General features: G+C 57.2%; 51 protein-coding genes (1 of these 51 running past the window's edge). 24 read left to right on the forward strand and 27 right to left on the reverse strand.

The features are described from left to right. The 3 genes from VMJ32_04470 to VMJ32_04480 form a co-directional block, all read left to right on the forward strand. Positions 1-1,147, forward strand: a 1,147-nt coding sequence (locus VMJ32_04470) for a hypothetical protein (protein ID HTQ38255.1), incomplete at its 5' end; no start/stop codon positions are given. A gap of 43 nt (positions 1,148-1,190) precedes the next feature. Next, positions 1,191-2,564 (forward strand): pectinesterase family protein, encoded by a 1,374-nt coding sequence (locus tag VMJ32_04475; GenBank protein ID HTQ38256.1) that lies wholly within the window; start codon positions 1,191-1,193, stop codon positions 2,562-2,564. 23 nt (positions 2,565-2,587) lie between these two features. Then, positions 2,588-3,013, forward strand: coding sequence for a nucleoside deaminase (locus VMJ32_04480; protein HTQ38257.1), 426 nt, complete (start codon positions 2,588-2,590; stop codon positions 3,011-3,013). Between the two features lie 71 nt (positions 3,014-3,084). Here the strand turns inward: VMJ32_04480 and VMJ32_04485 are convergent, their stop codons facing one another. The 3 genes from VMJ32_04485 to VMJ32_04495 are packed head-to-tail and all read right to left on the reverse strand — an operon-like array spanning position 3,085 to position 5,748. Beyond that, the gene (locus VMJ32_04485) at positions 3,085-4,437 is read right to left on the reverse strand and encodes a hypothetical protein (protein ID HTQ38258.1); all 1,353 of its coding nucleotides are present in this window, start codon (positions 4,435-4,437) and stop codon (positions 3,085-3,087) included. After that, positions 4,434-5,363, reverse strand: a complete 930-nt coding sequence (locus VMJ32_04490) for an ABC transporter ATP-binding protein (protein HTQ38259.1) — start codon at positions 5,361-5,363, stop codon at positions 4,434-4,436. Before VMJ32_04490 ends, VMJ32_04485 begins: the two co-directional genes overlap by 4 nt. Next, a complete protein-coding gene (locus VMJ32_04495; protein ID HTQ38260.1) occupies positions 5,356-5,748 on the reverse strand; it encodes a GntR family transcriptional regulator in 393 nt (130 codons plus the stop codon). Before VMJ32_04495 ends, VMJ32_04490 begins: the two co-directional genes overlap by 8 nt. A 132-nt stretch (positions 5,749-5,880) precedes the next feature. Between VMJ32_04495 and VMJ32_04500 the strand changes: the two genes are divergently transcribed. The 3 genes from VMJ32_04500 to VMJ32_04510 all read left to right on the forward strand — a co-directional run bounded on the left by VMJ32_04500 (position 5,881) and on the right by VMJ32_04510 (position 8,468). After that, positions 5,881-6,186, forward strand: a complete 306-nt coding sequence (locus VMJ32_04500; protein HTQ38261.1) for a hypothetical protein — start codon at positions 5,881-5,883, stop codon at positions 6,184-6,186. A 60-nt stretch (positions 6,187-6,246) separates the two neighbouring features. Further along, positions 6,247-7,398, forward strand: coding sequence for a (E)-4-hydroxy-3-methylbut-2-enyl-diphosphate synthase (gene ispG, locus VMJ32_04505; protein ID HTQ38262.1), 1,152 nt, complete (start codon positions 6,247-6,249; stop codon positions 7,396-7,398). Between the two features lie 287 nt (positions 7,399-7,685). Beyond that, complete coding sequence (locus VMJ32_04510; protein HTQ38263.1) at positions 7,686-8,468, forward strand: DUF1570 domain-containing protein; 783 nt, start codon at positions 7,686-7,688, stop codon at positions 8,466-8,468. 56 nt (positions 8,469-8,524) lie between these two features. Here VMJ32_04510 and VMJ32_04515 read toward each other — a convergent pair whose 3' ends face one another. The 6 genes from VMJ32_04515 to VMJ32_04540 all read right to left on the reverse strand — a co-directional run bounded on the left by VMJ32_04515 (position 8,525) and on the right by VMJ32_04540 (position 14,791). Then, a complete protein-coding gene (locus VMJ32_04515) occupies positions 8,525-9,478 on the reverse strand; it encodes a GNAT family N-acetyltransferase (GenBank protein HTQ38264.1) in 954 nt (317 codons plus the stop codon). Positions 9,479-9,613: 135 nt separating this feature from the next. Next, complete coding sequence (locus VMJ32_04520; protein HTQ38265.1) at positions 9,614-9,922, reverse strand: Rieske 2Fe-2S domain-containing protein; 309 nt, start codon at positions 9,920-9,922, stop codon at positions 9,614-9,616. 25 nt (positions 9,923-9,947) lie between these two features. Continuing rightward, entirely contained in the window at positions 9,948-10,877 is a 930-nt protein-coding gene (thiL, locus tag VMJ32_04525; GenBank protein ID HTQ38266.1) for a thiamine-phosphate kinase, read from the reverse strand. A 64-nt stretch (positions 10,878-10,941) separates the two neighbouring features. After that, complete coding sequence (locus tag VMJ32_04530) at positions 10,942-12,312, reverse strand: trypsin-like peptidase domain-containing protein (protein ID HTQ38267.1); 1,371 nt, start codon at positions 12,310-12,312, stop codon at positions 10,942-10,944. A gap of 341 nt (positions 12,313-12,653) precedes the next feature. Further along, positions 12,654-13,910 carry a hypothetical protein gene (locus VMJ32_04535; protein ID HTQ38268.1) on the reverse strand — a complete coding sequence of 419 codons (1,257 nt, stop codon included), beginning with the start codon at positions 13,908-13,910 and terminating at the stop codon, positions 12,654-12,656. Positions 13,911-14,020: 110 nt separating this feature from the next. Then, the gene (locus VMJ32_04540) at positions 14,021-14,791 is read right to left on the reverse strand and encodes a 3-ketoacyl-ACP reductase (protein ID HTQ38269.1); all 771 of its coding nucleotides are present in this window, start codon (positions 14,789-14,791) and stop codon (positions 14,021-14,023) included. A gap of 387 nt (positions 14,792-15,178) precedes the next feature. Between VMJ32_04540 and VMJ32_04545 the strand changes: the two genes are divergently transcribed. Further along, complete coding sequence (locus VMJ32_04545; protein HTQ38270.1) at positions 15,179-15,406, forward strand: carbon storage regulator; 228 nt, start codon at positions 15,179-15,181, stop codon at positions 15,404-15,406. A gap of 12 nt (positions 15,407-15,418) precedes the next feature. Here the strand turns inward: VMJ32_04545 and VMJ32_04550 are convergent, their stop codons facing one another. The 9 genes from VMJ32_04550 to VMJ32_04590 all read right to left on the reverse strand — a co-directional run bounded on the left by VMJ32_04550 (position 15,419) and on the right by VMJ32_04590 (position 26,132). Continuing rightward, entirely contained in the window at positions 15,419-16,207 is a 789-nt protein-coding gene (locus VMJ32_04550; GenBank protein ID HTQ38271.1) for a hypothetical protein, read from the reverse strand. Between the two features lie 117 nt (positions 16,208-16,324). Then, a complete protein-coding gene (locus VMJ32_04555; protein ID HTQ38272.1) occupies positions 16,325-17,434 on the reverse strand; it encodes a D-alanine--D-alanine ligase in 1,110 nt (369 codons plus the stop codon). A gap of 46 nt (positions 17,435-17,480) precedes the next feature. Continuing rightward, positions 17,481-18,374, reverse strand: coding sequence for a UDP-N-acetylmuramate dehydrogenase (murB, locus tag VMJ32_04560; protein HTQ38273.1), 894 nt, complete (start codon positions 18,372-18,374; stop codon positions 17,481-17,483). Next, positions 18,316-19,884 (reverse strand): Mur ligase family protein, encoded by a 1,569-nt coding sequence (locus VMJ32_04565; GenBank protein HTQ38274.1) that lies wholly within the window; start codon positions 19,882-19,884, stop codon positions 18,316-18,318. The genes murB and VMJ32_04565 overlap by 59 nt, the downstream gene beginning before the upstream one ends. Before the next feature lie 169 nt (positions 19,885-20,053). Next, complete coding sequence (gene murG / locus VMJ32_04570) at positions 20,054-21,241, reverse strand: undecaprenyldiphospho-muramoylpentapeptide beta-N-acetylglucosaminyltransferase (GenBank protein ID HTQ38275.1); 1,188 nt, start codon at positions 21,239-21,241, stop codon at positions 20,054-20,056. Then, positions 21,210-22,412: a phospho-N-acetylmuramoyl-pentapeptide-transferase gene (gene mraY / locus VMJ32_04575; GenBank protein ID HTQ38276.1), complete on the reverse strand. Its 1,203-nt coding sequence runs from the start codon at positions 22,410-22,412 to the stop codon at positions 21,210-21,212. Before mraY ends, murG begins: the two co-directional genes overlap by 32 nt. Positions 22,413-22,808: 396 nt before the next feature. Continuing rightward, positions 22,809-24,209, reverse strand: a complete 1,401-nt coding sequence (gene murF / locus VMJ32_04580; GenBank protein ID HTQ38277.1) for a UDP-N-acetylmuramoyl-tripeptide--D-alanyl-D-alanine ligase — start codon at positions 24,207-24,209, stop codon at positions 22,809-22,811. A 68-nt stretch (positions 24,210-24,277) separates the two neighbouring features. Next, entirely contained in the window at positions 24,278-25,807 is a 1,530-nt protein-coding gene (locus tag VMJ32_04585) for a UDP-N-acetylmuramoyl-L-alanyl-D-glutamate--2,6-diaminopimelate ligase (protein HTQ38278.1), read from the reverse strand. Then, positions 25,773-26,132 carry a hypothetical protein gene (locus tag VMJ32_04590; protein HTQ38279.1) on the reverse strand — a complete coding sequence of 120 codons (360 nt, stop codon included), beginning with the start codon at positions 26,130-26,132 and terminating at the stop codon, positions 25,773-25,775. The genes VMJ32_04585 and VMJ32_04590 overlap by 35 nt, the downstream gene beginning before the upstream one ends. A gap of 85 nt (positions 26,133-26,217) precedes the next feature. On the opposite strand from VMJ32_04590, the gene VMJ32_04595 reads away from it, so the two are divergent. Beyond that, positions 26,218-26,928: a PTS sugar transporter subunit IIA gene (locus VMJ32_04595; protein ID HTQ38280.1), complete on the forward strand. Its 711-nt coding sequence runs from the start codon at positions 26,218-26,220 to the stop codon at positions 26,926-26,928. Positions 26,929-26,978: 50 nt separating this feature from the next. Further along, on the forward strand, positions 26,979-27,890 hold the full coding sequence (locus tag VMJ32_04600) for a response regulator (protein ID HTQ38281.1): 912 nt from the start codon (positions 26,979-26,981) through the stop codon (positions 27,888-27,890). A gap of 19 nt (positions 27,891-27,909) precedes the next feature. Here the strand turns inward: VMJ32_04600 and VMJ32_04605 are convergent, their stop codons facing one another. The 3 genes from VMJ32_04605 to VMJ32_04615 form a co-directional block, all read right to left on the reverse strand. Further along, complete coding sequence (locus VMJ32_04605; GenBank protein HTQ38282.1) at positions 27,910-28,644, reverse strand: ImmA/IrrE family metallo-endopeptidase; 735 nt, start codon at positions 28,642-28,644, stop codon at positions 27,910-27,912. Between the two features lie 70 nt (positions 28,645-28,714). Further along, complete coding sequence (locus tag VMJ32_04610) at positions 28,715-29,404, reverse strand: hypothetical protein (GenBank protein ID HTQ38283.1); 690 nt, start codon at positions 29,402-29,404, stop codon at positions 28,715-28,717. A 264-nt stretch (positions 29,405-29,668) separates the two neighbouring features. Beyond that, complete coding sequence (locus VMJ32_04615; GenBank protein ID HTQ38284.1) at positions 29,669-31,783, reverse strand: N-6 DNA methylase; 2,115 nt, start codon at positions 31,781-31,783, stop codon at positions 29,669-29,671. Between the two features lie 177 nt (positions 31,784-31,960). Between VMJ32_04615 and VMJ32_04620 the strand changes: the two genes are divergently transcribed. The 10 genes from VMJ32_04620 to VMJ32_04665 all read left to right on the forward strand — a co-directional run bounded on the left by VMJ32_04620 (position 31,961) and on the right by VMJ32_04665 (position 43,766). Next, positions 31,961-33,361, forward strand: coding sequence for a transposase (locus tag VMJ32_04620; protein HTQ38285.1), 1,401 nt, complete (start codon positions 31,961-31,963; stop codon positions 33,359-33,361). A 43-nt stretch (positions 33,362-33,404) separates the two neighbouring features. Continuing rightward, positions 33,405-34,796, forward strand: coding sequence for a 30S ribosomal protein S12 methylthiotransferase RimO (gene rimO, locus VMJ32_04625; protein ID HTQ38286.1), 1,392 nt, complete (start codon positions 33,405-33,407; stop codon positions 34,794-34,796). A gap of 74 nt (positions 34,797-34,870) precedes the next feature. Further along, a complete protein-coding gene (gene pgsA / locus VMJ32_04630) occupies positions 34,871-35,524 on the forward strand; it encodes a CDP-diacylglycerol--glycerol-3-phosphate 3-phosphatidyltransferase (protein ID HTQ38287.1) in 654 nt (217 codons plus the stop codon). A 22-nt stretch (positions 35,525-35,546) separates the two neighbouring features. After that, on the forward strand, positions 35,547-36,503 hold the full coding sequence (locus VMJ32_04635) for a CPBP family intramembrane glutamic endopeptidase (protein ID HTQ38288.1): 957 nt from the start codon (positions 35,547-35,549) through the stop codon (positions 36,501-36,503). Between the two features lie 279 nt (positions 36,504-36,782). Then, complete coding sequence (locus VMJ32_04640; GenBank protein ID HTQ38289.1) at positions 36,783-37,874, forward strand: Gfo/Idh/MocA family oxidoreductase; 1,092 nt, start codon at positions 36,783-36,785, stop codon at positions 37,872-37,874. Between the two features lie 171 nt (positions 37,875-38,045). Beyond that, positions 38,046-38,969: a lysophospholipid acyltransferase family protein gene (locus VMJ32_04645; protein ID HTQ38290.1), complete on the forward strand. Its 924-nt coding sequence runs from the start codon at positions 38,046-38,048 to the stop codon at positions 38,967-38,969. Between the two features lie 159 nt (positions 38,970-39,128). Beyond that, positions 39,129-40,304, forward strand: coding sequence for an alanine--glyoxylate aminotransferase family protein (locus VMJ32_04650; GenBank protein HTQ38291.1), 1,176 nt, complete (start codon positions 39,129-39,131; stop codon positions 40,302-40,304). Positions 40,305-40,390: 86 nt separating this feature from the next. Then, complete coding sequence (locus tag VMJ32_04655) at positions 40,391-41,812, forward strand: hypothetical protein (GenBank protein HTQ38292.1); 1,422 nt, start codon at positions 40,391-40,393, stop codon at positions 41,810-41,812. Between the two features lie 45 nt (positions 41,813-41,857). Further along, a complete protein-coding gene (locus VMJ32_04660; GenBank protein HTQ38293.1) occupies positions 41,858-42,457 on the forward strand; it encodes a DUF4202 domain-containing protein in 600 nt (199 codons plus the stop codon). A gap of 55 nt (positions 42,458-42,512) precedes the next feature. Then, a complete protein-coding gene (locus VMJ32_04665) occupies positions 42,513-43,766 on the forward strand; it encodes a CinA family nicotinamide mononucleotide deamidase-related protein (protein ID HTQ38294.1) in 1,254 nt (417 codons plus the stop codon). A 4-nt stretch (positions 43,767-43,770) separates the two neighbouring features. Here the strand turns inward: VMJ32_04665 and VMJ32_04670 are convergent, their stop codons facing one another. Together VMJ32_04670 and VMJ32_04675 are read right to left on the reverse strand one after the other, a co-directional pair. Further along, positions 43,771-44,391 (reverse strand): class I SAM-dependent methyltransferase, encoded by a 621-nt coding sequence (locus tag VMJ32_04670; GenBank protein ID HTQ38295.1) that lies wholly within the window; start codon positions 44,389-44,391, stop codon positions 43,771-43,773. Positions 44,392-44,443: 52 nt separating this feature from the next. Further along, positions 44,444-45,028: a hydrolase gene (locus tag VMJ32_04675; GenBank protein HTQ38296.1), complete on the reverse strand. Its 585-nt coding sequence runs from the start codon at positions 45,026-45,028 to the stop codon at positions 44,444-44,446. Between the two features lie 95 nt (positions 45,029-45,123). On the opposite strand from VMJ32_04675, the gene VMJ32_04680 reads away from it, so the two are divergent. After that, positions 45,124-45,948, forward strand: coding sequence for a hypothetical protein (locus tag VMJ32_04680; protein ID HTQ38297.1), 825 nt, complete (start codon positions 45,124-45,126; stop codon positions 45,946-45,948). A 15-nt stretch (positions 45,949-45,963) separates the two neighbouring features. Here VMJ32_04680 and VMJ32_04685 read toward each other — a convergent pair whose 3' ends face one another. Then, complete coding sequence (locus VMJ32_04685) at positions 45,964-48,132, reverse strand: cation-translocating P-type ATPase (GenBank protein ID HTQ38298.1); 2,169 nt, start codon at positions 48,130-48,132, stop codon at positions 45,964-45,966. Between the two features lie 182 nt (positions 48,133-48,314). Between VMJ32_04685 and hslV the strand changes: the two genes are divergently transcribed. The 3 genes from hslV (at position 48,315) to VMJ32_04700 (ending at position 50,521) form a co-directional block, all read left to right on the forward strand. Then, complete coding sequence (hslV, locus tag VMJ32_04690) at positions 48,315-48,857, forward strand: ATP-dependent protease subunit HslV (GenBank protein HTQ38299.1); 543 nt, start codon at positions 48,315-48,317, stop codon at positions 48,855-48,857. Positions 48,858-48,917: 60 nt separating this feature from the next. After that, complete coding sequence (gene hslU, locus VMJ32_04695) at positions 48,918-50,252, forward strand: ATP-dependent protease ATPase subunit HslU (protein HTQ38300.1); 1,335 nt, start codon at positions 48,918-48,920, stop codon at positions 50,250-50,252. A gap of 65 nt (positions 50,253-50,317) precedes the next feature. Beyond that, on the forward strand, positions 50,318-50,521 hold the full coding sequence (locus VMJ32_04700; protein HTQ38301.1) for a hypothetical protein: 204 nt from the start codon (positions 50,318-50,320) through the stop codon (positions 50,519-50,521). On the opposite strand, the gene tsaE is transcribed toward VMJ32_04700, so the two are convergent. Beyond that, a complete protein-coding gene (tsaE, locus tag VMJ32_04705) occupies positions 50,508-51,002 on the reverse strand; it encodes a tRNA (adenosine(37)-N6)-threonylcarbamoyltransferase complex ATPase subunit type 1 TsaE (GenBank protein ID HTQ38302.1) in 495 nt (164 codons plus the stop codon). The genes VMJ32_04700 and tsaE overlap by 14 nt on opposite strands. Continuing rightward, complete coding sequence (gene aat / locus VMJ32_04710) at positions 50,995-51,681, reverse strand: leucyl/phenylalanyl-tRNA--protein transferase (protein HTQ38303.1); 687 nt, start codon at positions 51,679-51,681, stop codon at positions 50,995-50,997. The genes tsaE and aat overlap by 8 nt, the downstream gene beginning before the upstream one ends. An 886-nt stretch (positions 51,682-52,567) precedes the next feature. Between aat and VMJ32_04715 the strand changes: the two genes are divergently transcribed. Then, the gene (locus VMJ32_04715) at positions 52,568-53,755 is read left to right on the forward strand and encodes a trypsin-like peptidase domain-containing protein (protein HTQ38304.1); all 1,188 of its coding nucleotides are present in this window, start codon (positions 52,568-52,570) and stop codon (positions 53,753-53,755) included. A gap of 134 nt (positions 53,756-53,889) precedes the next feature. Here the strand turns inward: VMJ32_04715 and VMJ32_04720 are convergent, their stop codons facing one another. Continuing rightward, on the reverse strand, positions 53,890-57,671 hold the 3' portion of the coding sequence (locus VMJ32_04720; protein HTQ38305.1) for an FtsK/SpoIIIE domain-containing protein. It continues 241 nt past the right edge of the window; the window shows 3,782 of its 4,023 coding nt (coding positions 242-4,023); the start codon falls outside the window, past its right edge; it ends in the stop codon at positions 53,890-53,892.

The following is a 57,671-nucleotide window of genomic DNA, read 5'->3' on the forward strand; positions in this document are numbered from 1 at the left end:
AGCCAACGGCATGAATCAAACCGAATCTAATTTCGTCTGGCTGACGTGTCCTAAATGCCGCTGGCGTCGGGAATTTCCACAGTCGGCGGTAAAAGGCGATGCCCGTTGCCGCCAGTGCGGAACTGCAGTGATCGTCAGCCCACCGCCGGCCGTCGAAGCAATCCTTCCCGAGGACACACTGATGATGGAGGAACCGGTCGAGCTTCCGCCGGCGTCCGGCGTGCAACATGTCACCACGCCAAGCGAGGTTGAATATCAATTGGCGCCGTCCCCCCTGCCACGGCCTCCCATGATGGTCCGTTCCGACGTCGCGCGCGGGTCGGTTTCGGAAGAGAAACCGCGCGAAGACGTGGTGACGCCGCCGCGCCGAGCAGGCCTGGCTTGGGCATTCACTAATAATGTGTTCGATTTCCCCTTCCAAAAGTATTCGCTGGCGCAATGGGTTTGTGCTTCGCTCGGGCTCATCGTGGGAGATGAGCTAGCGCTGTTGGCTCTGATGGGATTGTACAGTGGCACCGAAGCGGGGGCGCTGCAGGCCGGGTGCTTCGGTATCGCTGCGTTTTTCGCGCTGTTGTTCAGCCTTTCTTATCTGGCCGCCAGTTTCCTCGATATTACGGTCAATGCGGCCCACAACGTCGACAAAGCCCATGATTGGCCCGATTCCAATTGGCGCGATCGGATGTGGAGTTTGGTGCGTGTGGTTTGGTGGGAAGTAATTGCCGGCACGTTGGCGGCGGCCATCGCCGGATTAGCCAGCTTTATCGGAGATTTTTTCGGTTGGGCTTGTTTGGTTTTTACTTTCCTACTGACGCCGATTGTCGTGCTGTCGGCATTGGAGGCCGACGTCATTTTGTTTCCTATTTCGCGGCCCATTTTTCGCACCCTGCGAATGGCTTGGTCCGCCTGGGCTTTGTTCTACGTGCTGACGGCAATTTTATGGACGCCCAACGAGTTGGTCACACGGCTGCTCTACAACCGCTCTCCTTTTCTGATGCCCCTTGCCGCCGGCCCGGTGCTGGCGGCGACGGTTTTTATTTATGGGAGATTGCTCGGCCGCTTGGCATGGTTTATCTTGCGCAGCAGCGATTCGGAGCAGGACCGTAAAACCGAGCAGCGCATGGTCGAGCAGGAGCGATGGGAAATGTAAATGGCGTACATATCATTTCGATTCCGCATCCATTGAACACGCTATGACAACACTCGATTTCAATCCGATACGACGCAATCTTGCGGCATTGCTGTTTCTGCTACTGGTCGGGGTCGCGTTCAGCATTAGCGGGCATGGGCGGAGTGCCACAGCGGCCGAAAGCGCTCCGACCGCGACCGATTCGGCGCTTTCTTTGCCGCCCGATATTACCGTTGCTGCCGACGGCACTGGCGATTTTAAGACCGTGCAGGAAGCCGTGGCTTCGATTCCGCGCGGCAACCGTGAGCGGAAAATTGTTCTCATCAAGCCGGGCGTGTATAAAGAAAAAGTGCGCGTGGATGCCAGTAACGTTACCCTGCGGGGAGAAAATCGCGAAAACACCCGCCTGGAGTTTTCGCAATTGGCCGACGATTTTACGAGCCATCCCGACGACATCGGCCGCGCTGTGCTCAACGTGCGTGGCGACGACTTCGTGATGGATAATCTCACGGTGGTCAATACGGCGGGCGTCATCGGTAAGCATGCCTTTGCCATTTTCGGCAATGCCGACCGCACGGTCATTATCAATAGCGACGTGCTGAGCGAAGGAAACGACACCGTATCGTTGTGGAAGGGGGACAGCGGCCGCTATTATCATGCTAATTGTAATTTTCGCGGCTCGGTCGATTTTGTTTGTCCGCGCGGCTGGTGCTACGTGACCGATTGCACGTTCTACGAGGTGAAACCCACGGCGGCCGTTTGGCACGACGGCCACGTGAACGAAGACATGAAATACGTGCTGCGCAATTGCAAGTTCGACGGCGTCAAGGGCTGGTGCTTGGCCCGCCATCATGTCGATGCCCAGTTTTATTTTCTCGATTGCACGTTTTCCAACACCATGGCCGACCGACCGCCGCGACGAGTGATTTATCCGCTCAGTGGCGCGGCGGCCACCGATGCGGACAAAAAACGCAATGCCGATTTGGATAAGCAAAACATCTGGGGCGAGCGTGTTTATTTTTACAACTGCCATCGCGACGGCGGCGATTACGCTTGGTTTGCCGATAATCTTTCGACAGCCCCCGGTTCCCCCACCGATGCCCAAATTACGCCGGCCTGGACATTCAACCATACGTGGGACCCGGAACATCCTGGGCCGATTGCGATCAAGGAATTGAAACCGCAGGACGGGAAAATCTCGTTGACGTTTAACGCCTCGGTCACCGTCAAAGGGAAGCCCCGTTTGACGCTCCAGGGGAGCGAACCCGCCGAATACGTCAGTGGGAGTGGAACCGATACGCTCATTTTCAAATTGCCAAGCAAAGAGAGCACTGCCAAAGTTTCGGCCGTCGACTTGAACGGCGGCGTCATCGTCAACAGCGAAGCCAGCGCGACGCTTGTTCAGGCCGACCTTACACTTCCTGCAACCAAAAACTGACTCTCGATTGTATGGATCCATTCATGCAAGCGGCCATTGATGAAGCGGCGGCGGGTTATGCCGAAGGGGGCATTCCCATCGGCTCGGTGATTGTGCATGCCGGAAAAATCATCGGCCGCGGGCATAACCGTCGTGTTCAGAAAGGCAGCGCTATTCTACACGGCGAAATGGATGCCCTGGAAAACGCCGGCCGCCAGCCAGCCAGTGTTTATCGCCAGTGCGTACTGTATACGACGCTTTCCCCCTGCCCCATGTGCAGCGGCACCATTTTGCTGTATGGCATTCCTCGGGTCATCGTCGGCGAAAATCAAACTTTTATGGGCGAGGAAGAACTGCTCCGCAGCCGCGGGGTCAAAGTCGAAGTGCTGCAAAACCCGCATTGCATTGAACTCATGCGCCGCTTCATTCGCGAAAAGCCGGAGTTGTGGAATGAAGACATCGGCGTGTGAAACGATAGCCGCACACAGTTGTCATCTTCCGCAAACCCAGGGGTTGCAACTCCTGGGCTTGTGTAACACTTTCATCCAAACTCCGTCTGCATCCAGCGCCGATAGGCATCCCACATAATCAAAACTCCGGCGAGAATAATTCCCGGCGTAATCGGGAGCAGCGCGCCTAGCGAAGCGTTACGCCAATCAACAAACGGTGTTAGCATTAGCACTGCGACGAAAAATGCGCACAATGCAGTCGAAAATGTGAAGTAAGCATACCGCATCATCCAAACTGCCAGGCCGAACGATAACACTTGTAGCGCAGCTGTCGGCGCCAGCACAGTTAACAGCTTGCTCCAATTCGGCGCACCCGCCGAAAGCACAAATGCAAGCACACACCAGGCAATACTCAACGATAGGCATTCCTTGGCCGCTCGATAGGCATACGTTAGCCCCATCTCAACCAAAAATTGCGATCGCCCCACCGGTCGCAGCGACTCGATGATTGTCATTGGGCGTTGCTGCTGCCACACAAGCGCCACATTGAAAACGGGGGCAAATACCATGTAAAATGCACAAACTATCAGGATGCTTGATCGCAGGTTGGGCGGCTCCAAGAAGGAGACGCCCCAAAAGGTCGCAAAAAACAGGACACCGCTAAACCACCCATCCGTTCTAAGCACCACACTCCGCTGCCTGATGCGCTGCCAAAGCGAACCTCTGGCCCATTGCGGCCACATCGGAACTTGCCGCTCGGAAGGCGTTCCAAATCGCCAAAGAAACGATGCCATCCGCGTTGGCGAGACTTCAGGTCTTGGATCACACCGCGAATAAATCTTGGGGTCCGATAGATCAAAATTTCCTGATCCCTCATCGCTCAGTTGCAACAGCCACACCAGCGTTGCCGCAATGCCGCACATGCTCGCGGTCAGAAGCAGCACCCCTAACACTTCCTGCCGCCCCTGGCTAAGTTCTTGAAACCACTTTTGAACCGGAGAGAGGCAGGCCATCAAAATTATAAGTGGAATGAATAATACGACAAATGGCGTTGGAGTCGTGAAATAGGTAAACGTCACCGCTGATATGGCGAGGCAAAGACCCGAGAGCCCCCAACTCCAATTGCCAAAGGCCATATTTGCCGCGGGTAGCACCACCGCCAGCAGAATTAAAAATCCGACCACAACCACCACATGAGCAGCAGCCCCGTTTGGAAATCGCCGCTGGCGAATCTGAATGACCTGCTGCTTGAAATGGAGCCCGACGAAAGCCGAACCAAGGAATGCCGTGCATATTGCCATCTCGGTCGTCATCGTGCCATCAAGTGCTGACGCGACAGTCGCAATCGCGGAAAACGCCAACAGGCCAACCGCCACCATGGCAATGGGACCGGATATCGCACGTCGCCAATACGTCGCCAGTACTTGGCCTATTTGCGCGGTCATGGTTGGTGCATCTCTAGGAATATGTCTTCCAGATTCAAATCTTCAATCTGCACCTTGGCTTTCCATTGGTTGCACAATGCCGAAATGAGTTCCGGCGACAGGTCGCGCGTGGCCACCATCGCTTGGCTGCCGTCAACGCGCGTCGACAGCGCGCCTGGCACAACGAAAGTCTGAGGCAACGGAGCCGCCGCGGTAAAATGCAGCCGCTTGATCGAATCTTTCAGTTCGCCAAGCTCGCCGTGATAAACAATTTTTCCTTCCTTCAAAATCGCCACCGTGTCGGCCACACGCTCCAGGTCGCTAGTAATATGCGTCGAAAATAATATGGTCCGATCGTTTTGGCCGGCGATATTCAATACTTCAGCCAAGAATTCGCGGCGAGCAATCGGATCGAGGCTGGCGGCCGGTTCGTCGAGGATCAACAACTCCGGTTCGTGCCCCAATGCCAACACCAGCGCCAGTTTTTGCAATGTGCCCACGGAAAGCGTTCCCGCGCGATCGTCTATTGGTATTTCCCAGCGCTGCACCAATTCTGCCGCCAACGTGGCGTTCCAATTTCGGTAGAACGCCGCTGTGTATGCAATGATGTGCTTCACCTTCATCCATTGGTACAGTGTCACAATCTGTGGGACATAACCCAGCCGCTCCTTGGCTTCAGCCGACAGGTCCCAAGCATTTTCTCCCAAGAGCATTGCCGTCCCGCCGGTCGGTTTCAGCAAGCCGAGCAGACATTTAATTAGAGTCGTTTTGCCCGCGCCGTTTTTCCCCAACAATCCCAGCACGGTGCCGCGTGGCACTTGCAGGTTGACTCCGCGCAGCACTTCCTTACCTGCCTTGAACTGTTTGCGCAGGCCGCCGACGTCAATCAGCAGTTCGGTCGAATCTATTTCCGTCGTTGACCCGCTTGCCGTTTCTAAATTATTCACGATTGAGATCCTCCAGCATGGGTTCGAGCAATCGCATTACATCCTGCGGCGAAAGTGACAATTGATAGGCCGTGGCGGCCACTTGCTCCAACAGGGGTTTGAGCGCCTGCCGCCTGTCGCGGATGGTGCCATTGCCTAGCGGTGTTTTTAAGCGCATGCCTTGACCGCGCACATTTTCCAATACCCCTTCCCGCTCCAAAATCGAATAAGCCTTGGAAACTGTCATGGGATTAATTTGCAATTCCTGAGCGACCTGCCGCACCGAAGGCAAAAAATCGTTGGACTGCAAGCGGCCGGTGGCGGCGTGCCGGCGCACTTGATCGACCAACTGTCGATAAATTGGCACACCGGAGCCGGGAAACGCCTGAAATAAGAAGCGCGACATAGTGTATCACTATACTAATACGCATGGGAGCCGTCAAGCCTCGCCTTTGCCAACATCACCGAATTGGTTAAAATGCTTCTTTCGACCGACCAAGAACTCGCCATATCATCCAATTGATCACGGAGGTGCATGATGCGCATGTTGATTCGAGCCAGTTTTCCCAACGAGCCATTCAATACCCTGGTGCGAAAAGGGACCGCCGGGGAGATCATGGGTAAAATTCTGGCGGCGATTAAGCCGGAATCGGTCTATTTCACCGACATGGAAGGCAAGCGGACGGGCCTGCTGGTGGTGAATATGGAAAACGCCTCGCAAATTCCGGCCTTGGCCGAGCCATTCTTTTTGAACTTCCACGCCGAATGCCATTTTCACCCTGTCATGACCCCCGACGATCTGCAAAAGGCCGGGCTGGCCGAGCTGGGCAAAAAATGGGGCTAAGGATGCCTGCCGTTTTTCAACGCCCTGATCCCCGGCCCAAATGAATTTCATCAAGCGATTATGGTTTCCATCAAACGCAACCCAACACGCGCGGTGCAGATCGGTTCGATAACGATCGGCGCCGGAAATCTCATTGCAGTGCAAAGCATGACGGCCACCGCTACGCAAGATGTAGCTGCCACGGTCGGCCAAGTGCGCGATTTGGAACAGGCCGGCGCCGACGTGGTGCGGATCGCTGTCGATAACCGAAAGGATGCCGAAGCGCTGGCCGAAATTCGCCGCCAAACCCGCGCAAATCTGGCGGTTGATTTGCAAGAGAATTACCGTCTGGTGACCGATGTCGCTCCGCATGTCGACAAAGTTCGTTACAACCCAGGCCACTTATATCATCACGAGCGCGAAAAGCCGTGGCAGGAAAAGGTGAAGTTCATTGTCGAAACGGCGGCTAAACATGACTGCGCCATTCGCATCGGCGTGAATTGCGGCAGTGTCGATCCGGCCAAGAAGGAAAAGTACGATCCGGCCGATTCCATCACTCCCATGCTGGAAAGCGCTTGGGAACATTGCGAGCTGCTGGACGATCTCAGCTTTACGCGCTACTGCGTGTCACTGAAAGATTCCGATCCCAAAAAAGTGATCGAAGTCAACCGCCGCTTTGCGGAGCGCCGGCCCGATGTGCCGCTGCACTTGGGCGTCACCGAGGCCGGCTTGCCGCCGGATGGCATTATTAAAACCCGGATTGCGTTCGAGCAGCTCATTGGCCGGGGCATTGGTGACACCATTCGGGTTTCGCTCACCGTGCCCAATCCCCGCAAAGGGGAAGAAATTGCCGCGGGGCGTTCCATTCTGGCCGACATTGCCGCCGGTCGGGTCCGCAGCGTGGTCGATTTCGGGCTAACCACGCTCAACATCATCAGTTGCCCCAGTTGTTCGCGTGTCGAAAACGAAGCCTTTGTGGAACTGGCCCAGCAAGTCAAGGAAATGACCCGTTTCGCTCAGGACCATCACATTACGATTGCCGTGATGGGTTGCCGTGTGAACGGTCCCGGCGAAACCGACGACGCCGATCTGGGCCTATGGTGCGGTCCCAATTTCGTGAATCTCAAACGCCGCAGCGAAGAACTAGGCGCGTTTGCGTACGACAAAATTCTGCCACGGTTGCGAGAGGAACTGGATGCTTTAATTTCGCAGCGTTCTGGCGCGACTGCCTGATTACGCAGCGGGACCATTTCGGGGCTTAATTCTCGACGATTTGCCGGTTTGCAAGCGGCCAATTCGCTCTTTGTCGGGTTGACCCACTGTGCTATCATCACCCGCTTTTCGGAAAGCCGGTTGGGCCATTAGTTCGCTTGCTCGTCGGGCTGAGTTCCCTAGAGCTTCATTGTGGGCTGAATCCGCCAACGGGCTGATCGCTCACAATTCCCGGGTCATGGAGGACCAGAATGCACGTGGGGGCAACGTGGTTTCGCTTTCGATTCACTTGCAAATTTGCAAGTGCGGTGGCAATCTGCGCCGTGGTATGCGGCTGCGCAACTTGGCACACCACAACCAAGCCCGCCGTGGAACTGCCGGAGCGGTTTACGGTGACGCTGGATCAATTGGTGATTCACAGCAATTTCGAGCTGCCCAGCCAACACAGGTTGCTGCAAGAACTGAATGCGGAACGGACCGATGTCAGCAGCAAACTGAACTTGCCGATCTCCGACGAAAAAATCCACGTCTATCTGTTCAAAGAGCCGGAGCAGTTTTACGAATTCATCCGGCAAAAATATCCCAACTTTCCAGACCGTCGCGCGTTTTTCATCGAAACTGACACCAAGCTTTCAGTCTATGCTTATTGGGGCGATCGAGTCGCGGAAGATTTGCGGCACGAAGTGTGCCACGGATATTTACACTCGATGGTGCAAAGCCTGCCTCTCTGGCTGGATGAAGGATTGGCCAAATACTTCGAAGTGCCACGCGGCACGAACGGCCTGAATTCCACCCTGCTGGCGGAATTAAACAAGCAGGCGAAACAAGGGCGCTGGCGGCCTGACATCCGCCGCTTGGAATCGCTCCGCTCGCCGGCCGAAATGACCGAATGCGATTACGCTGAAGCCTGGGCCTGGGTCCATTGGCTGTTGGAAACCGATCCCACGCACAAGGCGCTATTGCAGGAGTATCTGGCCGATTTGCGCCGCACCGGCACACCCACGCCGTTATCGCTATACGTGCGTCGCATGGACGGCGATCCGGAACATCAGTTATTCGATTACATTGTCCGTTTGCAAGACCGGCCCTGAGCGCTCGTCGCTTCTTACGCTCATTCGGCGGCATCAAGAAATAGACCACGGCTTCGTCACGTTTCCTTCCGGAATACTGCACCTTGATCCACTTGCTGAAAACCGAGCTTGGCGTACATCGCCAAGGCCGCCGTGTTGTGTTGCATGGTTTGCACTTCGATCAGTCCAAATCCTTGCTCCGCGGCTTGTCGCAAAATTTCGCCCACCAGCCAAACTCCCATCCCCTGGCGGCGATAAGCTTCTCCGATGAATACATCGACCAAACCCGCCGTCCGAGCGCCCCACGTATGACTGAAGGCTTCCATGTCGATTAGGGTGGTCACCCCGGCGGGCTGCGGTTCGTCCTTCAAAAACAGCCGGTACTGTAGCCGCGTGAAATCGCCGAGGGTACAAGCTTCCCACCAGGTTCGCAGCGGCGGATCGCACACGCAATCCACATGGAGGCGCCGCCGCAGCAACATTTGTTGTCGATCGACTACGGGCCGAAAATCCGACAGTTCACGATGCAGCACCGCAGTGTGGTCGATTTCGCGGTATCCTGCGGCGCGGAAAAAGCCCTGATGTTGCGCATCGGAATCCAGAATGCCCGGCAACTCGCTGCCGCCGTACAGCCCCACGTAAAATGCGTTCAGCGGTCTAATGCCCCCGCCATAAATTACCTTCGCCCCGTTTGCGCGCAGGTAGGCTTCACTACGGCCGATGAGTTCCGCGGCAATCGCAGCTTCGTCAGGATGCGGCGACACCATGGTCAAGATGGAGGCCCCCATCTCGTGCGACAAGGCCGATTCGTCCTCCACCGGACCAAAACCGGCATGCGCAAAGCCCAGGGGCCGCTCTTCATCGGTGGCCAATACCAGGCCCGCCTGATCGAAATACGGCTTGGAAAATACAAGCCGCTCCAGCAGGGCACTAGTCATCGGCTGCACATAGCCCCGCAGACCGGAGCGGGTGCGCCAAATCTCGGCCAAGTGGGGCGGATCGCTGTTACGGAAAGAGCGAAAGCCAATCAAGACGCCAACTCGCAGGGTTCATGTTGCTTATGTCCGTGTGCGGTCACAATAGCAAAAACTCCAATGGCGAAACAAGATGGATGCCGGAAAAGAGGGAATTCGAAGTCCCGCGTGACGAGTCGGGAGCGCCACGCATCATTCCGGCACGTTTACCCACACCGCGCCCGCTTCCACTTTCGTTTCAAACCTCGGCTGCATCACGGTGCGATTCAATTGATGCTGGCCCGAACGCACGTCGAACTGCCAGCCATGCCATGGGCAAGTGACAATGCAGCCCGACAACTGCCCTTCCCCAAGTGGCCCACCTTGGTGCGGGCAAACACCGTCCAAAGCAAAGAATTCTCCAGCCACGTTGAACAGCGCAATCATCCGCTCGCCGGCCACCGCTTCCAGGCAGTTTCCGGGGGAACAGTCTTCCACGGCTGCGATCCGCTGCCAGGCCATCAGTTTCTCTCGAATTAAGTGGACGCTAATCGAAACGGTGTTGAAATCCGCGCGGCGCCAGCGGTTTCCATTCGCCGGAGGCACGGTGTTGTAACAATTGTTGTTCCGCCACAAATTGGCCGATGTCTGTCAAACGTACATCTTCCAACGGTTGATCGACAAGCATTCGCTCCGCGGCTTCCGGCGGAACGGCCAAAATCAATTCAAAATCTTCCCCGTCGGTCAGAGCATGTTCTAGAGCATAGACTCCATCATTCCGCTGCGCTGCAAGTTGTTCCGCTGCCGCTGCAATGGGGACTTGATCAACGTCGATCACCGCCCCGCAACGGCTTTCCTCGCACAAGTGCCACAAATCAAGCGATAGGCCGTCGCTGCAATCAACTCCGGCGTGCAGTGGATAACGCTGGTGCAATAGAAGTGCTTCGTTCACCCGTGGCGTAACATCCAAATGCCGTCCCAAAATGCTGCCGCCGAATTGGCCTGTTACAATAATTCGATCCCCAGGCAGTGCTCCGCGGCGGCATAACGGACTCCCGGCCGTGGCTTCGCCCAGCGCGGTGATGCTGACCACCAGCGGCCCGTCCCAACTGTTGGTGTCACCCCCGGCAATGGCGATGTGAAATTGCTCAGCCAGCGGCAACATTCCCTCGTACAGTTCCCTCGCCAGTTGCCCACCGTTTTGCCGAGGCAGGTTAAGCGCAATCACCGCCGCCAACGGACGCGCAGCCACGGCTGCCAAATCGCTCAGATTAATCGCCAAGGCCTTATGGCCGATCCGCTGCGGCGAATGAATTTTTAAATCAAAATCGATTCCGTCGGCAATTAAATCGGTCGTTACCGCCAGATCGCCACGTCCTGCGGTTGCCAACAGCGCCGCATCGTCACCGATGCCCAATTTGAGCAGCGGATGCGGCGGCAACCGCTGACGCAGCCAACGCAGAAAATCGGCTTCCATGCCACCGACCATATCGGTGCGCCCCTAGCGACGCAAGTGGCGGCAGGCGATTTCGTTCGCAATCTTACCGCCGTTCCAGCGACACCGGCAGGTGGCCGTAAAGCGTGTCGTTGCCACGCAAAATGTAGAACTTGATCGGCTGGATCTCGGCGAAGTCAGGCCGGTTCAGCACGTAATCAACGTTTTCCTGGCTGACCGTTTCCCAAATGTGCATTCCCACTAACACGTCGCCGTGCCGAATGCCTTGCTTGGCTGCCGGACTGTCTGGCCGCACCGCCACGACCGACAAGCCTCCGTGGTACCGCGATTGATACAGCGCGAACTGTTGCGGCGGAAGCGGTTGCAATTTCAATCCCAAAAGTTCCCACGTGGCGTCGCCCGGGGTGCTGGCCTTGCTTGGCAAATCGACCAGCGCCAGTTTCAGGTCCACCGGCTGATTGTTGCGCTGGACCGTGATCGAAACATCCTGATCGACCTTGCGACCCAGCATGGCTCGTTCAAAATCGGCCGAACGCGCCACCGGCTTGCTGTCGACCGCAGTGATAATGTCACCCGCCTTCAGCCCGCTTTTGGTGGCGGGACTGTCGTCGTCAAGGGCCGTGATCACCGCCCCGTCTGGATGTCCTGGCGTGTCGCTGGTTTTCACGCCGTGCCACTTACGCTCTACTTTTTCCACACTCAGCAGCTTGGCCGCCACGGCCATGGCTTTATCGATGGGAATGGTGAACCCAATTCCTTGGGCGCCGGCTCGCACGGCCACATTGATGCCGATCATTTCGCCGTCGATGTTCAACAGCGGTCCACCGGAATTGCCGGGATTGATGCTGGCGTCGGTTTGAATTAAATCTTCGTAGCTTTGTGTGTCGCTAATTTGCACGTTGCGGTGCAAAGCGCTGACAATTCCCCGCGTAACGGTATTTTCGTATCCGAAGGCGTTCCCCAAAGCGATGACCGTTTCGCCCACCATCAAATCACTGGAAGTGCCGATGGTGATGACCGGTAATTTTCGCGGCACGTCAACTTTGACAATGGCCAAATCGTTCTTCGGATCGGTCGAAATCAACTGGCCGACACAGGAAGTGTTGTCCGCCAGCGTGACTTCCAGCTTCGTGACGCCGTCAACCACGTGAAAGTTGGTAATGATGTAGCCCCGTTCATCAATAATAATTCCTGTGCCCATCCCGTTAACTTTGTGCGGGCCTTCTGGGCGAGATAAAGGGTCGTCGTCGCCGATCAACGTCTTCTGGCCGTGGATATTAACGACCGAATCGTGCGCCGCTTCGACCGCCTGAACAATCGCCGTGCGGCGCGCTTCGGAGGCGTGGCTGAAATGATTGCTGGCCAGTGGGGAATACCCCAACACGCCGCTCACGGCAATCCAGCACAGCGTGCTTCTAATACATCGAGGCACGCGACGAACTAGGCAGGTAGACATGGAGGGCCGATTGGCGGTGGGTGGCGTCGCTGGAATTGGCCAGGCTATGTTGCCCGATCACCGGAAAATCACGGCGTCGCCAGGCAGGCAGTGCGTCGCGATACGCTGGTTAAATCGGTCCACCAGTTACAGCCGCTTAAAACGCTACCACGCGGCCCGAATAGCTTGCCTGATTGCGATTAACGCTGCTAAAAACTGACGATTAAACTCGCCAATTCTTCATAGAGAAGCTTTACGGGTTCGGCAAACATTGACGTATCAGCCGAGCCAATCGCCGTTTTCGCGGGGAAGTGCCCAGGACAACCGTCAAAATTCCCCCATTTTATCCCGGCTCGGCGTTGTTATGATTCGCCATCCGGCCCTTGGCTCGACGATTGATTCGAGGGCGGCGCCGTCGTTTTCCGCTCCGACTTCCCGATGAATGCCAGCGGCTGCAATAACAAATAAATGCCGCAAACTAGCAACAGTAAATACGGCCAACGATCCAGCAAATTCGCTAACTGCACCCAGCCCGCTTGCACGGCCAGCAAATGCAACATCGCCACCAACACCACCAGGACCAAGCCTGCCACCAGCAGGCCGCAGCCGATCGAAGTCATGGTCCCCTTGAACGTGCCGATGTCTGTGAATTCTTCCCGATGCAAATCAATCGTCCGTCCCCGCGCCAGGCTGCGATCAATTGTTTCTGCTAATTCCACCGTTCGGGCAGCTTCGGCCCAGGTGGGGTCAACGGGCTCGCCTTCGCGAGCGGCGGCAAGTTTTGCAAGCGCCGTGGAGGCTGGATCCCAATCTACATAGTCTTTGACGGTCGCATTCGGTAATGTGCGAATTTCTAGCCGCCAGGGCGAATGGTCTTCCGGCATCCACAACACTGACTTTCCCTGCGAGCCAACCAGAGTCAACCGCCCCCCAGGCTGGTCTTCCACAGGCGATACGCACCATCGGCAAACCAGTTCCTGCTCGCACGTCATTTGCACCGTGAGATTGGCATACGGCCCCACCGAAGTACCTGTACCGCTGCCTAAGGCGTGCATCTTGGTCGCGTCGCCAGCGACGAACTGCATTAAATCCGCGTCGATCGCAAACTGCCGCAATACTCCCTCTCGATTCCGCTGCGGCAAAAAACGCTCGAACACAACTTGCTCAATGCCTCCCATCGCCGACGACTTTCCCTGCTCAACCAGCGAGTGCATTTCCGTTGCCACAGGATGCCACCGCGCGGGTAAATACGGCAAAACGATGGAGCGCGATTCTTCGCGGATCATTTCCAATTCGTAACATTCCAGCATCGACAAATTGATCGGATGCGACACCAACGTCGGAATACCGGTCTGAATCAACCTCCGCAATTGTTCGATCCGCAAGTCTGGCTGATCGCCCGAAGGTTGGTTGGCAGCCACCACCACTGCGTCCACCGAATTAGTATCCAGCGCGTTTTCCCAATCGGCAATCATCCGCGCGCTTCGAGCAATGGACTTGGCTTCCGCCGCGCGGGCGGCCGACGCATCAATCATCACAATTTCGTCGTGGCCATCGCGCGCCGCTGCAGTCGCTACGGCAAGCGTTGCTTCGTCAACGCCAAGCAGGGCAATTCGCATGATTATCGATTCACTTGCGGCTATAAATTGTCGCCCGCACTTCCTTCCGCTTGCGATTTATCACGACGGCCCAGTTACGATCGATTCCACCGCACGATGCGTCCAATTTGTCACAGCCGCCGAATGTGAAACCCGCCGTCCACGTGAATGCGCTCCCCGGTGCTGAACGGAAACGCATCGCCCACAATGGCCGCCACCGCGTGGGCCACGTCTTCCGGACGCCCCCATCGCTTAATGGGCGTCAGGCCGCCGGCGATCAGGCGATCATACTTTTCCTTCACCGCCGCTGTCATGTCGCTCTCGATGATGCCCGGGCAAATTTCGAACACGCCAATCCGCTCCTCGGCCAATCGCACGGCAAACAACTGCGTCAACATTGGCAGTGCTGCTTTCGTCAGGCAGTAATCGCCCCGTTCGGTCGAGACGGCAAACGCCGAAATTGAAGAAATGTTGATGATTTTCCCCCCCGGCATCTTTCCCGCGCGGATCAATTCCACCATTTTTTGCGCCGCCAACTGCGTCAGAAAAAACGGGCCCTTCAAATTGGTGTTGAACACCTGGTCCCACGACGCCTCGGTAACCTCCAGCAAATCTTTGCGGCCAGGAGAAGTGATGCCCGCATTGTTAACCAACACATCGAGCCGGCCGAACTCGTTCAACATGGCCTCGACCAGCGCCCGCCGATCAGTTGCCGAACCCACGTCGCCCTTCAGCGCCACGGCCTGCCCACCGCTGTCGACAATTTCCTCCACCACTTGTTCTGCGGCCTCCCCCCGCGAAGCATAATTCACTCCCACGGCATAGCCCGCCCGGGCCAATTCTTGGGCAATGGCCCGGCCTATTCCGCGAGAAGAGCCGGTCACCAACGCAGAAAGTGGCATGACAGAAGCAGGTGGTGAATGGTGAGAATGTGAGGGGTGTGTTAGCCGCGGCCTGGCCGGATGATCTGCGATTGTATGGTCTATTCGCTCCCGGTTTAGCACCAGCCACAGCAACTCAGACTCGTGTTTTTACACTAACTCTTCGAGGACAACCTGACATTGCCGTGTAAAGCTAGCTTTGCTATGCTAGCACGAATTCAGCAGGCGCAAAAGAGACGACGCTTGCCGAACGACGAGGGATTTCGATTCGTATTTGAGTAGTGGGCCAATTTGAACATAGCCCGACTGTGTCAGTCGGGAAAAGCGGCTGTCGGAATTTCAAATTGTCCCACACCCGTATTTGACGCAGGGAAGCCAATAGCTTTTTCTGATCCAGGAGGGACGACCATGCTTGTGCTATCGCGCCGGGCGGGTGAAAGAATTCAAATCGGCGAACAAATCGAGGTCACCGTGGTCCGGATCGGCCCGGGCGTTGTGCGCATTGGCATCGAAGCGCCCGTAGAAATGACCGTGGTCCGCGAAGAAATTCGACCGGGATTTCTTCCCGCTTCTCGGCAACTCCCCGTCGCTCAGCCGGATGTGACTCAAACAGAAATTGAAACCCAGAACGGTTAGTGTGCTTCGAACTCAACGGGCCGGGCTGTCGACCACATGCCGCAGGTCGCGCTGATTCGCCGGGGCCGTATCCAAAGTTTTATAGTCGCTGGCCAATTTCAGAAGCCGCGCCAGTTTTTCCGCCGCCTTGCTTTCGTCGCTGGCTTCCTCGCCAGGGGCTGCTCCCCACACAAACACGGTCCCCTGCCGGGTAACAATCTGCAATCCCGCGCCCTCCGGGCTATTGCTATCCGCCGCCCGTTCAGACTGAATGTGGTGCAATCCGAGCGTCGGCCACGCATCGGTCAATAGCGCGGTCAGTTTGGCTCCTTGTTCCACGCTGGCATCGCCCCAGGGCGTTCCGATCAGTCCCCGGGGGCTCGTCGATATGCCGACGATGCGCGGATAGTTTTGCGCCTCGGTTGCGGAAAAGCCGGCGGTGGGCAACAGTACGCCTTGCGCATCGACCGGCAACAAACCGCCCGGCACTTCTACCATCGCCACGGGCTGGCGATAAACCAAATCGATTCGAATGTGCGCCGGATAAGAAGTATGTACGCCCGACACGCGCTCCACCCAAGGATCAAGTCCAAACGCTTCAGACAAAAGTTCGGGAACGTGCTCGTCCAGGATCGATAGGTTTTTGTTTAATCCAGCTTCGTGAATCACCTCCGCTTTAATGTCGGTGTGAATCCAGGGCGGCACAGGCGTAATTTCTACATCGTCCACCGACACCAAGTACTCCGGCTGTGCCGCCACGTGCGCCCGTACTCTTCGCCACACCGCCACTGCGGCCGCCACGCCCGCAACAAGCAAACACATTATGACCAGAACGCGCCGCCCCCATGTCGACGTGCGAATCCATAAGAGCGGGCCGATCGGCAATCTACGCCGCACACCACGCGAATCCTTTTTGGCTGCTGTACTCACGCTGCCGCCTTATTGTTTCGTCCGCCATTTTCGACTGGTCTTCCGGCAATTCCTTCCTGCGCCAAGGATTGAACCGCTGCTGCTCGATGCCACTGGCTCTGCTGGTGTCGTACGCTTCTCATCATGACCATGTTTCCACCGCTGTCTGGCGTCGCGCACCATCCAATCCACAAGTGCCGGCATTTCTATTCCCGCTCCCCTCGCCGCCCGCGGCGCCAAGCTTCGCGCGGTCATGCCGGGAATGGTATTCACTTCCAGCACCCACGGCTGATGATGATGATCGAGTATGATATCGACCCGCACCAAGCCCGCGGTCCCCAGTGCCTCGGCCGCCGAAATTGCGGTCCGATAAAGTTCGGCCTCCACCGCCGCCGGCAGCCGCGCATCCAGTCGATACTCAGTTTTCGGATTGGAGTATTTTGCATCGTAGGTGAATAACCGCTGCGGCGCGACAATCTCGATCATTGGCAACGGATCGCGCCCCAAGAGCGAAATCGTGATTTCTCTCCCCGTTACAAATGGCTCGGCCATTATCAAATCGTCAAATGTCGCCGCCACCGCCACACTTCGCGGCAAATCGCTCACCCCGGCGGCAACGCTGATCCCCAAACTCGACCCTTGCCCTTCCGGCTTAATCACCAACGGAAAGCCGAGCGCCGCCAATTGCTGCCCCAAACGGCTGCTAAATCCCGTGCCGTTAGATGTCGCACTGCCGGGTACGCTGTACCGACGAAACTCGGCTGCTGAAAATACCACACTTGGCGGTGTCGGCACGCCGCACTGCGCAAACCGCGCTTTCGCCGCGGATTTGCTCATCGCCAATCCCGAAGTCGCTGGTCCGCTCCCCGTATACGGCACGCCCCATTGTTCTAATTCGTGTTGGATGCGGCCATCTTCGCCGGCGCCGCCGTGCAGCGCCACAAAACAAACATCGAACGCCGGCCAATCGATCGCCGCCAAATTTATTTCCGCGGGATCCATCAAGACCGGTTCATGTCCGGCCAGCGCCAATGCCAACGCCGTTTGACTTCCGCTGGCAAGACTGATTTCGCGCTCGGCAGAATCCCCGCCGGCTAGCAGTGCGATGCGCAGGCCATGTGTAAAGGCGTCGCCATCCATGGCGGTTATCCACGTAAGTTCGATTGGTCAGTTGGGAGCTGCCATATCACCAAATCTCAATTTCCAGTTCCAACTCCACGCCCAAATGTTCCGCCACCCGGCTGCGCATCACGTCGATCAATTGCAGTACATCCTGGCTGGAAGCGTTGCGGTCGACCACGACAAAATTCGCATGCCGGTCGCTCACTTCCGCCCCGCCGACCCGAGTTCCTTTTAGCCCGGCCTGGTCGATCAACATGCCGGCGCTAATGCCACGCGGATTTTTGAAAATGCAGCCGGCGCTTTGATGCGCCAACGGCTGCGCCGCCTTTTTCACAATCCATTGCTTTTGCATCCGCTTGGTCAATTCTTGCGGATCGTCGGTCTCCAATTGAAATTGCGCCGACAATATCGCCAACTCGTCCAAGCTGCTGTGGCGATAGGCAAACACCAAATCTTCTCGCTGGCGCGAAATCATCTCGCCGTCGCGTGTCATCACCTCGGCCCGGCAGGTCCATTGGCCGATGTCGCCGCTGCTGGAACCGGCGTTGCCATGCAAAGCGCCGCCGATGGTCCCTGGAATGCCCACCATCGTTTCCAATCCGCCCAGGCCGGAGCGAACCGCTGTCGAAATAACATGCCCCAATCGCGCCCCGCCTCCAGCGGTCAGCAGTTGCTTTTCAACATGGATTTGGTTGAACGCCGGCGCGGCCAACCGCACCACCACACCCGGCACGCCCTCGTCGCGCACCAGCAAGTTCGATCCGCCCCCCAGCAATCGAATCGACAGCCCCTCGGCCGCCGCACGACGCACCAGCGTTTGCAACTCCTCGATGGTTCGTGGCTCGGCGAAATACTCTGCCGCTCCGCCAATGCCCATCCACGTAAGGGGCGCTAGCGGTTCATGCAACCGCACAATTTCGTCGAACCCGCTTTTGAAACTCGTCGAAGATTTTCCCAAGATCGCCTGCTCCCATGGTCAGCAGCACGTCGCCGGGCTGCAATTCGTTGCTTAACCGTTCCGCAATGGCCACCGGATGGTGTTCGTCCAATACCTCATTGCCGCCGGCCGTCAGCAAATCTGCCACATCGGCCGCCGTGGCTTCGCCTTCCCCGCCCGCACTTTCCCGAGCCCGGTAGACATCAGCCACCGCAATTCTATCGGCATTGTGCAAACTTGCGGCCGTTTCGTCCAGTAAGGCTGCCAACCGCGAGGCTTGATGCGGCTGAAACACGCACCAAACCCGTCGTCGCGGGAACATTTGCCGCACCGTCGCCAGGGCCGCCTTCACCTCAGTGGGATGATGTGCATAATCGTCGACCCACGGCACTCCACCCCATCGGCCCCGCACTTCTAGCCGCCGCTTTAATCCCCGAAACGCCGCCAAACCCTGCGCAATTTGCTGGGCCGAGACCCCGCAGTGCCGCGCCATGCCCGCCGCCGCTACCGCATTCAACACATGATGCCGCCCAGTTACGCCCAGCGTGACGTGAGCCAATTTTTTATCGTGCCGCACCAGATCGAACCGGTATCGTCCCAGCCGATGTTCCAAATTTGTGGCCCGCCAATCCGCCGCGCGAGAAAATCCGAACGTTGCCGCCCGACGTCCCGCCGCCGCCGCAATTTTCTGGGCCACACCGCATTCGTGTGATGCCATGATCCATCCGTCATCCACAATTTGCCGCACAAACTGCAAAATCGCTTCATGCAGCTGCGCAGGGGTGCGATAGTAATCGAAATGATCGGGCTCCACGTTCAACAGCGCCGCCACGTTGGGCCGCAGGTGCAAAAAATTCTCGCGATATTCACAAGCTTCCACCAGCATCAGTTTTCCATCACCGTGCCGGCCCCCGGTTTCGCCGATGTTTTGTGCCGCGTTGCAGTTGCCGCCGGAATGAATGCCGCTAGCACCGGGATGAGTGACGTTAATGCCCGGAAGAGAATTGCTGCGGCCTATCGACGGCGATGCTTCCTCTTGAACTCCGCCGTTCAGCGCCGCCGCGCCACACACCACCGTCGGATCCAGTCCGGCGCGAATTAATATCTCCGCGGTCATCGCCGTCACGGTCGATTTTCCGTGCGTGCCGGCCACAGCCATCACCTGCCCGCCCCCAAGCTGGAACTCCGCCGCGACGGTTCCCAGCATTTGCGCGTAACTGCGCTCGGGAATGTCCCGCTGCCGAGCCAGCAGCCGTTCCGGATTATCCGCCGGCACGGCGTCGCTATAAATCAGCAATTCCGCATCCGCTGGCACGTTGCTGCTAGCATGGCCGACAAGCACGCGCACGCCCCGCTCCATCAAACCTGCCGCTGCATCGGGCTGCAAGTCCGAACCCGAAATTTTCCAGCCACGTTCTGCCAACACGGTCGCCAAGGCGCGCATTCCCGAACCGCCAATGCCTACCAAATGGGCGCTGCGTTGTTTCTGCTGCGCCCCAGCCGGCGAATCATGATTGCTATCTACACGCATCGATGGGTTACCACACGTATAAAAACGGTTTGTAATCCGTCAAACTGGTTCCAACGGGCCGCGGATCATACGAACTGCCGCGCGCCACGGTCAATGCCGGAGACCGTAAAAGTGCTAGCGAAGACAGCTTCGCTTTCGGCGGCTCGTGCCCCCGCTGCAAGTGCCAGTCTTACGCTGCTTTACGAGTCGCCGTTTGGCCGGCTAATTCGTGAACCATCATCGCCACTTGCCAGGCTGCGTCGGGCCGGGCCAATTGCAGCATGGCCGACGACATTTTGCTGCGGACTCCTGCGTCCGCCAACAAATCGAACAATGTTCTGGCCAAGGCATCGTCTAAGCGCGTAGAACGGTTTCGCTCGTCAACCATGCGCGCCGCGCCGCTGGATGTAAACATCTCGGCATTCAGCCGTTGATGATCCTGCGCCGCATGCGGATACGGAACCAGAACCGCCGGCACGCCCGTGGCCGCCAGTTCCGCCAACGTCGTCCCTCCAGCCCGGCAAATCGCTACATCGGTTCGTCGCAGTACGGACGGCATGTTTTGCACAAACGGGGCCACCAACGCCTCAAGCGCCAATTTGTGATACAACTCTTCCGTGGCCGCCACATCCCGAGTGCCCGTTTGATGCACAATTTGCCAACCGTTTAGTTGATCGCGCAGCTTGTACAGCGCCCTGGGAACAAATTCGTTGAGCGACCCCGCCCCGCCGCTGCCCCCCAGCACAAGGATGCGATGTCGCCAACCGCGGCGCTGATTTCGTTCTGCTTCGCCAATGAAGCTGGCTGACGCCTCGCGCTCAGGCAAATTTGAATGCCGCCGGAATCCGGCTCGAATCGGATTTCCCGTCACCCGCACTGGGCCCACCTTATGAAAATGTTTCCGCGTTTCGGCCCAGGCTGCGCAAATCAATTCCGCGCCCGATGCCAACCACCGGTTCGCTTTGCCCGGATATACATTTTGCTCCAACAGAACCAGCGGAATTCCCATGGTTCGGGCTGCCCCGCAAGTCGGTAAGCTGGCGTATCCGCCCAATCCCACGACAAGGTTGCATTTGTTACGCTGCAAATATCGCCGCGCTGCTTGAAAACCCGACAGGTTACGTCCTACGAATCTCCACATGCCGCGCATTCCGCGCGGCAAGGGAGCACAGCGTACCGGCAGGTATCCAAAGCCGGCGTCGGCCACCAGCCGCTCTTCCAGTGGCTTGCCGCTTCCGGCAAAGGTAATTTGCGGAGCATCAGGCAGTGCAGCCAATTCCGCCGCCACGGCCAGTCCGGGAAATAGATGTCCCGCCGTGCCGCCGCCGGCAAACACAATGTGCAAATCATTTAGTGTTGGCATCACTTTCCACGACACGATTGGCGAAACGAGGTTCACCTCCCATACGAGTTCCGACTTCCGCCACCGGCTTGGCGTCTTCCCCGCGATTCATTTTCATCGCGCCCAAACCGACCAGCGCACACAACATCGACACAATCCAAAAGCGCGTGACGATTTTATTCTCCGCCCATCCCAAAAACTGAAAGTGATGATGCAGCGGCGCACACCGAAACACCCGCCGCCCCCGCCAGCGGCACGAAGCCACTTGCAACATCACGCTTGCCGCCTCGGCCACAAACACCGCGCCCACCACCAACAGCAGCAACTCCTGTCGTGCAATCACCGCCAATAGCCCCAGCGTGCCGCCCAACGAAAGCGAGCCCGTATCGCCCATGAACACTTGCGCCGGCTGGCAATTGAACCACAAAAACCCCAGCGTGCCGCCGATCATCGCCCCGGCCACCACCACCGCCTCTCCTGCCTCCGGCACATGCGCCACGCCCAAGTAGTTGGCCAGGTCGACGTGCCCCGCCACATACACCATCACCGCCACGGCGGCCGTCGTCGTAATCAAACAACCCCCCGCGAGCCCATCCAGCCCGTCGGCCAAATTCACGGCGTTTGAACTTCCCACAATCACCAACATCGCCAGCGGTACAAACCACGCGCCCAAGGGCACGCTGGATCCCACCAGCGAAATCTGCAAATCGGTCCCGCCCGGCAAATTGTGCTGCACGCCATACAGCCATGTGGCTACAACCGCCGCCGCCACAAACTGAGCGGCCAATTTCGTGCGCGCTTTCAGTCCTGTGCTGCGCCCCGAAAGTTTTCGCAAATCGTCGATCGCCCCAATCGCCGCCAGCCCCAGCACATTTACCAGCACAATCGGCACGTAGCTGTTCTTCCAATTGCACAACAGCAGGGCCGCCGCCACGATGCCCGTGACCAAGAACAACCCGCCCATGGTCGGCGTGGCGGTTTTGTGGCGATGCAGCTCCCGCAGCTCCGGCGTTCGATCGTTCAATGGCTCGCGAAATCGCGCTTGCAACCACCTGATCACGTGCGGCCCCGACCACACGGCCAGCACAAAGCTGGCCAACGCCGCTAGCGCGGTGCGAAACGTGATTTTCGTAAAGCCGCCCATCGCGGACATCCACGCTGTATCCGGCCACAGTGCTGCAAGTCGATCGATAATCCAAACAAGCATGACAAATAGAACGCAGAAAAGAAAATGACGAAAAGACAAACGACCGACGGAATAGGCCAATACGATTGCGAAAACAGCCCACCCCAGCTATCGAGGGTGGGCTGCTTCGGTGTTCCCTGAGTCGCCGGAGCGGCGTTGTCGCCGCCCCGACGCTCAGTCTTGGCTCCGTCGCGAAGCACTTGCCCGCGCAATTGACCCAGAAACTGCGCCGGACAAGTTCAATGCTCCTACCCAGGAGGGAGGGTAACGCCTCGGTTCCCGCAAACTCTGGCGCTGCAAACGGAGCCACAACTTGGCTCAAACTGCGGGTGAATAAGTGAGTGCCGAGAGAAAATCAGTGATCACCTTATTTACCACCAACTCTCTCACCACTCACTAACTCACCCCTCACCTCCTTCATGCTGCTCGGCGAAGGTTCTCGTTTCGGATCGCTTCCACTACACGTTCCAAGCCCATCGCCCGCGAACCTTTCACCAATACCGCACTGCCCGGTTGTGTGGCATGTTTGGTCAGCGAAATCGTTTCTTCCACGGCTTGGCAGGCGGTGGCTCGGGCACGTGGCATTCCTGCCGCTCGCGCCGCAACCACCACGTCATCGGCGTGGTCGCCATAGGCAATCAGCCTGTCGGCCCCGCAGCGAGTGACCACTTCCTCGCCAATTCGGCGATGCCACTGCTGGCTTTCCGTGCCCAGCTCCTTCATGTCGCCGCACACCACCACGCGCTCCCCTGGCGCGTCCACTTCTCGCAGCAGTTCCAGCGCCGCCCGCATGGCCGCAGGACTGGCGTTGTACGAATCGTCAATCACTTTCACGCCCGCGGCATCGGTCACCTGGCAACGCATGGATGGCGGTTGAAAGCCGGCCAGCGCGTCGGAAATTTCCGCAGGCGATAGTCCAAACTCCAAACCGACGGCGATGGCTGCCAAGGCCGATGTCAGATGATGCCGTCCCCATACCGCCACGTGATATCTCTGACCATCAACTCGAAACTGCAATCGACCGCCGCTCGCGCGTACCTCCACGGCTGTCAAATCGCAATCAACGCCTCGGCCGGTCCACACGATCCGCGCTGCCGTGCGGCTGGCCATGGTTCGCAGCCAGGGGTCGTCGCCGTTGAGAACGGCTAAGCCGTCTTTTGGCAGAGCAGCAAGCAATTCAGCTTTTGCCGTCGCTAATTGTTGCTGATTGCCGAATCCTGCCAAATGCGCTTCGCCAATCCGCGTGATAATGCCGATCTGCGGCCGGCACAACTCCGCCAACTTGCCGATTTCGCCTGGCCCACTGGCGCCCAGTTCCAATGCCGCGTAATGATGTGTCTGCTCCAGCCGCAACAAGCTCAACGGCACCCCGATGTCGTTGTTGTAATTGTGCGGACTGGTCGTGCCAGGAAATTTGCTGTGTAGCACGGTGTCGATCATCAACCGTGTGGTTGTTTTACCCACGCTGCCGGTCACTGCCAGCACGCGCCCGCTAAACTGCTGTCGCTTCCAAGCCGCCAGCGACCACAGCGCTTTCAGCCCGTCCTCCACCCGCAGCGACCACCGACCCGCCCACGGTTCCACATCGCGTCCGGCTACCACCACGCCGGCTGCGCCGCGCACCAGCGCATCTTCCGCGAAGCAGGAGCCGTCAAAGCGCGGTCCCTTCAATCCCCAAAACACCATCTCCGCCTGCACCCGTCGGCTATCCGTGGCAATCGGTCCTACGTGGGTGGTCTCGCCGTGGCGCGGAGGCATCGCGGCCAATCGCAATTGGCCGCCGGTAATTTCGCGAAGTTGTCCTAGCGTAAGCAACATCATCATTCATCCGCTTGCGGTTTAGCACGTTCTGCTCAACCGCGATGATTTTCCTTCCCGTTTTCGCACTATCCGGCTTTGGCCCGTCGCAACTCTGCAAACGGTGGCGCACCCGCTCGTGGCCATGCGACGTTTTCGTACAGCCATTGCCGGCCAATTTCTCGATCGTCGAACCAATGTCGTTGGCCGCCGACCACTTGATAATCTTCATGCCCCTTGCCGGCGATCAGCACGCAATCGCCCGGCTCCGCTTGTCCCAGCGCCCAGCAAATGGCTTCCGCGCGATCGGGCTTCACCACCACGGCGCCGCTATGTTGAAAGCCACGCAAAATATCGCGGCGAATTTTCCCCGGATTTTCCCGCCGCGGATTGTCGTCGGTCACCACCGCTAAATCGGCGGCCGCTTCTACCGCTTCGGCCATCAGCGGTCGTTTCTCTTTATCACGCTGTCCGCCGGCGCCAAACACGCACAGCAATCGGCCGCTGGTGATTGCCCGCAACGAGCGCAGCGCGCTCACCAGCGCATCGGGCGTGTGAGCGTAATCCACAAACACGCTAAACGGCTGCCCGCACTCCAGGCGTTCCATACGGCCGGGAATTTTATCCAACCGTTCCAACCCGCGCACGATGTCGGTCAACGGTATTCCATACAGCATCCCCACTGCCGCCGCCGTCAGGCAGTTGTAGACGTGCCCCTCGCCGATGATTTGTGTCCGAACCGGCACGGTGTCGCTGCCGGCGTGCAGTAAAAAAGTTTGCTCGCTGGCGTGTCGTTCCACAATCGTGGCCGTCAGCTCGGCGGAGTTCACCATCCCGATCGTCAGCGCCGCTCCATCGAACGCTTTCAGAAATCCGCAGCATGCCGGATCGTCCGCATTTAGCACCGCAAAACCGTCCGGGCGAATTTGCTTCAGCAGCCGCGATTTCGCCTGCCGATAATTTTCGATCGAATTGTGAAAATCCAGATGATCGCGCCGCACGTTGGTGATGCAGGCCGCGTCAAATTCAATCCCCGCCGTTCGGGCTTGCGCCAACGCATGGCTGGAAACTTCCAGCACTGCGTGCGAGCAGCCGTTGGCCGCCGTTCGCGCCAGCCAATCGGCAAGCATCGGCGCCGGCGGCGTAGTCATCTCGCTAGGATCGACCGCAACGCCGTCGCTGTTCAAAATTGTGCCGGTTAGGCCTGCGTTATAGCCGGCGGCTTCCAGCACGCTGGCAATCAGCCAGCAAGTGCTCGTTTTACCGTTCGTTCCGGTGACGCCGATCACTTTCAATTTTTCGCTCGGATTTCCCGCCAGCGCCTGGCAAATTTGGCCGAACGCCACCCGGCTGTCAGGCGCCACGCACACCGGCGCTCCGGCGGCGGGAACATACCGCTCGGTCAATATCGCCGCCGCCCCGCGACCCACGGCCTGCGAGACAAAGTCGTGACCGTCGACGTGCGAACCCACCAGCGCCGCATACAAATCGCCCGGCCGGCAGGTGCGCGAATCGGCCGTGCAGGCTTGCACGACCACGTCGTCGGCTCCAAACAGCGCGGCCGTGGGCAATAATTGCCGCAAGCTAATGCCGCCAGCGCTGGAAATATTTTCCCGCATGACGCAAGGCCTCCTTGCCCTGCTCGGCCGTGAAAGCGGCATTCCGCCTGTTCCACGGCCTTTCCCGGCGGACCGGAATGCGCTCGAGTCTTCTTTGATCTGACAAGCTAGCGGCCGTTTCCTTCCTGGTTGCGGCGCTAGAAAGAAGACTCTTCCATTTCCATCCAAAACCGGGCCGGATTGTGGCGATTTCTGAATTTGTGTCAAGGCAGATTTCCACCCGCTTTGCGGGAACAAAGCACAAAGCACCGTGAACAAAAAGAACAATCAGCGAGCGTGCAATAATTTCGTCAATTGTAATTTGGTTATTGCGTTTCTGTGTCATTGGTCATTGGGATTTGGTCATTGGGTCATTCTCCACCATTTTGTTTCCGTTGCCCAAAACATGCGTCTTCCGTTACGCTATCACCATGGCTGATGAAGATTTTGATCTCGAACGTTTGGCCGTCTACCTGCACCTCACGCCGGCCCAAGTCAACCGCTTAGCGGAGCGCGGTAAACTTCCCGGCCGCAAAGTGCATGGCCAATGGCGATTTTCCCAGGCCCAGGTGCATCATTGGTTGGAAAACCGCATCGGCCTTTCGGACCAGGAAGAATTGCAGCACGTGGAAGCCATCGTGCGGCCCGCCACGGGTTATCTGCACAAGCTCAGCGCCATCGCAGAAATTCTGCCGCTAGCGGCCATCGAAGTTCCCCTGCTGGCAAAAACCCGCAATTCGGTCATCACTTCGATGACCGAAGTCGCTGCCCGCACCGGCCTGTTGTGGGATCCGCCAAAAATGGCCGAAGCGGTCCGAGCCCGGGAAGATATGCACCCCACCGCCTTGGAAATTGGCGTCGCGCTGATGCACCCACGCCGCCCCATGACCAGCATTTTGGGTGAAGCGTTTTTGGCCTTCGGGCGCACCGAAAAAGCCATTCCGTTTGGCGGCCGCAGCGGATTGCTCACTGATTTGTTCTTTCTCATCTGCTCGACCGACGACCGTGGCCACTTGCAAACTCTGGCGCGCTTGAGCCGCCTGATCGTCGATCCCTCACTGCTTGCGGCGCTGCGTGCCGCACCCGATGCCGCTATGGTTCATCAAGCCTTCCAGTCCGCCGAAGCAAAGTTGAGAGAATAAACCGCCAAGCATTACACGTCGCTCGCGTCCATTCAACGGATCACACGTCCATGTATTCTTCCTTTCCCATTCTGTTCGTCGGCCGCGCCGATCAACCCGAATTGCGCGCAGCCGCCGCTTGGCTTAGCACCCATGGCGCAACGCTGGCCGACGATTTTCCCGCCGCCTTAAATCTCCTCAGCGACGGCGATTGTTCACCGGCCTTAATCGTACTGGCCGAGTTCTTCCCGCCCCGCCTTACCAATTGCCAACTGCACGCCTTGCGCCAATCCGCGCCGCTGGCCAAAATCTTCCGCTTGTTGGGCCCCTGGTTCGAGGGCGAAGTTCGCACCGCACACCCGCTCCCTGCCACGCTGCGAACGTATTGGCATCAATGGGCCCCCCGATTGCAGCGACCCCTGGAACAATTCTGCTCCAACCAGATTTCGGCACATACGCCTTTTGAATCCACATGGTCGTTGCCCATTACCGCCGGCGATGACGAGCAGTTGCTGGCCGCGCTCGACGATTGTGGGCTGCCTTGCGCCGAAGTCAAACGCAGCGATGTCCTAAGCGATAACTTTTCCGCCCCGCTCGCGCAGCCCGCCAATTTCTGCGCCCCATTGATTGCCGTCATCGCCCAGCATCGCGAAACCGCTCAATCGCTGCGCGATTTGTGCGCCCAGCGCGGGTGGAAAACGGTCTGGCTGCGGACGCCGCCGACTGAAACCCCATTAAAGGTCGACGTGATTTTATTCGATTCCATCTCCGGCTCGCCGGCGGAGCTGGAAACCGTGGCGCGGCTAAAGGCCGTTTCCGGCGGTGCCCCACTCGTGGCGCTGCAAGGTTTTCCCCGGGCCGATGACATCCGCCGTTGGCAAACCGCCGGCGCCGCGGCACTCGTCTCCAAGCCATTCCTGGCCGAAGATCTGTTCTGGCAAATCGAGCAATTTCTCCCACATTCCGTCGCCGCAACCGTATGAATAAAATCTGGTTCAAACGTCACGCTTCCGCAAACTCGTCCACTTCCACGCGCATAATTTCGCGTTGCCATTGCGGTTCGTGAATCGGCCAGGCACGAATGGCCGGCGGACCGTCGTCGTAAATCGCCTGGCAAGTTTCATGGGCCTGGCGGCGACATCGAAGTTCGCGCTCCCCGGGCGGCGGCAAACGATAGGCGGCATTCGTCTTCCGCCAAGTTAGCTGATTCTGATCGTACACTGCTACAATCACCGGGGACGAAAAATCGAGCATCCGCCGCCCAAGCAGCTCGTGGCTGGCCGTGGCGTAAATCTCCTTCAATCGAAATAAATCCCACCCACATTCGTTTCCGTCGCGCTGGAACTGCTTGTGCGGCAACAACAGCCGCGCGGCCATGCCGTTGGCAATCATCTCCCGCGCCTGCTGCGGAGCTAAATGGGCATCGACCTCCAATTCTGCAAACACGTGCTCCGCCAGGGCTTCGCCAATTTCATGCGCCACCGCCCAGTGCAGCCGTTCCGGGCGCGGATCGTGCTTCACAAAAATCGACGGCGCATTTCTCCCATTCGGCGTGGCTAAATTCACCAACCGCGCCCGCCCCTGCTGCCGATCGTCCCAGGCCACGTTCAATCCCAACCGCTGCGCCAACCCCACGGCGTCCACCGGCGGAGTCGCCCAGTGCGCCGTCTTCAGCGCTTCCCGGGCCACAATATCCAGGGCCACAGCCATTTCTTCCTGAGAGATTTCCGGCAGCATGATAACGCCTCACAACGGCTTTGCACAACAAATAGTCGTTGCACAATAAAGAAAGACGTTGCACAACAATTCAATTTTTTGAATTGGGATGAAGCCGAGGGTGCAGATAATCCCAATACCGCGAAGAGCGCATTATATTTTCGATTGCGCTTTCGTCTAGCTTACCGGACTTCGCTGGCAGGGGCACAGTGACGCGCTCGAGCTTCTCTTTGAAGCATTTGCGGTAATAAGAAAATCTCCATTGCTCGCGCCGCAACATCACCTGAATGAACAGCAGCGTTGTAATTCGAAGCGGTTGCTTCGGAATGCAAACTGCAACATCGTCCTTTGCGGCAAACTTATATGGATGATATTTCGCTGCCAACGTCGCTCCATTGAACGCAATGGTTAACCTGTGACTATAGGCATGCTCAACATCGAAATAACCACAAACGCCATTATTTTCCTCGCCGCAGGATATAATCGGGACGTTTCCACGGGACAGCACGCCGACGCTGTGGTAGTCACCAGGATGCAGATCAAACAAGTGCCCAAGTGTTATGCGCTCCATTGTCAGCAACTTTCCATTGTCCTGCGCGGCATTATTATCTGAAACCTCTGGCATGACTTCAGAAATGCTGAATGGAACGTCATCCGGTATTGTAGATGGAATAGAAAGCCTGCCCAATCGCGATATCAGCGCACGCCAATACCACGAAAATCGCCAACGTAGGCCAAGATTGATATAAGCAGCAGCATAGGCGAGCTGGCTTGCAGTCATTGGACGTATCCGGCTCAAGCGCTATGATGGAAGTGCCTGCACAGCCATACCCAATGAACGGCGGTACCTGAATTGTTGCCTCACCAAATGCCGAAACGGCAATGCCGCGAAATTGATGTACGGTGTCATTGGCCATTGGCCTCACCCAACCCATTACACCGTTATCTGATAAGCCACTAGCGACATAAGGAACGTCACCGGGTTTGTGTTTACTAAATAACTCGGACCTTGATCGATGCAAACGAAATACTCTATCGAGTCTCTTCATTTGTCGAACTCCTCTACCAGCGCTTCTTTTCCGTATTGAACAAGGAACGCTGCCGTTTGCCTTGCCATTTGTTCTACGGCTTCCGCTAATACTGCTTTGCTTAGCGGTGCAGTATCAAGATAAGCTTCTGGGAGCAATTCAAGTTGCGGGTCTGAAAAATCTATAGGCGCGGTCTTGTAAAATTGGGGCACGTTAACATGCGTTGTAGGCGAGGCAATAAAACTTTTAAGAACAGGCAGTACTTCTGGGAGTTGATCGCGTTCTGAACGCGGTGGTACGAATTCTGTCGCTGGCAACCGCTTCGACTTAGAAATAATTTGCCCGTCGTGTTCAATCATTGCCCAAAACACGGGCTGCTCTGGCGAATGCGGCACCCCTTTTTTGACTATGATCGCGGCAACTTGCTTCATTGCAGCCGGATAGAAGAGTTTCTCGGGCAAGCTGACAACAGCGAGCAAGCTGTGCTTGGCCAATAGTTCGTCTCGTCGCCAAATAAGTTCGTCTCGTGATCCGAATAATATATTGAGCGGTAATAGGCAAAACAGTATTTTTCCATCAACCATAGTAGAAAGCGCTTGCGAGACAAAACGATATTCTTTGTCTGTGCTTCCCTTCAGCGCAAATGGTGGGTTCATCAAAACCCGCGTTATTGGCTCATTTCCTTCTGATGGTTGGTTTTGAGCATATTGCGCTGTCGCATGACCGTTAACAGATCGCTTTGTTAAGTACGTACTAAAAGCATTGCCTTCGACAATGTTGTTTTTTCCATCACCTCGAAAAATCATATTCACAATTGCGAGTGCTGCGACAGCGGATTCCTGTTCTATGCCAAAAATATTGTATTTCTTAAACCGCTCTTGCTGTTGGCTTGTGCTGTTCCTGCGAACATGATCAAACGCGGCAACTAAAAATCCGCCAGTTCCGCATGCTGGATCGAGAACAATGTCATCGCTAGAAACACCGATTGCTTCCACGCCAAAACGTGTGATGTGTCTTGGCGTCAACACAATCCCGATTTCCTTCGCTCCATTTCCGTACTTTAGAAATACCTCGTAGAACTGCCCAAGAACGTCAGTACTGGAATTCATAGCAGAACGAATGTTTAAGTTCTGCAATTCTTGTATCGTTTTTACTAATGCAGCTTTGAATTTAACGTGATTAGTTGTATTGGTTGGTGGAAGAATTCGAACAAATGGCGCGAAATCTGGCTTGCCGTGCTGCCGTAGTATCGCTTCGCTGCGAGTGTTAATTTCGCCAATTAAGACCGAGAGTTTTGTATCTAGATTTGGCGGTTCGTCAATTACTGACAGAAGCAATGCCGCCATAGTTTTTGCGCGATCATTCTTATTGATTCCACCAATATGCAAAATCTCATTTATTCTCTCAGCGGCATTCAAAAATAACCGTTGTGGCGGCGAATATTCGTGAACATCTTCGGTGTTGTTATCGACAAGGAACTGCGCTTGTTGCGGTGACAACAAACCAGTTGCCGGACGGCCATTGATTGTTACATCGTGCCATTCACCATCAATCCGAATAGTTGTACGGATTAGATAGCCGTGATCCTCAGTTCCGGCCAAGCCGGTCGCTAGTACAGCCCGCAACTTTCCGGGAATGTCATTTATTTTTTGGCAATAATCGTCCTGCGCTTCCGAAAGTGCCTTAGATAAGTCTTTGCGAAGGGCCTTGGCTTCGATTACCCACAAAATGTCTTCGCGTACTTTGATTACATTTTCTGGCCGACTTTTATCGAACGCACTTTTAATACCGGCATGGCCGAGGCATTGGTTTTGCGTCCAAACCTGCCCACCCGTATTAGAATTAGGGTTTTTTACAATCCAGCCAAGATCGCGTAATTGATCACGTATAAACCCGTAAGCTTCGACTTCAGTTGCCGGATCAACCAGCAGCCGTTGAATAGGCGGCGCTAGTCCTTTACCAGCTTGGTGATCTTCACGCCGATCGCCTTTGCGAACTTTCGTAGGGTTCCGATTTGCGGATTGTGGCTTTGAAGGAATTGCGATACCCCCTGTCGAGCGGAATTTACTTTGAAGCCCATTCGCTCCCCTAGCTCCTGCGTTTTCATTCCGGCGGCTTTTTTTCTTACCCAAAGCTCTTTGGCTTTGAGCATTGCTGGATCGACTGGTTCGCCGTTTTTCCCATACCTATGTCTATATCTCATAGACTTAATTATGTCAAATTCTCCTCGCCTTGTCAATATGTTATTGACATATCAGAATATGTCTATATGATATAGACATACGCAGCAAGCAAAAGGAGATTATCCAATGAACGAACGTGAACAACGCGGGTTGATGATTGCGGCTTCATGCCGGATTAAAAAGAGGGGCCAAGTCTGGCTCGTGCCATCCCAAGCAGTCAATGGGAAGAAGTATACCGTTTCCCTCGATTCTGAACAGCCGCATTGCACTTGCCCCGATCACGAAACGCGCGGCTGCCTCTGTAAACACATTTATGCCGCTCGCATCGTCTACGAACGCGAATATTCCGATGACGGCGTGATGATGACGGAAACGGAATCACTCACGATCCAAACGACACGAAAAACATATCCGCAGAATTGGACAGCCTATAACACTGCGCAAACTGGCGAAAAGGCGACGTTGCAGGTTTTGCTCCATGAACTGTGCTCTGGCATTCCGCAGCCCAAGGCAGGGATTGGACCGCCACGGCTACCAATCGGCGATGCAATTTTTGTTGCCTGCTTCAAAGTTTATTCCATGCTCAGCGGGAGGCGATGCATTAGCGACCTCTGCGACGCCCAAGCCAAAGGCTACATTCGCCGCGTTCCGCATTTTAACTCGATCTTCAATGTTTTCGACGCTCCAGGAACCGGGACGATCCTAACGCGGTTAATCGCTCAGTCAGCGGCACCGCTGGCGGCTTTGGAATCGAAGTTTGCGGTTGATTCGTCTGGCTTCAGTGGTTGCAAGTTTGACCGCTGGTATGACTACCGCTGGGGCGGTGAAATCAAGGAAATGCGAAGCTGGGTTAAATGTCACGCAATGATAGGCTGTTTAACTAACGTCGTCACAGCCTGCGAAGTGCTTGATAAAGAAAGCGCCGATTCGCCCATGCTAAAACCGCTAATGAACGAGACTGCCAAACAGTTCAAGATCGGCGATTTGTGCGCCGACGCTGCCTATCTCAGCGAAAACAACCTGCAATCTATCGCCGATATCGGGGGCAGCGGCTTCATTGCCTTCAAAAGAAATTCCACTGCCTCACGCCCCGGTGTGTGGAATAAATCATTCCACTTATTCAACCTTCACCGCGAAGAGTTTTTGGCTCGCTATCATCAACGCAGCAACATTGAATCCACGTTCTCAATGATTAAGCGCAAGTTCGGCGACAGCGTAAGAAGCAAAGGCGACCTCGCAATGAAAAACGAAGTCCTGGCGAAAGTGCTGTGCCACAATTTGTGCTGCTTGATACAATCGATGGAAGAGTTTGGGCTTTGCATAATATCTCACGTCAAGCCACAAAATGATGAAGATTGCAGCGGTGCTGTCGCAACAGATCGCGACGGCACCATCGTTTTTGTGCAAAGCCGCCTCACAACTATACATATGTATATATCTAGAAGCCGGCTCTGTCAAGGAGTCCAGCGCGGGACTTTTCCAGCGTATTCGTCCACTCGCCAGCGCGTCCTCTTTCGGATAAGATGAAGAACTTGCACACACCGCCATAATTCCCGATCGAGGCCCCGTTTTGTCCACTTTGACCACCGTCGCCGCTAAACCCGTGCCTAACAATTGCAAAGGCACATACGCCTTCGTCAGCCTCGGCTGCCCCAAAAACCTGGTCGACAGCGAACGCATGCTGGGCTTGTTGCAGCTCGACGGCTACCGCCTGGTCCACGAACCGCAGGGGGCAGATTTCGTCGTCGTCAATACCTGCGGCTTTATCGAACGGGCCCGCGAAGAATCGTACTCCACCATCCACGAAATGCTGGAACTCAAGCGCCGGGGTGATATCCGGGGCGTCATCGTTTCCGGCTGCCTGGCGGAGCGGGAAAAAGAAGTGCTGCTGGAAAAATGCCCAGAGGTCGATTACATCGTCGGCGTATTTGGCCGCGAACAAGTGACGCAGGTGGCCGATCGCTTGGTCGGCCGGCTGGCCGAACAGCGGAGCGTATTTCGACCCGCCCCGTCACGGCCGTTTTCTGATCGTTCTCGGTTGCGCATCACTCCGCGGCATTTCGCCTATCTGAAAATCTCCGAAGGGTGCGACCGCCTTTGTACTTTCTGCGCCATTCCCAAAATGCGCGGCAAGCACGCCACCAAGCCCATGGAAGAAGTGCTTGCAGAAGCCGCCGAGTTGGCCGCCGACGGCGTGCGGGAGCTCATCATCGTCGCCCAAGATACCACGTATTACGGCCTCGACCTGTACGGCCAGCCGCGCCTGGCCGAACTGCTGCGGCAACTTGTCGAAGTGCCCGGCATCGATTGGATTCGGCTGATGTACCTGTACCCCATGTACTTCAGCGACGAACTGGTCGATGTCATTTCCACCGGCGGAAAAATCCTCCCCTATCTCGATTTGCCGCTGCAGCACATTAACGACACCATGCTCCGCCGCATGCAGCGCCGTGTGAATCGGGCCGAAACCGAGCAACTGCTGTCCACGCTCCGCGCGCGCATTCCCAATCTGGTGCTCCGTACGACCTTCATCACGGGCTTTCCCGGCGAAACCGACGAGCAATTTGCGGAGCTCGTCGAGTTTTCCCAGCAGCAAAAATTTCAACGGCTCGGCGTGTTCACCTATTCCTACGAAGAAGGCACCCCGGCGATCCGCCTGCCCGATCACCTTCCCGACGAAGTGAAAAATTCCCGCCGCGACCAATTGATGGCCGTCCAGCAAAATGTCGCCTTCCAGTGGAACCAATCGCAAGTCGGCCGCCGGCTCGATGTGCTCATCGACCGCGCCATTCCCGAGGAAAATAACGCCTGGCTGGGCCGTTCCTATGCCGACGCTCCCGATGTCGATGGCGTGGTCTACGTCACCGGCAAGCATCTCAAGCCGGGCAAAATTGTCCCCTGCGAAATTGTCGCCACCGCCGAATACGACCTGGTCGCCGCCGCCATTGGGCATGGAAAATAGCAAGCGCTGGGATTGCGATGCTCAGCACATTTGGGATTCGCCATTGCTCTTCGCTGATCTACAATTGAATAGCCATGTCGATCACCAGCCAACCGCCGACCCGGGCCGCCAAATACGACGAGCGCACCATCGTCAACTTTCCCAACGAAGTAACGACCATCCGTCTGGCCCTGTCCGTCCTCCTGTTCGTATTGCTGCATTTTCATTGGTACTGGGCCGGCTTTTGGCTGTTTCTGCTCGCCGCCGGCACAGATTGGCTCGATGGTTTTTGGGCCCGCCGCTATGGGCAAATCACCATCTTAGGTCGCATGCTTGATCCGTTTGTCGATAAGGTCATTATTTGCGGCACGTACATTTTTTTGGCCGCCGATCCCCATTCTGGATTGGTCGCTTGGATGGCCGTCCTGGTGCTGGGCCGCGAATTGCTCGTTACCGCCCTGCGCAGTTTTTTCGAACAGCACGGCTCCGATTTTTCCGCCGCCATTTCCGGCAAGCTGAAGTTTATTTTGCAATGTGCGGCTGTGGCCGCTAGTTTGTATTGGCTCAGTTACCAGCCGATCACCGCGCCCACCATCCCGCCCACGACGGCCGTCGGCGACCTGCACCTCGACTATCCCACCTGGGTGCAATCCGTCGTGGTAATTTCCGTTTGGTCGATGATCGCCATCACCATCTATTCCGGATATGCCTATGTGCGGGCGGCCATCGGGTTGATTCGTCGAATGTAGCCATCCCCTGGCAATGCTTGGCATGGAAATCACGCCCGCTGAACTGATCGAACAAGTCTGCATGCTCCTGGCCATGGGCCTGCCCGTTTGGCTGTGGCTGGTTTGGCGCTGGCGAAACGACGGTGTACTTTTACCGTACGAACCACGTTCCCCCGTCCCTTGGCAAGGGGTCGATTTGCTGCTTGTCTTGGCGTTGTTTTTTCTGGCCGAAGTGTTCTGCCTTAGCCTCGGTTTCCGTATCGCAGGCCTCAAACCCGCGATCGACGGGCAACCCCAAACGGCCGCGGAACAGTTGGTCGCCATCACGGGCGACGGCGCTGCACGTCTCGTTGCGCTCTGTCTTGCCCTGGTTGTTCTCACACGCCGCGCCCACGCCACGGCGGCCAATTTAGGTTTCCAGCCAACGAAAATTGTCTTCGATCTGACATGCGGAGCGATTGCTTTTGCGGCCATCGCGCCCGTCGTCTATGCCGTCCAAATCGTATCGGAAGCGTTCATCACTCAATACCATCATCCATTGATCAAGGCCGTCCAGCAGCACCCGGACCCCGTCACCTGGATCATGGTCACCCTTTCCGCTGTCATCGTGGCGCCGGTGACCGAAGAATTTTTCTTCCGCGGATTGCTGCAGGGCTGGCTGGAAAAAATCGAACTGGATTATTGCCGGCGGCTCGGTCGAGTCGCTGCCACTTCTGCGGCCGAAGATTATCCCGCCGATGCGGCTCATGAGGCCCACACTCAACCCCAGTTTTTGCAGCACGGCCTGCTGAATCTGCCCTTAGGGACTGTGCCCATTTTGCTTAGCTCCACGTTATTTGCACTCACGCATTTAGGGCAGGGCGCGGCCCACATTCCGCTGTTTGTGCTGGCCTTGGTGCTGGGTTTTCTCTACCAACGCACCCACCGTTTGCTGCCGTCCGTGGTCGTCCACTTTCTGCTCAATGCCATCACCATGGGCCTGCTGTTCGCCTCCACGTAATGCGAGCATGCCGGATGCCGGCTAAGTTTTTTTCCACCGGCGTCAGGGTGATCGGGGTCGAGTGCCGCCGAGCCTCCAGAAATGTGCCGCTGGGGTTCGCTATATTCCACCCCAGCCAGCCGTCAATGCAAGTGCATTAAGACCCCGATCTTCCCCAGGCACTTTCGACCACCCCCCTACTCTGTTTATAATCAACCGCTCATCGCTTCTCGCAACTCTTTTCTTCGCTCACCGCTTTTCCACGAACCACACACCCCTCACCACGAACTCCACATACCCATGCCCTACGGTTTCGGAATTATCGGCTGCGGAATGATCGCTCGTTTTCATGCCAAGGCCATTGCCGAGGTGCCCGACGCCAAGCTTGTGGCATGTTTTGATAGTTACGCTCCGGCAGTGGAAAAATTCTCTGCCGAAGTTGGCTGCCGCGGATACACCAAGCTGGACGAAATGCTGGCCGACCCGGCCGTGCACGTCGTCACCATTGGCACGCCCAGCGGCGCCCACATGGAGCCTGCCGTCGCCGCCGCCGCGGCCGGCAAGCACGTCATCGTGGAAAAACCATTGGAAATTACGCTCACCCGCTGCGACGCCATCATCTCCGCCTGCGAAAAAAATAAAGTCAAGCTCTCGGCCGTGTTCCCGTCTCGATTCCACGAATCAAGCCGGCAAATGAAATGGGCTGTCGACGAACAACGCTTCGGCCGCCTCACCCTGGGCGATGCTTATGTGAAATGGTTCCGCACGCAGCAGTATTACGACAGCGGCGCTTGGCGCGGCACCTGGCAGCTCGACGGCGGCGGCGCGCTGATGAATCAGGCCGTCCACAGCGTCGATTTGCTCACCTGGTTCATGGGCCCCGTGGCCGAAGTCACGGCCCACACCGCCACCCTGGCCCACCAACGTATCGCCGTGGAAGATACGTGTGTGGCCACGCTCCGCTTTTCCAATGGAGCCCTGGGCATTATTGAAGCCACCACGGCGGTATATCCTGGTTATCTCAAGCGCATCGAACTTCACGGCGACCAAGGCACCGCCGTGATGGAAGAGGAAGACATCAAAACCTGGGATTTCGCCCAGCCGCATCCGCGCGACGAAGCCATTCGCAAACACATGGCCCAAGCTCGCAGCACCGGCGGCGGCGCTAGCGACCCGGCCGCCATCGGTCATCACGGCCATGCCCTGCAGTTTGCCGACGTGCTGAGCGCGATCAAAAACAATGGCGTCCCCGCCATCGATGGCCACGAAGGGCGCCGTTCGGTCGAAATCATTCTGGCCATTTACAAATCGGCCGAAACGCGCCAGGCCGTGCAATTGCCCTTGAAAGACGATCCCGCACTCGCCGCCCGCCAGCGCGATAAATCTTCCTAATCAAGCCGACGATGCCATCGCCGGTGGACTGCATCTGCCGTCATTTTGCACTCTGCAATTTGCACTCGCTCCGTTGGCGCGTCGCGGCTAAAATCTGCCCTTCATGGGTCATTCGTGCTGGTTCTTGGCCCTTGGTCATTCGTCATTAGACATTAGACATTCGAAATCTCCATGTCCTCCCGCCTTACCGCTGCCGGCCATTTCGCGGTTTATTTGGTCGTTCGTATTTTCGTCTGCCTGCTGCAGGCGGTCAGTATCGAAACATGCAAGCGCTTGGCCCAGGGTTTAGCCTGGCTGGTGACCGTAGTCATCCCGCTTCGTTTTGACGTTATCGACGACAATCTTCGCCTTGCTTTTCCTACGCTGTCTCCTGCAGCCCGCCGCCAAACGGCTCGCCGCATGTGGGAACATCTGTTTTTAATGTTGGCCGAAATTGCCCACTTTCCACGCAAAGTGCACGACACCAATTGGCGCGATTACATCCGCTTCAAAAACGAATCGTGGATGATGCGTGAACTTTTCCGCAACCGGCCGCGCGTGTTCGTCTCCGGGCATTACGGCAATTTCGAACTAGCCGGATATACCCTCGGCCTGTTCGGTTTCCCCACGTTCACGGTGGCCCGACCTCTAGACAATCCGTACTTGGACCGCTTTGTAAACCACTTTCGCGCGCTTAAAGGGCAATACGTATTGCCCAAGCAAGGCAGCGCCCAGGAAGCGGCCGCACTATTGGAAGGACGCGGCACACTTGGGGTGTTGGCCGATCAACACGCCGGTCCGAAAGGCTGTTGGGTGAACTTTTTCAACCGCCCCGCCTCCACGCACAAGGCCATTGCCGTATTCGCGCTGACCCATGATGCACCGCTCATGGTCGGTTATGCCCGTCGCCTGAGCCGCCCGCTGCAATACGAAATGGCGATGGAAACGATGCTGGAACCAGCCACTATGAACCCCGCGTTGAAAGACGTTGCCTCGCTAACGCAGTGGTACACGAGCGTACTGGAGACCGTTGTCCGTCGCGCGCCGGAGCAATACTGGTGGGTCCACCGCCGCTGGAGAGACAACCGCCCGTCAAAAAAACGCGCCGCCGCGTAACCGGCTGTCCAGCTTTCTAGTAGGGAACCTTGGCAGGTTTGTGGACGCTTGCCACAATGATCGTCGGCAAGGTTGAAGCGGTCTCCATTTGCAATCTACATTCTGCAATCAGTAACCAGTCAACTTCCCGCATTCTGCAATCCAAACCCTCCTGCTTCGATGCATCCCGATCTTAATCCTCCGGTCCGCATCCTGCTCGGTCCTGGTCCCAGCGACATTCATCCCCGCGTGTTGGCAGCGATGGCCAAGCCCACTGTCGGCCATTTAGATCCGTACTATTTGGAGCTGATGAACCGCATGCAGGAGATGCTGCGTGAAGTGTTCCGCACCAAAAACGAAATGACCCTGGCCATCAGCGGCACGGGTTCCGCCGGTATGGAAACGGCCGTGGTCAATGTCGTCGAGCCCGGCGATTCGATGCTCGTTTGCATCAACGGCGTGTTTGGCGGCCGCATGGCCGATGTGGCTCAGCGCGCCGGCGCCAACGTCGTCAAAGTGGAGCGCTCCTGGGGCGAAGTGTTTTCTCCCGCCGATCTGAAAGACGCGCTCGCCAAATCCAAACCCAAAATCGTGGGCATCGTCATGGCCGAAACTTCCACCGGCGCTCGCCAACCCCTGGAAGAAATCAGCCGCCTCGTTCACGATGCCGGCGCGCTATTGCTCGTCGATGCTGTCACCGCCCTGGGGGGCATTCCCGTCGAAACCGATCGCTGGCAGCTCGATGTCGTCTACTCCGGCACGCAAAAATGTCTGAGTTGCCCGCCGGGTTTGGCGCCCATAACCTTCGGACCGCTGGCGATGGAAAAAATCCGCGCCCGCAAAACGAAAGTACAAAGCTGGTATCTCGACGTGACCCTGCTTTCGCAATACTGGGGCCAAGAGCGGGTCTATCATCACACAGCACCCATTAACATGACTTATGGTCTCTACGAGGCCGTTCAGATCATTCTCGAAGAAGGCTTGGAAAACTGCTGGGCGCGCCATGCCCGGAATCACGCTGCGCTGAAAGCTGGCCTGGCCGCCATTGGCATCGGCTATTCCGCTCAGGAAGGCCATCAACTGCCGATGCTCAACGCCGTGAAAATCCCCGCAGGCGTGGACGATGTCGCCGTTCGCCGCGGATTGCTGGAGCGCTTCGGCATCGAAATCGGCGGCGGCCTGGGTGCTTTCAAAGGCAAAGTTTGGCGCATCGGACTGATGGGCTACGGCGCCCGCCCCAACAACGTGCTGCTGGTGCTTTCCGCCCTGGAGCAACTTCTCGCTAAGCAAGGTTGCAAGTTTCCCCACGGCGCATCGCTCGCCGCCGCCAACAAGTTTTATCAATCGCACAAATAATTCAAGCTTCCGACCTTTTCAGGAGCCTCGCCACGTTAACGCCGCTGGAAGAACTGGGCCTCAGTGGTTTAAGCCTCGACAGCCGAGTGCGCAAGGTCTTCTACGCGCTTTCGCAGCAAGAACTGGCCGACTTAATGACCCGCGTTCATGAAGAGGCCCGCCGCCGCAGCATGATCTACGAGCGCGACGGCCAGGTGGAAACCATCCGCGTGCTGTTGCGCCCCAGCGCCGTCATGCCCGACCAGGCGGCCTATCTCCACTTCGTGTCGCTCACATTGCTCAACGCTTTGAAGCGGTTACCGGAAATGTATCTGGCTGATGCCGAAGTGCGCCGCATTGTTCCTCTGTCGGAAGATGAGGAAGCCTGGCTGCACGACAGTTGGGGCCCCAGCCAGCGCGACAACAATCCGGTTTTCGGCAGGCTCGACGGGGTAATTGAATTCACCAGCCCCATGTGGAAAGATTCGCTCCGGTTCATCGAGCCTAATCTGTCGGGCGTGGGCGGCATTCATCTCGCTCCCACCTGCGATCGCTTGATTGCCGATTTCGTCGTGCCGGTGCTGCAGCGGTTCGATCCCACGTTACAACTGGAGCCTGGCCCCGATCTGCGCGAGCTGTTCATTCAAGACTTGCTGGATCATCTGGAAGCCATTGGCCGCCCCGGGCAACATGTCTGCTTCGTCGAGCCGAAGTACGCCGGCAGCGGAATCGACGAACAGACCGCTCTGGCCGAGTATTATTTGCATCGCCACGGGCTGAAAATTCTACACGCCGATCCGGCGGAACTGTACATCGAAGGCGATGAAGTCATGTACGAAGGCTCGTCGATCGACGTGGCATACCGCGATTACGAAGTCCGCGATCTCATTGCCTTGTCCCGTGACGAAGGCGTGAACGTGGAGCCGATGCGCAAGCTGTTTCGCGAAAACCGCATGATTTCCTCCTTGGCCGGCGATTTCGACCACAAAAGCACGTGGGAAATTCTCACCGAGCCCACACTCGCCCGCCGGTACTTCAACGCGGACGAACGGCAAGTTTTTCGCCGCCACGTGGCCTGGACACGGCTGTTGTACGATCGCCGCACCACGCTTCCAGACGGCGAAACCGGCGATTTGTTGAAGTTCGCCCGCAATCATCAAGACATGCTGGTGCTTAAACCCAATCGCAGCTACGGCGGCGACCGCGTCCTGCTGGGGCACTTGCTGGAAGCGCATGAATGGGAGCAGGCCATCGAAAAGGCGCTCGCCGCAGGCGATTGGGTCGTCCAACGGTTGGCAGCCATTCCCGTAGGCGAGTTTCCGTTCCTCGGCGACGATGGCACGGTTCACGTGGAACCGTTTTACACCGTGATGGGCTTTGCAGCCACGAAATATGGGCTGGCACTGTTGGGCCGCGCTTCGCAAAAGCAAGTGGTCAACGTCGCCCAACGCGGCGGCATGTGCAGCGTGCTGGTCGGCCGCCCCCCCAGCCGCTTAATCGGCCCCGGTGCGACGGCGCCAAAAACGTAACCCAAACCGCTTGCGGTTTAGCACTGAAGCGCAACCCCATTTCCAATGCCCTATTCCGAACTATTCACCACCGCGATTGCCCGCATCGACGCCGCCAACGCCGCCGATCCCAATCGCGAAATGTTTCAAAGCCGCGAGCAGCCCAAGGAACTGCTCTACTCTCAGCGAATGACCGGTTGGCTCAATCGGCTCTCGCCCGACGCTTCCGAAGCACTCCGTTTGGCCGCCCGCGGCCAACACATTTGCCGCTGGACCATTCCGCGCAACCATTATCCGCTGGATCGCGCCGGCTACCATCGCTGGCGAAGCGCCTGCCAGCGAATGCACGCCGAAAAGCTGGGCGAAATCTTGCACGCGGTCGGCTACGATGAATCGACCATCGGTCGCGTCCAATCGCTGGTCCGTAAGGAACGGCTCAAACTCGATCCCGAAGCTCAACTTTTGGAAGACGTGGTCTGTCTCGTGTTCTTGGAAAACTACTTCGCCGAATTTTCGCGTCAACACGACGAGGCCAAACTCATCGACATCGTCCGTAAAACCTGGAAAAAAATGTCCGCACGTGGGCATCAAGCGGCGCTTCAATTGCCGCTTTCAGATGAAATCAAATCCATCGTCGAAAAAGCACTGAACCAGCCTCACAGCTAATCGCTAATTGCTCATTGCTCATTGCTCATTGCTAATTGCTAATTGCTAATTACCAATGCACGCCGAAGTCATTTCCATAGGCGACGAACTCACCAGCGGCCAGCGGCTCGATACCAACAGCCAGTGGCTCAGCACTCGGCTAGGCGAGTTGGGCGTCAGCGTGCTGTATCACACCACCGTTGCCGATAATCTCGACGCTAACGTGCAGGTGTTTCGTCAAGCTGCCCAGCGTGTCGACATTGTCGTTGCCACCGGCGGCTTGGGACCAACGGCCGATGATCTCACCCGCGATGCCCTGGCCGCCGCCGCCGGCGTGGAATTGGTTCTTGATCCGGACGCGCTGGCGTACATCGAAAGTTTGTTTGCCCGCCGCAAACGGCCCATGCCGGAGCGAAATAAAGTGCAGGCCATGTTTCCTCGGGGTAGTCGAGTGATTCCAAACCCTGCCGGCACGGCGCCTGGCATCGACCTCGAACTGCCAGGGCCCAATCGTAAATCAACTCGCATTTTTGCACTGCCCGGCGTCCCGGCCGAAATGCGCGAAATGTGGGACCAAACCGTCGCCCCCGCAATTTCGGCCTTGCTTGGTTCGCCGCGTGTCATTCGCCACAAGCAAATCAAATGTTTCGGCGTGGGCGAAAGCGATTTGGAAGCCATGCTGCCCGATTTAATCCGCCGAGGCCGCGAGCCGCAGGTCGGCATCACCGTCCATGGCGCAACCATCACACTCCGCATTACCACTGCCGGCAACACGGCGGAAGATTGTTATCGGGTCATGAAACCGACTATCGCTACCATTCACGAGTGCCTGGGCGATTTGGTGTTTGGCGAAGGCGACGATGAACTCGAACACGCCGTGATGCGACTGCTCCATGCTCAACGTAAAACTTTGGCCACCGCCGAATGGGGCTCCGGCGGCATGATCTCACATTGGCTGGCCGAAGTGCCCGCTAGCGCCGAGCATTTTTTAGGCGGCGTGGTCGTGCGAAATTCCGCGGCGTTAACTTCACTATTGGGAATCCAGCCTTCGCCAGCTTCATCGCCGCAAGAAGCAGAACGAATGGTCCGCGAAATGGCCCAGGCTTGTCGCGAAAAACTGGGCGCCGATTACGGTCTGGCCCTCGGTCAGTTGCCCACGGTCGGTCCGCAGGCCGCCGAGCCGCCGCTGTTATATTTTGCCGTGGCCGGCCCGCACAAAGTAAGCGCGAAATCGTCCCCCTACGCCGGCCATCCCGAAATTCTCAAAACCCGCGGCGGCAAGCAGGCGCTCAACTTGCTGCGGCTGACGTTGCTGCACGCCCAGGAATAACCGCTTATTTTTCGCGGCGAATTTTCGCGAACCAGGCCTGCGGACCGCCGGGGCTGAATTGCATGTGCCGCGGCAACGTGGCAGAAATTTCGAAGTGAACCGCCTCGATCGATTCAATTTTCCAGCCGTGAGTAAAAGCGGCCCCGATTTCTGCTTTCGAAACACGCCGCGGCCCTTCCGTTCCCGGTTCTTTGTCGCTAAAGCACATCACGAAATATTTTCCGCCGGGCTTCAAAACGGCGGCCAATTCGGCGACGTAGCGTTTACGATCATCGTCTGAAAATACGTGGAATAGACCGCTGTCGATGGCGTTGTCGAACTGCTGACCCAGCGCGCTTAATTTTAACGCATCATGCACCAAAAATGTGGCCTGAATTTTGCGCTGAGCAGCTTTTTGCTTGGCTCGCTGTATCGGCTCCTCCAAAAAATCGACGCCGGTGACCGTGCAGCCACGCTCGGCAAAAAACAGGGCCGTGTCGCCCGTGCCGCAGCCGGCATCCAAAACCAATCCTTGAATTTCCCCAGCCGCCTGCACAAAGGGCTGTTGCGGGCGGCCAATATCCCACGGCGCCGCCTGGGCATACATCTCGCGAAAGGTGTCTTTAGTCGGGACCGGCGTGCTCATGAAATAACTCCTCAATGTTAAGCCACTGCAAAACCTCAATTGGCTGCCTGCCTTACGTAGGCGGCTTTTCTTGCACCATTTTGCTGATTTGTTTGAACTGCGGCGCTTTGGAATCTTGACACCATTCGAACAGCGCCGCTTCGACCGTCGTCAACGTAGCGCCGGCCGCTTCCAGCCGTCGCAAGGCAATTTCGTAATCGAACCGTGATCGCGAACCCACAGCGTCAGCCGCCACGTAAACACTAAATCCCTCGGCCAGCAAATCCAGCACCGTTTGCTGAATGCAAACGTGCGCCTCGATCCCGCACACCATCCACTTGCGCTTCCCTGCCTTTTCCAATTCGCGGCACAATGCGGGACAGCCGCCGCAGCTAAATGCCGTTTTATCGAACACATGATCCAACCCTGACGCCAACTCCGCTGCTGTAGGACCCAAACCCTGCGGATATTGCTCGGTTGCAAAAATCGGCAATCCCAACAGTTTCGCTCCATCGATCAGTCGGCGGATGTTCCACACGATCTGCGCGTGTCCATCGATCAGGCCGATCAGCTTTTGCTGCACGTCTACAACTAGCAAGCCCGTGTCGCCGGCTGTCATCAATTCAGGACTGCGCGGAAGCGTTGATTTCTCATCCATGCTTGCGAGCATAGCGATCAAAACGGCCGGTTTCTAGTGGTGATCTGCAACCGATCTTGCCCGATTTTCCCGCTTCATGTTAAACACGGTTCACTATGAATCAGCTGATTGATCATTCTGGCCCTAAGACTGAGTCTGAAGGTGCCGTCTCAGCGTCCGGCGCCTTCGGCCGGAAATGGGTGCCGATTTCCATCAACCGCCGCTTAGTGCTGGATGGTCTGTTTTTCGCGCGCCATGTGCCCTTGTATCCGATCGAAAAAGCGTTTGACTTGGCCAATGTTGCTCAACTGCGGAAATCAGCAAACCGACGAATTTCTTGGGCCGTCATTTTTGTAAAGGCCTATGCCATCGCCGTGAAACAGCATAGCCCCTTGCGGCAAGCCTACATTCGCTGGCCTTGGCCGCACCTTATGGAAGAGTCGCATAGCACGGCCATGGTCGTCGTTAATCGGAAATATTTGGGGGAAGATCGCATCTGCTGGGGCAGCTTAGTAAGGCCGGAGAACAGGTCGTTGGCCGACTTGCAAGACGCTCTGGACGCTTACCAAAATGAGCCCGTCGAAGCCGTGTTCCGTCGGCACGTATTGTTAAGCCGACTGCCCATGCCGCTGCGTCGTTTTCTCTACTGGTGGAATATGAACTTCGCCGGCGGCAAACGTGCCAGGCGATTAGGCACGTTCACCATGAGCACGCTCGCAGGGCAAGGAGTGCTGAATCGCATGCACCAAACTTGCTTAACGTCCAGCCTCACCTACGGTCCGCTGGATGAAAGTGGCCACACCTTGGTTACGCTGCTGTGCGATCACAGAGTTGTCGACGGCATCGTAGCTGCCCGCGCCATGACCGATTTAGAAGCCGCGCTCCACGGACCGATTACCGTGGAATTGAAAACTATGCAAACCGGCCGCGTCGCCGCATGATGCACTCTTCAATCATCACAGCGGCTTCTGCCATTTGATGATCCGCAGGCTGTTGGCAATCACCAGCATGCTTGCTCCCACGTCGGCCGCAACGGCCATCCACATGTTGGCGTCGCCAAATGCGGCCAGAATCATCACTCCCAATTTGGTCGCCAAAGCAAAACCGATGTTTTGCTGGAGTATTCTACGGCAGCGCCGGCTAAGGCGAATCAAATCGGCGACCTTTGATAAATCCGGATTCATCACCACGACGTCGGCCGTTTCCAGGGCGGTATCGCTCGATTGTCCACCCAGCGCAATTCCCACATCGGCGGCAGCGAGTGCCGGCGCATCATTGACGCCGTCGCCCACCATCGCTAAGCCGCCCTTCCCAGCCAGCGTTTTCACCCGCTCGATTTTATCCTGGGGCAGCAAATCAGCGTGAACCTCTTCGATGCCAATCTCGCGCGCTATCGCCTTGGCTACCGTTGTATTGTCGCCCGTAAGCATAACAATCCGCTCGACTCCCTGGCCGCGGAGTTGTGCAATGGCTTCGGCAACGCCTTGCCGCGGCTGATCGGCCAGCCGAATCACGCCCAGCAATCGGTCGAAAGTGCCAATCCATGCCATGGTGGCCGCCGACACGTCGAATTCCTTAAGTCGAGCGGCATCTTCGTTCGACAATTGGAATTCCGAGCCAGCGAATATTCTGGCGTTTCCCAAAAAATACGAATTGCCGCTGATTTCCCCGCGCACTCCGAGTCCACGCAGGGCCGTTACCGATGTAGCGGTAAAAGACGCAAACCCGCTTTCAACGGCTGCCGCACTAATCGCTCGTGCCAGCGGATGCTCGCTGTCTCGCTCCAGCGCCGCCGCAAGTTTTATAACTTCTTCACTCGATCGGCCGTTGAATGCCTCCACGCCCACTACCTTCATGCTGCCGGTGGTGATGGTCCCCGTTTTGTCCAGCGCCACGCACCTGATGCCCGCAGCCTTCTCCAAAAATTCTCCCCCTTTCACCAAAATGCCTGCATGTGCAGCCTGATGCAGTCCGCTCACAATCGTGACCGGCGTCGAAATCACCAAAGCGCACGGGCAGGCAATCACCAACAGCACCAGCCCGCGCTGAATCCAATCGAAAGTTCCGACGGCTGAAGCCCAGTGGACTCCGGCCACTGCCAACAGCGGCGGCATCATCATCATCGCCAGCGCCAGTGCGATGACCACTGGCGTGTAACGGCGGGCAAATGCATCGACAAAACGTTCCGTGGGCGAACGGGTGGCTCGGGCTTCGTTCACCAGCCGCGCAATGTGAGCCAGCGTACTGTTTTCGGCAGTGCGGGTGACTGCCAACACCAGCGCCCCTTCTCCGTTGAGCGTGCCGGCAAACACTTTTTCGCCGGGGCGCTTTTCAACCGGAACGCTCTCGCCGGTGATCGGCGCTTGGTTAACCGCCGATTCACCCGTCAACACATCGCCATCGGTCGGAATACGCTCGCCGGGACGCACCAGCACTTGCTCGCCGATGGTCAAATCCACCGGATTCACATCGGCGACACTCTCCGCTGACGTGCCGTGATTCAATAATCGATGCGCAACATTGGGCGCCAGTTCCACCAACGAACGGATCGCACGTTGGGCACGCGATAAGCTCAATCGTTCCAGCCACAACGACACGGCGAATAAAAACATCGCCGTCGCGGCTTCGAAATAGTCTCCAATGGCAATGGCCCCGGTGGCGGCAACAGTCATAAGTACATTCATGTCCAGCCCGCGCAACCGCACGGCCCGCCAAGCTGCCGCGGCCACCGGAATTCCTGCCACGATCGTCGCCGCAATGGTCAGCGCAACCACGGGAAAAGTCGTACTTCCAGCGAGCACACGCGCCGCCGTGGCTGCCAGCAGCAGCAAACCGCTGGCGATCATCGGGCGGGGCATCCTGCTCGACCCGCTTTCCCCTGCAGCCTGAAGTTGCACGGAGGTGACCGGAAGCGCGATCTGCGCGGGAAATCCCGCTGCTTCGATGGCTTGTTGAATGGAAGCCGGTTTTGTTTTTGCTGGATCGTACTCGACATGTAAATTGCGGGACAAATAATCGGGAACAATTTGCGCAATGCCGGGCGTGCCGCGCAAACTGCGCTGAATGAGCGCCAGTTCGTCGGGACAATCGAGCGCGGGAATATGATATGTCGTGGTTTGCGGCATGCAATCAACGGTGGCTGCGCGATGCTGGTGGCAAGGCTTTTGGGTAACTGCGGAATTATACGTTGCGGCTCCTCCCCCTGGCAGACGAGCGTTTTTTGGGCCATACTGATTTCCGTTAGTCTGAACGTTCGCACAGAAAAAGTTTTTTAGCTCCGCACTCCTAGCTGCCTTCCTGCTACGCCATGAAAATCCGCTCCACGACCATTCTCACCGTGCGGCATCAGGGCAAAGTGGCCATCGGCGGCGATGGTCAAGTGACGTTGGGCACCGCCGTGATGAAGGCCGACGCGGTCAAAATTCGACGCCTGGCCGAAGGAAAAGTCATTTGCGGTTTCGCCGGTTCCAGCGCCGACGCCTTCGCCCTGTTGGAACGATTTGAAGCCAAGCTGAAAGATTTTCCATCCAACGTGCCCCGCGCCGCTACCGAGCTGGCCAAGGAATGGCGCACCGATCGGGTGTTGCGACGGCTGGAAGCACTGTTGGCCGTGGTCGATTCCAAGCATACCCTGCTGGTCACCGGGACCGGGGATGTGATTCAACCCACCGATGGCGTACTGGGGATTGGCTCGGGCGGTTCTTACGCCGTGGCGGCGGCCCGGGCGTTGGTGGCCAATTCGACGTTGGGGGCCGGGGAAATCGTTCGCAAGGCGTTGGAAATTGCCGCGGGGATCGACATTTACACGAACATGAACATCAACGTTGAGGAATTCGCCGGCGAGAACTGAATCGATTTCAATCCTAAGCCTGTTCCGTTGCCGTTTCGATTTGACGAGACCTGCTTCCCCATGCAAGAACTCACCCCACGCCAAATAGTTGCTGAGTTGGATCGGCACATTGTCGGGCAGGCCGATGCCAAGCGCGCCGTAGCCATCGCGATTCGCAATCGCTGGCGGCGGCAGCAACTGCCAGACGATATGAAGGCCGAAGTTGCGCCCAAAAATATTTTGATGATTGGACCCACGGGCGTCGGCAAAACGGAGATCGCCCGCCGCCTGGCCAAGTTGACCGGTGCGCCGTTCATTAAAGTCGAAGCCACCAAGTACACCGAGGTTGGCTACTACGGGCGCGATGTCGAAAGCATGGTGCGAGAATTGGTTGAAAATGCCATCACGCTGGTCACGGAGCGCGAGCGAAAGAACGTTGAGGAGGAAGCCAAACGGCGCGTTGGCGAACGCCTGCTTGATCTGCTGGCTCCTGCGCCCCCCAGTTACGACACCGCTCCCGACAGCCCCGATTCTCCCCAGCGCCACGAACGCACGCGGGAAAAAATGCGGGCCATGTTGGCTGCCGGAGAAATGGAACAGCGCAAAGTGGAACTGACTATCGAGCAAAAAGCCGTGCCGATGATGTTCACCGGCATGGGGATGGAGCAAGTCGATTTCGATCTGCAGGGCATGTTCGAGAAAATTTTGCCCAAGAACACCACCCGCCGCGAAGTTACCGTGGCCGAAGCCCGAAAAATTTTGTTCGACCATGAATGCGAGGCCTTGTTGAACAAGGAGAACATTCATCAGCAGGCGATTGAATTGGCGGAGAACTTGGGGATCATTTTCCTGGACGAGGTCGATAAAATTGTGGCCAGCGAAGGCAAAGGGGCCGACGTTTCGCGCCAGGGCGTGCAGCGCGATTTGCTGCCGATTGTCGAGGGCACCACCATTCAAACTCGTTACGGCTATGTTCATACCGATCACGTGCTGTTTATCGCCGCCGGTGCATTTCATCGGGCCAAGCCCAGCGACCTGATGCCGGAGTTGCAGGGCCGGTTTCCCATCCGCGTGGAACTGACCGATCTGACGAAGGACGATTTCATCCGGATTCTCAAGGAACCCAAAAGTGCGCTCACCAAACAATACATCGCACTGTTGGGCACCGAAGGCGTGGAATTGGAATTTACGACCGATGCCATCGAAACGCTGGCGGATTTTGCTTTTCGCGTCAACCAAACGACGCAGAACATCGGCGCTCGGCGGCTGTACACGATCATGGAGCGATTATTGGAAGAGTTGAGCTTCGAGGCGCCTGACATGCACAATGGCCACGTGCCGATCAACGCGCCCTACGTCAGTCAAAAACTTTCTGCTTTGGCCGAAGATGAAGATTTGAGCAAATTCATTTTGTAAGGTACGCAATTTGCTCAGCACAAACGTTTGTCTAGGCGGATGTTTTCTCTTTTTGGAGCCTAATCATGAAGCGCTTTACACTGGCTGCTTTTGTCGCGGTTTTGTTGCCCATGGCGGCCTGCAATAATCCGAATCCACAGCCGAATCCGACTCCGCCGCCGAACAATCCGGCCGTGGAAGTGCAAGGACCGGGAACGACCGTGCAGTCGGATAAAAATGGAACGGAAGTGAAAACTCCCGGAGCTGATGTCGAGGTTAATAAAAAGTAAGCCGGCGATTTAATTCGTCGAGCGTTTTTTCATACGGCGCGCCAAGCGCCCGGATGGTTAACTGCCGCGCCGTCTGGCCGGTTGGCAAAATGGAAATCTCCAACCGGTTGGACGGCAGGCAATTCGGCACGCGATCGGCCCATTCGACAAACGACCAACCTGGTTGCGCAAAGTACTCCTCGGGCCCGAGCGCCATAAATTCGACTTCGCTGCGCAGCCGGTAGGCGTCGAAGTGGAAAATTGGCACATGGCCCATGTATTCGTGAATGAGCACGAACGTGGGACTGGCGATGGCTGCCTGTTCCACACCGGCGGCATGCGCTACGGCCTGCACCAACCGGGTTTTGCCGGCCCCCAAAGGGCCAATTAGCGCGACGATTGCATTGTGCTTCTGTGTGGCCAGAAGTGATTCTGCCAATGCCGCACCGAAAGCCAGCGTGGCCGTTTCATCGGCCGCTTCAAATTGAAGAACGTCAGTCATGGATGGATTCCAAGTTGGCGAACTGGACGGATTGTTCCAAGGCATCGGCCAATCGCTGCAGATATTGGTCGCGGGGGATTTCCACCGCGCCCAGACTGGCCGTGTGGTCAGTAAGCTGCTGGATATCGAACAACTGGTAGTGTCGTCGGTGCAGGTGCCGGATGAGATGGTATAGCGCCACTTTGGAGGCATCGCGCTGGCGGTAAAACATCGATTCGGCGGCAAAAAAACCGCCGACCGCCACGCCGTATACGCCGCCGGCCAGTTCGCCGGCTGCCCAGGCCTCCACGCTATGGGCGTGTCCCAGCCGATGCAGTTCCTGATAAGCTGCAATCATCTCCGGCGTGAGCCATGTTTTTCCGCGCCGATCGCCCGTGGAGGCACAACCGCGGATAACTCCGACGAAATCTTTGTCGCTGGTAATCTTAAATTTTCGGCCACGAATCACATCGGCTAAGCGCCGGGAAACGTGGAATTGGTCGAGTTCGAAAATCGCGCGTGGGTCGGGGGACCACCATTGCGGCTCGTCGACGCCGTGAATTAAGGGCCACGGAAACAATCCGTGCCGGTAAGCATCGAGCAGCCATTCAGGCGATAGATCTCCGCCGATGCACACCAGCCCGAATTCGTCGGCCGATTCGGCGGAGGGAAACCATCGAGATGGCGGCAGTCCGGGCATAAATTCAACCTTAATCCACCGGTGGACAATGAGGAATAAGCATAGCACATCGAACACATCAAAAAACTTATTCGAGAATTGGGCCACGGGTTTGTTATGCTTCTTTTTGTTACGTGCAACGTATTGAACGTAACACCCTTCGTGATTCGACTGCTTGATGGATTGGAGTGGTGCAGCCAATGCTTCGACGAATATAGCCCGACTGTGTCAGTCGGGCGTTGGCGGCACAAACTCACGGTTTTCTAGAAGCCGATCCATGACAAAAGGCAAACCCGCCGGGATGGTAGCCCGGCCACTGTTACGTTGGAACCAGGATATGAACGACGTGACGCCTTGCAGTACGTGCCTCTGCGGAGTTTATCCTCCGGAAGTAAGAAGCGAAAAGCAAATAGCAATTAGCAACTAGCTTTGCTGATTGCTCTGCTGCTGGCTCATTGCTAGCCGCTAGTTGCTAATCGCTTCCCAAGAACGTCGGCCCGACAAAGCGCCTCTGCCTGCGATCTGCCGTTGCAACGGACCGTCGCACGGAGAAAACGAGCGCCGGGGTCGTGATAGGTCGATCGGCAACCGAAGTTTTAATGGGTGGGTTAGGCATTCCCCCCGCCGATCGGAGCAACCGAGCACGATTGCCCTAACGGCAATCGTGCGCAGGGCGGTAGTCCGTCCTCGGTTGTAGACATCATCCAAAAACGCACGACCCCTCGGGGCCGACGAAACCGGAAACTTTTTACAAAGGCTTCCCAAGTGCAATGCCGCGCGCCAGCTGTGCCCAAGTGTAGCCAGAATACATGGCGGGAGCTTTCGACCAGCCAACGCATGCGGTATACTGTGGTTCTCTTGGGGAATAAACGCGAACTACATCGGGCCGAAAACCCTCCCTTGCCTCATGGATTCTTTCAATAATCCGGCTTACTCTGGGCAAGCCGCCACGCCGCAGCAGGACCGGCGGGAACGCCCGCCCAATCGGTTGCCGTGGTTACTGTTGTTGCTATTGGGCGTGATTGTGTTGGCCTTTTTGCCCGTGCTGTTGGGGCAAATTGAATACGCCCGGACGAAAAAAGAAGTGCAGGCTTTACAGGAGTCGCTGCCGGAACTGAATTTGAAATCGCTGAGCAAGGCCTTTTCGCTGGTCTACCGCAAGGTGAAGCCCAGCGTGGTGCACATTGATACGCGGCGTGAACTACGCGCCGGACGGAATGGGTTTGCGCCCTTTTTTGGAGGTCGGCCGAATTCCCTCGAGGAAGAAGGAGAGGCGTCAGGCTGCGTCGTGGATGCGGACGGATACCTGCTCACGAACTTGCACGTCGTGGAAAACGCCACGGAGATTACCGTCACGCTGGATGATGGACGGACGGTCACGGCGGAAGTGGTGGGAGTCGATCCGGCGCTGGATTTGGCGGTGCTGAAAATCGACGCATCGGGGTTAACTCCTATCACGTGGGGTGATAGCGACAAATTGGACGTGGGCGAAATGGTGTGGGCCATCGGCGATCCGTTTGGGTTGGATCAAACCATTACGGCGGGTATCGTCAGCGCCAAAAACCGGCGCGACTTGGGGAACAGCCCGCTGCAGGAATTTTTACAGACCGATGTGCCCATTAACCCGGGTTCCAGCGGCGGGCCGCTGGTGGATGTGAACGGCGATGTGGTGGGAATTAATTCGGCAATTTTCGGACGGACGTATCAGGGAATTAGCTTCGCCATTCCCAGCAACGTGGCCAAAGAGGTGTACGAAAAAATTCGGGCCAATGGCAAAGTGATCCGTGGATATTTGGGCGTGAGCCTGGCAACGATTACGCCCGAGCTGGCCGGGCAGTTGAAAGTGCCGGCCGAGCGAACCAATGGCGCGGTAATTATGGCCGTGACCGGCGGCTCGCCGGCGGAAAAAGCAGGACTGGAACCGGGCGATATTATCGTGGAATGGAACGGACGACCGGTGAACGAAGACCGGGAATTGCGGTTGTTAATTGCCCGCACGGAGATAGGAACTAAAGTGCCCGTGAAGTTATATCGCGATGGGAAAGAGATGATGTTGGATGTGGACGTGGTGGAGCGGCCGGCACAGTTGCAGTGATGAAGTGCAGAGGGCAGAAGGTAGAAGACAGAAAGCAGAAGGCAGAAAGCAGAAGGCAGAAAGCAGAAAGCAGAGGGCAGAAGGCAGAAGGCAGTGAGCGATGGTCGCGGAGCCGAAAAAAAAGAGGTTCAACTCTATACGTTTTCGGCGGGGACGCGCAAGTTGAAGCGTTCCTGAACGATGGCCAGCCAATCGAGCGGGGGCCAAGCGTAGGGGCGGAATTTTTCCAGTCGGCCTTCTTCTTCGTTGTGGAACAGCGCCACGTTGGGCCCCAATTTGCTGGCCACGGGGGAATCGATGAGATGACTGCTGTCGTTGGCGCTCATTTGCAACAGCACGCGGAGGGCGAATTCGCGCAGAGCTTGGCGATCGAACGAGCGCTGCACGGCGGTGAACGAATCGCACCAAGCCAATGTATACACGCCGACGGCGGGCCCGTCGCGCAGAATGTTGCCCAGCAGTTGGGCGGGGGATGGTGCTTTTTCGCCGCCGCGGAAGGAATAGCCCAGGTCGCTTTCGTCTTTTCTCAAATCGCGGAAGCGGCCGAGATCGGAAATGAATAGGTAAATGGCCGCAGCCTGGCGGTCATCGGCCCCTTGCCGCCGATCCACTTCCTGAGCGATTTCGGCCAAAGTTGCGGGCAATTCGCGCCGGCTGGCGGATTGCAGCGGGTGGGGCAACACGGTGGAAAACGCCGCCAAACCACCGCGGTAGTCAGCCAAGGGTAGATCGATGGGCAAATCGGCCGGGCGATCGTGCTCCAAAATGTAGAACCGCGCAGGGCTGCCGGCGGCCAAGCTGGCTGCCGCTCCCCCTTGCGAACGGGGCCGATGTTGGGCCGCCAGGCTTATCAGGGCGGAAGCCAGCAAGCCGATTGCAGGCTCGGCTCGCTGGCCGACAATGAGCATGTTGTCGCCGCTTTGCGGACGGAACACCGCGGCGGTGGGATCTTTGATGGCGATGGCTTCGCCCAGCCAGGCATGCACGGGGGTCGATTGCACGGGCCAATCGGCGGCGCGAAGCAGGTCGCTTAAACCGCGATTGTTGCGGATATCGGCGGGGAGATTGCCTTCGAACACAATCGGCGCGGGCTGGGGTTTAAGGGTTTGTTCCGCCACGCGCTGCTGGGTAAGTTGTTGCAAACCGTGCAAGTAAATTTCGCGTCGCTCCTCGCCCAGCCAGACAATTTGAAACGGATGGTTGCCCTGGACGGTGCCGTTGGAATCGTTGTAAATGGCTTCGCCGGGGCGCGACAACAAGCGGGCGGCGGAGTTTTCTTCGCTCAAAATCAGATGGGCGTCGGCCTCGCTGCACTGCAGCGCGATGCGGACGGCCATTTGCCCCAACGTGCTGCGGGCCAGGCTGTAGGCACCGCCGAGAGTTTGTGAACCCAAGAGGACGTGCATGCCGAAGGCACGGCCTTGGCGAACGAGTCGATCCAAAAGCAGGGCGGCGTCCTGGGCGAGTTTATCGTCGTCAGTGAAGAGTTCTTGAAATTCGTCGACGATGAGCATGATGCGGGGCATCGAATTCGCGCCGGCGGCCGCGCGGTAGCCGGCGATATCTTGCGCGCCGACTTTACGGTACAAATCGCCGCGGCGTTTCAACTCGGCATCGAGCCGTTCGATGACGCTGAGGCCGAATTCCCGTTCGCTTTCGATGGCGATGACTCTGGCATGCGGCAAATGATGCGTGGCATAGGTTTTGAATTCGACCCCTTTTTTGAAATCGATGAGGTACAGTTCGATTTGCTCCGGGCTGTATGTCAGGGCGAGATTCGTGACCAGCGCGTGGAGGAAGGTAGATTTTCCGGATCCGGTTTTTCCTGCAATGAGTGCATGCTGCGAAGTGCCTTCGCCCAGTTGCAAGTATTGGAGCTTGGTGGCGCCGGCGCGGCCCAGCGGCACGCGGATATTTCCGGCGGTATCGCCGGTCCACCATTTATCGCGCGACGGAGCGACGTAATCGAAGGGCACTTCCACGCGCTTGGCGGCCTTTGCGCCACGACCGACGATTTGCACCAGCGGCGTGAATTGCTCTTCCGGCGGCGGCGATTCCAAACGGAGCGGATATTTTTCGAAATCGGCATCCTGCCATACGAATTGCTTGCCGTTCCAATTGAGCGTAAGCGTGTGACGCTCCACGTCTTTCATTTCGAAGGCGGGCGGGAGCGGCAGCTTGACATCGTTCACCACTAGCACGTATACGCCGCAGCGAGCGCCGCTGCTGGCAATGCTGGTGAGGCGACGGGCCGCGGTTTCGGTAAAGTTGACCGGGAAATTGGCGACTACCAATACACGGAAGGGCTCGGCCACTTCGCCGGCAAAGACGTTGTATTCGTCGATCGAGTGGAATTCGTTTCGCAAATACTTTTGGATGACATTTTCCATTTGCTCAGTCAAATCGGAAAGCCGGGCTTCAATGTGCGCCGGCTCCGTCCAAATGCGATTGGTGACCAGCAGTTCGTCGTGGTCGGCCAGGTGCATGAAGCCGGCAAAGTTTTCGCCCAGGCCCACGGGATCGATAATGGTAAAGCGCACCTTGCCCGGCGGAATGGAGGTGAGCATTCGCAGCATCATGTCCTGGACGGCTTCGATGGCGATGTGGCGGCCCTCGCCGGCGGCCTTGAACAACAGCGAGGCATTTTGCGGAAAGGGCAGCAGCGCAGGAAGATCGAACTGCGTGGGAATGAGCCCATTGAGCTGCGCGTCGGTGGAGATAGCGCCGGGGATGGCGTGCAAATCGACGTGATATAGTCCGAAGGGCAAGGTGGGTGGGGCAGCAGTGGGAGGTTGCCAGGTATTCCAGCGGGGATCGTTCCAGGCGGGAAAGAAGTGCTGATGTTGCCGCACGTTTTCTTCGATGATGGCGCGGACCTTAGCCATGCCGGAGCGCCATGTTTCGGCCAGGTTGTTCCAGGCCTGATCGCGCCGCCCGCGGTTGGCCAGCGTGGCGGCGGCTGCGTGTTCTTGGGCGGAGCGAAGATCGGACTGGTAGCGCTGCTGGATTTCGTCCAGCCGGTGGGGATAAAAAGCGTGGGCCTCGGCCAGGGCGGAATCGCGGGTTTGTAAGAGCTCCGCTTCCGTGTGTTTGTGCTTTTCGTGAGCGGCCTGCAGAGCGGAATCGTGGCGGGCAGTGACCTCGGTGATGCTGGTTTCGAATTTTTCGCGAGAGGCTTTCAGCTCGTTGTCGCGGCGCTCGACAATTTTTCGGGATTCCTCTTTGCAGCGAGTTTTGGCTTGTTCCAACGCAGCGAAGCGGAGCCCTTCGGATTGATGCAGCATGGTGTGAAACAGCTCGTACGGTTCTACTGCGGTAGCCTTGGCTTGGCGATACAGCCAAACGAGGAGCGTTACCGAAGCTGCCGCGCCGACGGATGCACCCACAATGAGCCACGTCCAGCTTGTCCAGTTGCGGGTACCGAAAATCAGGTAACCCAAACCACATCCCAGGGCCAGCAGCAGAAATACGAATCCAGCCGGCCGCTTGCCAATTAGTAATTTGGGCCAGCGGAGTTGGCGGAACGCTTCTAAGTGTTTGACGGCGGCCACAGCCAGGTCGCCGAGCTGCACAGCGGCATTTTCGGGAGGAGTTTCTTCCGTGCGCCATGTTTGAGCCGGATCCGAGGCGGCAGTTTCGGCCTGCATGGTTGGAGCCCGCCGCAGGCGTCCCAAGCGGCAGACGGCGAGATACCGATTCGCCACTTCGACCGCCTGCCGCAACACATCGTGCCGGGCCAGAATCTCTTGGTGGTCTTGATCGAATTGCAATTTGGGAGCGGTGTGCGTGGCTTCGTATACGGTGTTGGTTTCCCAGTTTTCCTCGGTCAGCCTTTTCTTGGCCTTGTTTTGGGATTTGGTGAACTCGGACTCGATGTGTTTGAGGGATGACTGCAACTCGCCGGCGGCGATGTCGT

It is taken from the genome of Pirellulales bacterium (assembly GCA_035499655.1).
Classification (GTDB): domain Bacteria; phylum Planctomycetota; class Planctomycetia; order Pirellulales; family JADZDJ01; genus DATJYL01.

Bases quoted from the DNA above. Each gene is read 5' to 3' on its own strand.
- pgsA (HTQ38287.1), top strand. From the start codon at position 34,871: ATGTCGATCACCAGCCAACCGCCGACCCGGGCCGCCAAATACGACGAG.
- VMJ32_04650 (HTQ38291.1), top strand. From the start codon at position 39,129: ATGCATCCCGATCTTAATCCTCCGGTCCGCATCCTGCTCGGTCCTGGT.
- VMJ32_04475 (HTQ38256.1), top strand. From the start codon at position 1,191: ATGACAACACTCGATTTCAATCCGATACGACGCAATCTTGCGGCATTG.
- VMJ32_04685 (HTQ38298.1), bottom strand. From the start codon at position 48,132: ATGCCGCAAACCACGACATATCATATTCCCGCGCTCGATTGTCCCGAC.
- VMJ32_04495 (HTQ38260.1), bottom strand. From the start codon at position 5,748: ATGTCGCGCTTCTTATTTCAGGCGTTTCCCGGCTCCGGTGTGCCAATT.
- thiL (HTQ38266.1), bottom strand. From the start codon at position 10,877: ATGGAAGCCGATTTTCTGCGTTGGCTGCGTCAGCGGTTGCCGCCGCAT.
- VMJ32_04530 (HTQ38267.1), bottom strand. From the start codon at position 12,312: ATGTCTACCTGCCTAGTTCGTCGCGTGCCTCGATGTATTAGAAGCACG.
- VMJ32_04660 (HTQ38293.1), top strand. From the start codon at position 41,858: ATGCCCTATTCCGAACTATTCACCACCGCGATTGCCCGCATCGACGCC.
- VMJ32_04550 (HTQ38271.1), bottom strand. From the start codon at position 16,207: ATGTGTTTGCTTGTTGCGGGCGTGGCGGCCGCAGTGGCGGTGTGGCGA.
- mraY (HTQ38276.1), bottom strand. From the start codon at position 22,412: ATGCTTGTTTGGATTATCGATCGACTTGCAGCACTGTGGCCGGATACA.
- VMJ32_04610 (HTQ38283.1), bottom strand. From the start codon at position 29,404: ATGACTGCAAGCCAGCTCGCCTATGCTGCTGCTTATATCAATCTTGGC.
- VMJ32_04485 (HTQ38258.1), bottom strand. From the start codon at position 4,437: ATGACCGCGCAAATAGGCCAAGTACTGGCGACGTATTGGCGACGTGCG.
- VMJ32_04665 (HTQ38294.1), top strand. From the start codon at position 42,513: ATGCACGCCGAAGTCATTTCCATAGGCGACGAACTCACCAGCGGCCAG.
- VMJ32_04715 (HTQ38304.1), top strand. From the start codon at position 52,568: ATGGATTCTTTCAATAATCCGGCTTACTCTGGGCAAGCCGCCACGCCG.
- VMJ32_04565 (HTQ38274.1), bottom strand. From the start codon at position 19,884: ATGCGTGTAGATAGCAATCATGATTCGCCGGCTGGGGCGCAGCAGAAA.
- VMJ32_04680 (HTQ38297.1), top strand. From the start codon at position 45,124: ATGAATCAGCTGATTGATCATTCTGGCCCTAAGACTGAGTCTGAAGGT.
- aat (HTQ38303.1), bottom strand. From the start codon at position 51,681: ATGCCCGGACTGCCGCCATCTCGATGGTTTCCCTCCGCCGAATCGGCC.
- VMJ32_04545 (HTQ38270.1), top strand. From the start codon at position 15,179: ATGCTTGTGCTATCGCGCCGGGCGGGTGAAAGAATTCAAATCGGCGAA.
- VMJ32_04645 (HTQ38290.1), top strand. From the start codon at position 38,046: ATGTCCTCCCGCCTTACCGCTGCCGGCCATTTCGCGGTTTATTTGGTC.
- VMJ32_04480 (HTQ38257.1), top strand. From the start codon at position 2,588: ATGCAAGCGGCCATTGATGAAGCGGCGGCGGGTTATGCCGAAGGGGGC.
- hslV (HTQ38299.1), top strand. From the start codon at position 48,315: ATGAAAATCCGCTCCACGACCATTCTCACCGTGCGGCATCAGGGCAAA.
- VMJ32_04520 (HTQ38265.1), bottom strand. From the start codon at position 9,922: ATGGCCTGGCAGCGGATCGCAGCCGTGGAAGACTGTTCCCCCGGAAAC.
- VMJ32_04535 (HTQ38268.1), bottom strand. From the start codon at position 13,910: ATGCGAATTGCCCTGCTTGGCGTTGACGAAGCAACGCTTGCCGTAGCG.
- VMJ32_04590 (HTQ38279.1), bottom strand. From the start codon at position 26,132: ATGACACAGAAACGCAATAACCAAATTACAATTGACGAAATTATTGCA.
- VMJ32_04675 (HTQ38296.1), bottom strand. From the start codon at position 45,028: ATGGATGAGAAATCAACGCTTCCGCGCAGTCCTGAATTGATGACAGCC.
- murF (HTQ38277.1), bottom strand. From the start codon at position 24,209: ATGTTGCTTACGCTAGGACAACTTCGCGAAATTACCGGCGGCCAATTG.
- VMJ32_04670 (HTQ38295.1), bottom strand. From the start codon at position 44,391: ATGAGCACGCCGGTCCCGACTAAAGACACCTTTCGCGAGATGTATGCC.
- VMJ32_04500 (HTQ38261.1), top strand. From the start codon at position 5,881: ATGCGCATGTTGATTCGAGCCAGTTTTCCCAACGAGCCATTCAATACC.
- tsaE (HTQ38302.1), bottom strand. From the start codon at position 51,002: ATGACTGACGTTCTTCAATTTGAAGCGGCCGATGAAACGGCCACGCTG.
- VMJ32_04640 (HTQ38289.1), top strand. From the start codon at position 36,783: ATGCCCTACGGTTTCGGAATTATCGGCTGCGGAATGATCGCTCGTTTT.
- VMJ32_04585 (HTQ38278.1), bottom strand. From the start codon at position 25,807: ATGCGGGAAAATATTTCCAGCGCTGGCGGCATTAGCTTGCGGCAATTA.
- hslU (HTQ38300.1), top strand. From the start codon at position 48,918: ATGCAAGAACTCACCCCACGCCAAATAGTTGCTGAGTTGGATCGGCAC.
- VMJ32_04620 (HTQ38285.1), top strand. From the start codon at position 31,961: ATGAACGAACGTGAACAACGCGGGTTGATGATTGCGGCTTCATGCCGG.
- VMJ32_04700 (HTQ38301.1), top strand. From the start codon at position 50,318: ATGAAGCGCTTTACACTGGCTGCTTTTGTCGCGGTTTTGTTGCCCATG.
- ispG (HTQ38262.1), top strand. From the start codon at position 6,247: ATGGTTTCCATCAAACGCAACCCAACACGCGCGGTGCAGATCGGTTCG.
- VMJ32_04605 (HTQ38282.1), bottom strand. From the start codon at position 28,644: ATGCTGCCGGAAATCTCTCAGGAAGAAATGGCTGTGGCCCTGGATATT.
- VMJ32_04600 (HTQ38281.1), top strand. From the start codon at position 26,979: ATGTATTCTTCCTTTCCCATTCTGTTCGTCGGCCGCGCCGATCAACCC.
- VMJ32_04540 (HTQ38269.1), bottom strand. From the start codon at position 14,791: ATGCCACTTTCTGCGTTGGTGACCGGCTCTTCTCGCGGAATAGGCCGG.
- VMJ32_04635 (HTQ38288.1), top strand. From the start codon at position 35,547: ATGGAAATCACGCCCGCTGAACTGATCGAACAAGTCTGCATGCTCCTG.
- VMJ32_04595 (HTQ38280.1), top strand. From the start codon at position 26,218: ATGGCTGATGAAGATTTTGATCTCGAACGTTTGGCCGTCTACCTGCAC.
- VMJ32_04555 (HTQ38272.1), bottom strand. From the start codon at position 17,434: ATGGATGGCGACGCCTTTACACATGGCCTGCGCATCGCACTGCTAGCC.